The sequence below is a fragment of the Fictibacillus sp. EA-CB0309 genome (assembly GCF_055814265.1).
The window spans coordinates 52,501-106,945 of sequence record NZ_CP169271.1; the positions used below are offsets into that span (position 1 = coordinate 52,501).

64 protein-coding genes, 12 tRNA genes, 2 rRNA genes and 7 pseudogenes (1 of these 85 cut by a window edge) are annotated in these 54,445 nt (G+C 39.9%); 10 read left to right on the top strand and 75 right to left on the bottom strand.

Going from position 1 to position 54,445, the window contains the following annotated elements; genetic code table 11:
- The 15 genes from ACEWFH_RS00285 to ACEWFH_RS00355 all read right to left on the bottom strand — a co-directional run.
- Window positions 1-851, bottom strand: a 23S ribosomal RNA gene (locus tag ACEWFH_RS00285) (it extends 2,083 nt beyond the left edge of the window).
- A 227-nt stretch (window positions 852-1,078) separates the two neighbouring features.
- A 16S ribosomal RNA gene (locus tag ACEWFH_RS00290) occupies window positions 1,079-2,626 on the bottom strand.
- Together the 16S and 23S rRNA genes with 12 tRNA genes alongside form the textbook arrangement of a ribosomal RNA operon.
- A gap of 186 nt (window positions 2,627-2,812) precedes the next feature.
- A tRNA-Ile gene (locus tag ACEWFH_RS00295) sits at window positions 2,813-2,889 on the bottom strand.
- Window positions 2,890-2,898: 9 nt separating this feature from the next.
- A tRNA-Gly gene (locus ACEWFH_RS00300) sits at window positions 2,899-2,972 on the bottom strand.
- Between the two features lie 8 nt (window positions 2,973-2,980).
- Window positions 2,981-3,057 (bottom strand) — tRNA-Pro (locus tag ACEWFH_RS00305).
- 5 nt (window positions 3,058-3,062) lie between these two features.
- Window positions 3,063-3,139 (bottom strand) — tRNA-Arg (locus tag ACEWFH_RS00310).
- A gap of 33 nt (window positions 3,140-3,172) precedes the next feature.
- Window positions 3,173-3,258: transfer RNA gene (locus tag ACEWFH_RS00315), tRNA-Leu, on the bottom strand.
- A 50-nt stretch (window positions 3,259-3,308) separates the two neighbouring features.
- Window positions 3,309-3,392 (bottom strand) — tRNA-Leu (locus ACEWFH_RS00320).
- Window positions 3,393-3,407: 15 nt separating this feature from the next.
- A tRNA-Lys gene (locus ACEWFH_RS00325) sits at window positions 3,408-3,483 on the bottom strand.
- Window positions 3,484-3,540: 57 nt separating this feature from the next.
- Window positions 3,541-3,615 (bottom strand) — tRNA-Gln (locus ACEWFH_RS00330).
- 15 nt (window positions 3,616-3,630) lie between these two features.
- Window positions 3,631-3,706, bottom strand: a tRNA-Asp gene (locus ACEWFH_RS00335).
- 34 nt (window positions 3,707-3,740) lie between these two features.
- Window positions 3,741-3,815 (bottom strand) — tRNA-Glu (locus ACEWFH_RS00340).
- Between the two features lie 3 nt (window positions 3,816-3,818).
- Window positions 3,819-3,909, bottom strand: a tRNA-Ser gene (locus ACEWFH_RS00345).
- A gap of 3 nt (window positions 3,910-3,912) precedes the next feature.
- Window positions 3,913-3,987: transfer RNA gene (locus tag ACEWFH_RS00350), tRNA-Asn, on the bottom strand.
- Window positions 3,988-4,163: 176 nt separating this feature from the next.
- Window positions 4,164-4,622, bottom strand: coding sequence for a SprT family protein (locus tag ACEWFH_RS00355; protein ID WP_473725731.1), 459 nt, complete (start codon window positions 4,620-4,622; stop codon window positions 4,164-4,166).
- Window positions 4,623-4,718: 96 nt separating this feature from the next.
- On the opposite strand from ACEWFH_RS00355, the gene cmpA reads away from it, so the two are divergent.
- Window positions 4,719-4,841, top strand: coding sequence for a cortex morphogenetic protein CmpA (gene cmpA, locus ACEWFH_RS00360; protein ID WP_137792088.1), 123 nt, complete (start codon window positions 4,719-4,721; stop codon window positions 4,839-4,841).
- Between the two features lie 48 nt (window positions 4,842-4,889).
- Here cmpA and ACEWFH_RS00365 read toward each other — a convergent pair.
- From ACEWFH_RS00365 to acpS, 16 genes and pseudogenes are all read right to left on the bottom strand, one after another.
- Window positions 4,890-7,016 (bottom strand): annotated as a pseudogene (locus tag ACEWFH_RS00365) (Tex family protein).
- A 52-nt stretch (window positions 7,017-7,068) separates the two neighbouring features.
- A complete protein-coding gene (locus ACEWFH_RS00370) occupies window positions 7,069-7,269 on the bottom strand; it encodes a hypothetical protein (RefSeq protein ID WP_473725732.1) in 201 nt (66 codons plus the stop codon).
- Window positions 7,270-7,359: 90 nt separating this feature from the next.
- Complete coding sequence (locus ACEWFH_RS00375) at window positions 7,360-7,968, bottom strand: PP2C family serine/threonine-protein phosphatase (RefSeq protein ID WP_473725733.1); 609 nt, start codon at window positions 7,966-7,968, stop codon at window positions 7,360-7,362.
- Window positions 7,965-8,756, bottom strand: a complete 792-nt coding sequence (gene sigB / locus ACEWFH_RS00380) for an RNA polymerase sigma factor SigB (protein WP_473725734.1) — start codon at window positions 8,754-8,756, stop codon at window positions 7,965-7,967. Before sigB ends, ACEWFH_RS00375 begins: the two co-directional genes overlap by 4 nt.
- The gene (rsbW, locus tag ACEWFH_RS00385) at window positions 8,722-9,204 is read right to left on the bottom strand and encodes an anti-sigma B factor RsbW (RefSeq protein ID WP_473725735.1); all 483 of its coding nucleotides are present in this window, start codon (window positions 9,202-9,204) and stop codon (window positions 8,722-8,724) included. Before rsbW ends, sigB begins: the two co-directional genes overlap by 35 nt.
- On the bottom strand, window positions 9,201-9,533 hold the full coding sequence (locus ACEWFH_RS00390; RefSeq protein ID WP_473725736.1) for an STAS domain-containing protein: 333 nt from the start codon (window positions 9,531-9,533) through the stop codon (window positions 9,201-9,203). The genes rsbW and ACEWFH_RS00390 overlap by 4 nt, the downstream gene beginning before the upstream one ends.
- Before the next feature lie 62 nt (window positions 9,534-9,595).
- Window positions 9,596-10,603: a PP2C family protein-serine/threonine phosphatase gene (locus tag ACEWFH_RS00395; protein ID WP_473725737.1), complete on the bottom strand. Its 1,008-nt coding sequence runs from the start codon at window positions 10,601-10,603 to the stop codon at window positions 9,596-9,598.
- A gap of 11 nt (window positions 10,604-10,614) precedes the next feature.
- A pseudogene (locus ACEWFH_RS00400) lies at window positions 10,615-11,015 on the bottom strand (anti-sigma regulatory factor).
- 2 nt (window positions 11,016-11,017) lie between these two features.
- Entirely contained in the window at window positions 11,018-11,374 is a 357-nt protein-coding gene (locus ACEWFH_RS00405) for an STAS domain-containing protein (protein ID WP_066239455.1), read from the bottom strand.
- A 16-nt stretch (window positions 11,375-11,390) separates the two neighbouring features.
- Window positions 11,391-12,209, bottom strand: a complete 819-nt coding sequence (locus tag ACEWFH_RS00410) for an STAS domain-containing protein (RefSeq protein ID WP_473725738.1) — start codon at window positions 12,207-12,209, stop codon at window positions 11,391-11,393.
- A gap of 115 nt (window positions 12,210-12,324) precedes the next feature.
- A complete protein-coding gene (locus ACEWFH_RS00415; RefSeq protein WP_473725739.1) occupies window positions 12,325-12,501 on the bottom strand; it encodes a hypothetical protein in 177 nt (58 codons plus the stop codon).
- 174 nt (window positions 12,502-12,675) lie between these two features.
- Window positions 12,676-13,026 carry a type II toxin-antitoxin system PemK/MazF family toxin gene (locus ACEWFH_RS00420; RefSeq protein ID WP_066239453.1) on the bottom strand — a complete coding sequence of 117 codons (351 nt, stop codon included), beginning with the start codon at window positions 13,024-13,026 and terminating at the stop codon, window positions 12,676-12,678.
- 3 nt (window positions 13,027-13,029) lie between these two features.
- Window positions 13,030-13,311 carry a CopG family ribbon-helix-helix protein gene (locus tag ACEWFH_RS00425; RefSeq protein WP_066239448.1) on the bottom strand — a complete coding sequence of 94 codons (282 nt, stop codon included), beginning with the start codon at window positions 13,309-13,311 and terminating at the stop codon, window positions 13,030-13,032.
- 141 nt (window positions 13,312-13,452) lie between these two features.
- Window positions 13,453-14,625, bottom strand: a complete 1,173-nt coding sequence (gene alr / locus ACEWFH_RS00430; RefSeq protein ID WP_473725740.1) for an alanine racemase — start codon at window positions 14,623-14,625, stop codon at window positions 13,453-13,455.
- Window positions 14,626-14,752: 127 nt separating this feature from the next.
- Window positions 14,753-15,765: pseudogene (locus ACEWFH_RS00435) on the bottom strand (LolA family protein).
- 124 nt (window positions 15,766-15,889) lie between these two features.
- A pseudogene (gene acpS / locus ACEWFH_RS00440) lies at window positions 15,890-16,248 on the bottom strand (holo-ACP synthase).
- A 115-nt stretch (window positions 16,249-16,363) separates the two neighbouring features.
- Between acpS and ACEWFH_RS00445 the strand changes: the two are divergent.
- A complete protein-coding gene (locus ACEWFH_RS00445) occupies window positions 16,364-16,969 on the top strand; it encodes a rhomboid family intramembrane serine protease (RefSeq protein WP_473725741.1) in 606 nt (201 codons plus the stop codon).
- A gap of 37 nt (window positions 16,970-17,006) precedes the next feature.
- Here the strand turns inward: ACEWFH_RS00445 and ACEWFH_RS00450 are convergent, their stop codons facing one another.
- The 15 genes and pseudogenes from ACEWFH_RS00450 to ACEWFH_RS00520 all read right to left on the bottom strand — a co-directional run bounded on the left by ACEWFH_RS00450 (window position 17,007) and on the right by ACEWFH_RS00520 (window position 25,511).
- Window positions 17,007-17,381, bottom strand: coding sequence for an STAS domain-containing protein (locus tag ACEWFH_RS00450; RefSeq protein ID WP_473725742.1), 375 nt, complete (start codon window positions 17,379-17,381; stop codon window positions 17,007-17,009).
- 8 nt (window positions 17,382-17,389) lie between these two features.
- Window positions 17,390-17,764 (bottom strand): PAS domain-containing protein, encoded by a 375-nt coding sequence (locus ACEWFH_RS00455; RefSeq protein ID WP_473725743.1) that lies wholly within the window; start codon window positions 17,762-17,764, stop codon window positions 17,390-17,392.
- Window positions 17,761-18,096, bottom strand: coding sequence for a cobalamin-dependent protein (locus ACEWFH_RS00460; protein ID WP_473725744.1), 336 nt, complete (start codon window positions 18,094-18,096; stop codon window positions 17,761-17,763). The genes ACEWFH_RS00455 and ACEWFH_RS00460 overlap by 4 nt, the downstream gene beginning before the upstream one ends.
- A gap of 2 nt (window positions 18,097-18,098) precedes the next feature.
- Window positions 18,099-18,410 (bottom strand): B12-binding domain-containing protein, encoded by a 312-nt coding sequence (locus ACEWFH_RS00465; protein ID WP_473725745.1) that lies wholly within the window; start codon window positions 18,408-18,410, stop codon window positions 18,099-18,101.
- 20 nt (window positions 18,411-18,430) lie between these two features.
- Window positions 18,431-18,811: a hypothetical protein gene (locus tag ACEWFH_RS00470; protein WP_473725746.1), complete on the bottom strand. Its 381-nt coding sequence runs from the start codon at window positions 18,809-18,811 to the stop codon at window positions 18,431-18,433.
- Entirely contained in the window at window positions 18,808-19,113 is a 306-nt protein-coding gene (locus ACEWFH_RS00475) for an antibiotic biosynthesis monooxygenase family protein (protein ID WP_473725747.1), read from the bottom strand. Before ACEWFH_RS00475 ends, ACEWFH_RS00470 begins: the two co-directional genes overlap by 4 nt.
- 93 nt (window positions 19,114-19,206) lie before the next feature.
- Window positions 19,207-19,383 carry a hypothetical protein gene (locus ACEWFH_RS00480; RefSeq protein ID WP_473725748.1) on the bottom strand — a complete coding sequence of 59 codons (177 nt, stop codon included), beginning with the start codon at window positions 19,381-19,383 and terminating at the stop codon, window positions 19,207-19,209.
- A 226-nt stretch (window positions 19,384-19,609) separates the two neighbouring features.
- Window positions 19,610-19,864, bottom strand: a pseudogene (locus ACEWFH_RS00485) (DinB family protein); the annotation flags it as partial.
- A complete protein-coding gene (locus ACEWFH_RS00490; RefSeq protein ID WP_473725749.1) occupies window positions 19,843-20,091 on the bottom strand; it encodes a hypothetical protein in 249 nt (82 codons plus the stop codon). The pseudogene ACEWFH_RS00485 and the gene ACEWFH_RS00490, both read right to left, overlap by 22 nt.
- Window positions 20,092-20,143: 52 nt before the next feature.
- Entirely contained in the window at window positions 20,144-21,091 is a 948-nt protein-coding gene (locus ACEWFH_RS00495; protein WP_473725750.1) for an HD-GYP domain-containing protein, read from the bottom strand.
- Window positions 21,092-21,450: 359 nt separating this feature from the next.
- Window positions 21,451-22,653: a D-alanyl-D-alanine carboxypeptidase family protein gene (locus ACEWFH_RS00500; protein ID WP_473725751.1), complete on the bottom strand. Its 1,203-nt coding sequence runs from the start codon at window positions 22,651-22,653 to the stop codon at window positions 21,451-21,453.
- 187 nt (window positions 22,654-22,840) lie between these two features.
- Window positions 22,841-23,776: a magnesium transporter CorA family protein gene (locus ACEWFH_RS00505; RefSeq protein WP_473725752.1), complete on the bottom strand. Its 936-nt coding sequence runs from the start codon at window positions 23,774-23,776 to the stop codon at window positions 22,841-22,843.
- A gap of 24 nt (window positions 23,777-23,800) precedes the next feature.
- Window positions 23,801-23,932, bottom strand: a complete 132-nt coding sequence (locus tag ACEWFH_RS00510) for a hypothetical protein (RefSeq protein ID WP_473725753.1) — start codon at window positions 23,930-23,932, stop codon at window positions 23,801-23,803.
- 189 nt (window positions 23,933-24,121) lie between these two features.
- Entirely contained in the window at window positions 24,122-24,532 is a 411-nt protein-coding gene (locus tag ACEWFH_RS00515) for an NUDIX hydrolase (protein ID WP_473725754.1), read from the bottom strand.
- A gap of 76 nt (window positions 24,533-24,608) precedes the next feature.
- A complete protein-coding gene (locus tag ACEWFH_RS00520) occupies window positions 24,609-25,511 on the bottom strand; it encodes a hypothetical protein (protein WP_473725755.1) in 903 nt (300 codons plus the stop codon).
- 223 nt (window positions 25,512-25,734) lie between these two features.
- Here ACEWFH_RS00520 and ACEWFH_RS00525 point away from each other — a divergent pair, with 223 nt between their 5' ends.
- The 3 genes from ACEWFH_RS00525 (at window position 25,735) to ACEWFH_RS00535 (ending at window position 27,249) form a co-directional block, all read left to right on the top strand.
- Window positions 25,735-26,259: a helix-turn-helix domain-containing protein gene (locus tag ACEWFH_RS00525; RefSeq protein ID WP_473725756.1), complete on the top strand. Its 525-nt coding sequence runs from the start codon at window positions 25,735-25,737 to the stop codon at window positions 26,257-26,259.
- Window positions 26,260-26,525: 266 nt separating this feature from the next.
- Window positions 26,526-26,987 carry a tetratricopeptide repeat protein gene (locus ACEWFH_RS00530; protein ID WP_473725757.1) on the top strand — a complete coding sequence of 154 codons (462 nt, stop codon included), beginning with the start codon at window positions 26,526-26,528 and terminating at the stop codon, window positions 26,985-26,987.
- Window positions 26,988-27,003: 16 nt separating this feature from the next.
- Window positions 27,004-27,249, top strand: a complete 246-nt coding sequence (locus ACEWFH_RS00535; RefSeq protein ID WP_473725758.1) for a hypothetical protein — start codon at window positions 27,004-27,006, stop codon at window positions 27,247-27,249.
- A gap of 43 nt (window positions 27,250-27,292) precedes the next feature.
- On the opposite strand, the gene ACEWFH_RS00540 is transcribed toward ACEWFH_RS00535, so the two are convergent.
- The 4 genes from ACEWFH_RS00540 to ACEWFH_RS00555 are packed head-to-tail and all read right to left on the bottom strand — an operon-like array spanning window position 27,293 to window position 29,192.
- Window positions 27,293-27,628: a L,D-transpeptidase gene (locus ACEWFH_RS00540; RefSeq protein ID WP_473725759.1), complete on the bottom strand. Its 336-nt coding sequence runs from the start codon at window positions 27,626-27,628 to the stop codon at window positions 27,293-27,295.
- A 48-nt stretch (window positions 27,629-27,676) separates the two neighbouring features.
- The gene (locus ACEWFH_RS00545) at window positions 27,677-28,174 is read right to left on the bottom strand and encodes a DNA-3-methyladenine glycosylase I (protein WP_473725760.1); all 498 of its coding nucleotides are present in this window, start codon (window positions 28,172-28,174) and stop codon (window positions 27,677-27,679) included.
- A gap of 50 nt (window positions 28,175-28,224) precedes the next feature.
- Entirely contained in the window at window positions 28,225-28,782 is a 558-nt protein-coding gene (gene lepB, locus ACEWFH_RS00550; protein ID WP_473725761.1) for a signal peptidase I, read from the bottom strand.
- An 8-nt stretch (window positions 28,783-28,790) separates the two neighbouring features.
- Window positions 28,791-29,192 (bottom strand): VOC family protein, encoded by a 402-nt coding sequence (locus tag ACEWFH_RS00555; RefSeq protein ID WP_473725762.1) that lies wholly within the window; start codon window positions 29,190-29,192, stop codon window positions 28,791-28,793.
- 210 nt (window positions 29,193-29,402) lie between these two features.
- On the opposite strand from ACEWFH_RS00555, the gene ACEWFH_RS00560 reads away from it, so the two are divergent.
- Both ACEWFH_RS00560 and ACEWFH_RS00565 read left to right on the top strand, forming a co-directional pair.
- Entirely contained in the window at window positions 29,403-29,903 is a 501-nt protein-coding gene (locus ACEWFH_RS00560; protein ID WP_473725763.1) for a metallophosphoesterase family protein, read from the top strand.
- A complete protein-coding gene (locus tag ACEWFH_RS00565) occupies window positions 29,861-30,142 on the top strand; it encodes a metallophosphoesterase family protein (RefSeq protein WP_473725764.1) in 282 nt (93 codons plus the stop codon). Before ACEWFH_RS00560 ends, ACEWFH_RS00565 begins: the two co-directional genes overlap by 43 nt.
- A 305-nt stretch (window positions 30,143-30,447) precedes the next feature.
- On the opposite strand, the gene ACEWFH_RS00570 is transcribed toward ACEWFH_RS00565, so the two are convergent.
- The 13 genes and pseudogenes from ACEWFH_RS00570 to ACEWFH_RS00630 form a co-directional block, all read right to left on the bottom strand.
- Window positions 30,448-30,903: a VOC family protein gene (locus ACEWFH_RS00570; protein ID WP_473725765.1), complete on the bottom strand. Its 456-nt coding sequence runs from the start codon at window positions 30,901-30,903 to the stop codon at window positions 30,448-30,450.
- Between the two features lie 62 nt (window positions 30,904-30,965).
- Complete coding sequence (locus tag ACEWFH_RS00575; protein WP_473725766.1) at window positions 30,966-31,331, bottom strand: VOC family protein; 366 nt, start codon at window positions 31,329-31,331, stop codon at window positions 30,966-30,968.
- Window positions 31,332-31,342: 11 nt separating this feature from the next.
- A pseudogene (locus tag ACEWFH_RS00580) lies at window positions 31,343-32,367 on the bottom strand (S-adenosylmethionine:tRNA ribosyltransferase-isomerase).
- The gene (locus ACEWFH_RS00585) at window positions 32,345-33,091 is read right to left on the bottom strand and encodes an SDR family NAD(P)-dependent oxidoreductase (protein ID WP_473725767.1); all 747 of its coding nucleotides are present in this window, start codon (window positions 33,089-33,091) and stop codon (window positions 32,345-32,347) included. Before ACEWFH_RS00585 ends, ACEWFH_RS00580 begins: the two are co-directional and overlap by 23 nt.
- 172 nt (window positions 33,092-33,263) lie before the next feature.
- A complete protein-coding gene (gene uvsE / locus ACEWFH_RS00590; RefSeq protein WP_473725768.1) occupies window positions 33,264-34,229 on the bottom strand; it encodes a UV DNA damage repair endonuclease UvsE in 966 nt (321 codons plus the stop codon).
- A 124-nt stretch (window positions 34,230-34,353) separates the two neighbouring features.
- A complete protein-coding gene (locus ACEWFH_RS00595; protein WP_473725769.1) occupies window positions 34,354-37,383 on the bottom strand; it encodes an efflux RND transporter permease subunit in 3,030 nt (1,009 codons plus the stop codon).
- 398 nt (window positions 37,384-37,781) lie between these two features.
- The gene (locus ACEWFH_RS00600; protein WP_473725770.1) at window positions 37,782-38,240 is read right to left on the bottom strand and encodes a C40 family peptidase; all 459 of its coding nucleotides are present in this window, start codon (window positions 38,238-38,240) and stop codon (window positions 37,782-37,784) included.
- 114 nt (window positions 38,241-38,354) lie between these two features.
- Window positions 38,355-39,278 (bottom strand): hypothetical protein, encoded by a 924-nt coding sequence (locus ACEWFH_RS00605; RefSeq protein WP_473725771.1) that lies wholly within the window; start codon window positions 39,276-39,278, stop codon window positions 38,355-38,357.
- 35 nt (window positions 39,279-39,313) lie between these two features.
- Window positions 39,314-39,529 (bottom strand): hypothetical protein, encoded by a 216-nt coding sequence (locus ACEWFH_RS00610; RefSeq protein WP_473725772.1) that lies wholly within the window; start codon window positions 39,527-39,529, stop codon window positions 39,314-39,316.
- Window positions 39,516-40,061 carry an RNA polymerase sigma factor SigX gene (locus ACEWFH_RS00615; RefSeq protein ID WP_473725773.1) on the bottom strand — a complete coding sequence of 182 codons (546 nt, stop codon included), beginning with the start codon at window positions 40,059-40,061 and terminating at the stop codon, window positions 39,516-39,518. Before ACEWFH_RS00615 ends, ACEWFH_RS00610 begins: the two co-directional genes overlap by 14 nt.
- 427 nt (window positions 40,062-40,488) lie before the next feature.
- Window positions 40,489-41,100: a TetR/AcrR family transcriptional regulator gene (locus ACEWFH_RS00620; RefSeq protein WP_473725774.1), complete on the bottom strand. Its 612-nt coding sequence runs from the start codon at window positions 41,098-41,100 to the stop codon at window positions 40,489-40,491.
- Window positions 41,101-41,151: 51 nt separating this feature from the next.
- Window positions 41,152-42,069, bottom strand: a complete 918-nt coding sequence (locus ACEWFH_RS00625; RefSeq protein WP_473725775.1) for a GNAT family N-acetyltransferase — start codon at window positions 42,067-42,069, stop codon at window positions 41,152-41,154.
- Between the two features lie 263 nt (window positions 42,070-42,332).
- Complete coding sequence (locus ACEWFH_RS00630; protein WP_473725776.1) at window positions 42,333-42,638, bottom strand: hypothetical protein; 306 nt, start codon at window positions 42,636-42,638, stop codon at window positions 42,333-42,335.
- 220 nt (window positions 42,639-42,858) lie between these two features.
- Between ACEWFH_RS00630 and ACEWFH_RS00635 the strand changes: the two genes are divergently transcribed.
- Window positions 42,859-45,216: a transglycosylase domain-containing protein gene (locus ACEWFH_RS00635; RefSeq protein ID WP_473725777.1), complete on the top strand. Its 2,358-nt coding sequence runs from the start codon at window positions 42,859-42,861 to the stop codon at window positions 45,214-45,216.
- Here the strand turns inward: ACEWFH_RS00635 and ACEWFH_RS00640 are convergent.
- The 3 genes from ACEWFH_RS00640 to ACEWFH_RS00650 form a co-directional block, all read right to left on the bottom strand.
- Complete coding sequence (locus ACEWFH_RS00640; protein ID WP_473725778.1) at window positions 45,171-45,539, bottom strand: hypothetical protein; 369 nt, start codon at window positions 45,537-45,539, stop codon at window positions 45,171-45,173. The two genes, ACEWFH_RS00635 and ACEWFH_RS00640, sit on opposite strands and share 46 nt — an antisense overlap.
- Window positions 45,539-46,039 (bottom strand): metal-dependent hydrolase, encoded by a 501-nt coding sequence (locus ACEWFH_RS00645; RefSeq protein WP_473725779.1) that lies wholly within the window; start codon window positions 46,037-46,039, stop codon window positions 45,539-45,541. Before ACEWFH_RS00645 ends, ACEWFH_RS00640 begins: the two co-directional genes overlap by 1 nt.
- Window positions 46,040-46,170: 131 nt before the next feature.
- Window positions 46,171-46,659, bottom strand: a complete 489-nt coding sequence (locus tag ACEWFH_RS00650; protein ID WP_473725780.1) for a DinB family protein — start codon at window positions 46,657-46,659, stop codon at window positions 46,171-46,173.
- 126 nt (window positions 46,660-46,785) lie between these two features.
- On the opposite strand from ACEWFH_RS00650, the gene ACEWFH_RS00655 reads away from it, so the two are divergent.
- Complete coding sequence (locus ACEWFH_RS00655; protein ID WP_066239341.1) at window positions 46,786-46,959, top strand: YjcZ family sporulation protein; 174 nt, start codon at window positions 46,786-46,788, stop codon at window positions 46,957-46,959.
- A 40-nt stretch (window positions 46,960-46,999) separates the two neighbouring features.
- Here the strand turns inward: ACEWFH_RS00655 and ACEWFH_RS00660 are convergent, their stop codons facing one another.
- The 5 genes and pseudogenes from ACEWFH_RS00660 to ACEWFH_RS00680 form a co-directional block, all read right to left on the bottom strand.
- A complete protein-coding gene (locus tag ACEWFH_RS00660; protein ID WP_473725781.1) occupies window positions 47,000-48,004 on the bottom strand; it encodes an ABC transporter permease in 1,005 nt (334 codons plus the stop codon).
- Window positions 47,994-48,848, bottom strand: a complete 855-nt coding sequence (locus ACEWFH_RS00665) for an ABC transporter permease subunit (RefSeq protein ID WP_473725782.1) — start codon at window positions 48,846-48,848, stop codon at window positions 47,994-47,996. Before ACEWFH_RS00665 ends, ACEWFH_RS00660 begins: the two co-directional genes overlap by 11 nt.
- Before the next feature lie 147 nt (window positions 48,849-48,995).
- A pseudogene (locus ACEWFH_RS00670) lies at window positions 48,996-49,417 on the bottom strand (pyridoxamine 5'-phosphate oxidase family protein).
- An 85-nt stretch (window positions 49,418-49,502) separates the two neighbouring features.
- Complete coding sequence (locus ACEWFH_RS00675; RefSeq protein WP_473725783.1) at window positions 49,503-49,964, bottom strand: SRPBCC family protein; 462 nt, start codon at window positions 49,962-49,964, stop codon at window positions 49,503-49,505.
- Window positions 49,921-50,379, bottom strand: coding sequence for a MerR family transcriptional regulator (locus tag ACEWFH_RS00680; protein WP_473725784.1), 459 nt, complete (start codon window positions 50,377-50,379; stop codon window positions 49,921-49,923). The genes ACEWFH_RS00675 and ACEWFH_RS00680 overlap by 44 nt, the downstream gene beginning before the upstream one ends.
- Window positions 50,380-50,469: 90 nt before the next feature.
- Here ACEWFH_RS00680 and ACEWFH_RS00685 point away from each other — a divergent pair, with 90 nt between their 5' ends.
- On the top strand, window positions 50,470-50,799 hold the full coding sequence (locus tag ACEWFH_RS00685; RefSeq protein WP_473725785.1) for an Mpo1-like protein: 330 nt from the start codon (window positions 50,470-50,472) through the stop codon (window positions 50,797-50,799).
- Between the two features lie 199 nt (window positions 50,800-50,998).
- Here ACEWFH_RS00685 and ACEWFH_RS00690 read toward each other — a convergent pair whose 3' ends face one another.
- From ACEWFH_RS00690 to ACEWFH_RS00705, 4 genes are read right to left on the bottom strand one after another with little or no spacing between them, the layout of a single operon-like run.
- The gene (locus tag ACEWFH_RS00690; protein ID WP_473725786.1) at window positions 50,999-51,694 is read right to left on the bottom strand and encodes an ABC transporter permease; all 696 of its coding nucleotides are present in this window, start codon (window positions 51,692-51,694) and stop codon (window positions 50,999-51,001) included.
- On the bottom strand, window positions 51,649-52,947 hold the full coding sequence (locus tag ACEWFH_RS00695; RefSeq protein WP_473725787.1) for an ABC transporter ATP-binding protein/permease: 1,299 nt from the start codon (window positions 52,945-52,947) through the stop codon (window positions 51,649-51,651). Before ACEWFH_RS00695 ends, ACEWFH_RS00690 begins: the two co-directional genes overlap by 46 nt.
- A 51-nt stretch (window positions 52,948-52,998) precedes the next feature.
- Window positions 52,999-53,313: a hypothetical protein gene (locus tag ACEWFH_RS00700; RefSeq protein WP_473725788.1), complete on the bottom strand. Its 315-nt coding sequence runs from the start codon at window positions 53,311-53,313 to the stop codon at window positions 52,999-53,001.
- Between the two features lie 23 nt (window positions 53,314-53,336).
- Entirely contained in the window at window positions 53,337-54,428 is a 1,092-nt protein-coding gene (locus ACEWFH_RS00705) for a DHA2 family efflux MFS transporter permease subunit (RefSeq protein ID WP_473725789.1), read from the bottom strand.
- Window positions 54,429-54,445 lie beyond the last annotated feature (17 nt).

Here is a 54,445-nt window from a genome sequence, read left to right on the forward strand (position 1 = left end):
TATCTCCGTGTTCGATTGGCATTTCACCCCTACCCACACCTCATCCCCGCACTTTTCAACGTGCGTGGGTTCGAGCCTCCATTCAGTGTTACCTGAACTTCACCCTGGACATGGGTAGATCACACGGTTTCGGGTCTACGACCACGTACTATGTCGCCCTATTCAGACTCGCTTTCGCTGCGGCTCCGTCTTATCAACTTAACCTTGCACGGGATCGTAACTCGCCGGTTCATTCTACAAAAGGCACGCCGTCACCCGTTAATGGGCTCCGACTACTTGTAGGCACACGGTTTCAGGATCTATTTCACTCCCCTTCCGGGGTGCTTTTCACCTTTCCCTCACGGTACTGGTTCACTATCGGTCACTAGGGAGTATTTAGCCTTGGGAGATGGTCCTCCCGGATTCCGACGGGGTTTCACGTGTCCCGCCGTACTCAGGATCCACTCAGGAGAGAACGAAGTTTCAGCTACAGGGCTGTTACCTTCTTTGGCTGGCCTTTCCAGACCGCTTCACCTACTTCGTTCCTTTGTAACTCCATGTAGAGTGTCCTACAACCCCAGAGGGCAAGCCCTCTGGTTTGGGCTGATTCCGTTTCGCTCGCCGCTACTCAGGAAATCGCATTTGCTTTCTCTTCCTCCGGGTACTTAGATGTTTCAGTTCCCCGGGTCTGCCTTCTCATACCCTATGTATTCAGATATGGATACCATCCCATTACGGATGGTGGGTTCCCCCATTCGGAAATCCCCGGATCAATGCTTACTTACAGCTCCCCGAGGCATATCGGTGTTCGTCCCGTCCTTCTTCGGCTCCTAGTGCCAAGGCATCCACCGTGCGCCCTTTCTAGCTTAACCTTATATGATGTTTACACATCAAAGATTCTTGCTTGGCGCAGATTGTTAAATCTGCCTTGCATATTGTTTGGATGTCGATATCTAGTTTTCAAAGAACATAGAAAATAACCTTTTCAGAATGAATCATAAAAAGTGTTATTTAGTTGAGAGTTAGTTCTCTCAAAACTGAACAAAAGAAGAATAGGTGTACTTACGAAACAGTCGAAGCTGTTTCATAATCTCCATAGAAAGGAGGTGATCCAGCCGCACCTTCCGATACGGCTACCTTGTTACGACTTCACCCCAATCATCTGTCCCACCTTCGGCGGCTGGCTCCCAAAGGGTTACCCCACCGACTTCGGGTGTTACAAACTCTCGTGGTGTGACGGGCGGTGTGTACAAGGCCCGGGAACGTATTCACCGCGGCATGCTGATCCGCGATTACTAGCAATTCCGGCTTCATGTAGGCGAGTTGCAGCCTACAATCCGAACTGAGAATGACTTTTTGGGATTGGCTTGGCCTCGCGGCTTCGCAACCCTTTGTATCATCCATTGTAGCACGTGTGTAGCCCAGGTCATAAGGGGCATGATGATTTGACGTCATCCCCACCTTCCTCCGGTTTGTCACCGGCAGTCACCTTAGAGTGCCCAACTGAATGCTGGCAACTAAGGTCAAGGGTTGCGCTCGTTGCGGGACTTAACCCAACATCTCACGACACGAGCTGACGACAACCATGCACCACCTGTCACTTTGTCCCCCGAAGGGGAAAGCTCTATCTCTAGAGTGGTCAAAGGATGTCAAGACCTGGTAAGGTTCTTCGCGTTGCTTCGAATTAAACCACATGCTCCACTGCTTGTGCGGGCCCCCGTCAATTCCTTTGAGTTTCAACCTTGCGGTCGTACTCCCCAGGCGGAGTGCTTAATGTGTTAACTTCAGCACTGAGGGTGGAACCCCCAACACCTAGCACTCATCGTTTACGGCGTGGACTACCAGGGTATCTAATCCTGTTTGCTCCCCACGCTTTCGCGCCTCAGCGTCAGTTACAGGCCAAAAAGCCGCCTTCGCCACTGGTGTTCCTCCACATCTCTACGCATTTCACCGCTACACGTGGAATTCCACTTTTCTCTCCTGCACTCAAGTCTCCCAGTTTCCAATGACCCTCCACGGTTGAGCCGTGGGCTTTCACATCAGACTTAAGAGACCGCCTGCGCGCGCTTTACGCCCAATAATTCCGGATAACGCTTGCCACCTACGTATTACCGCGGCTGCTGGCACGTAGTTAGCCGTGGCTTTCTGGTTAGGTACCGTCAAGGTACGAGCAGTTACTCTCGTACTTGTTCTTCTCTAACAACAGAGCTTTACGACCCGAAGGCCTTCATCGCTCACGCGGCGTTGCTCGGTCAGGCTTTCGCCCATTGCCGAAGATTCCCTACTGCTGCCTCCCGTAGGAGTCTGGGCCGTGTCTCAGTCCCAGTGTGGCCGATCACCCTCTCAGGTCGGCTACGCATCGTCGCCTTGGTGAGCCGTTACCTCACCAACTAGCTAATGCGCCGCGGGCTCATCTGTAAGTGTCAGCCGAAACCGACTTTCAAAAAAGAAACATGCGTTTCTTCTTATTATCCGGTATTAGCCCCGGTTTCCCGGAGTTATCCCCGTCTTACAGGCAGATTACCCACGTGTTACTCACCCGTCCGCCGCTAAATCAGAGGAGCAAGCTCCTCTTCATTCGCTCGACTTGCATGTATTAGGCACGCCGCCAGCGTTCATCCTGAGCCAGGATCAAACTCTCCATAAAAGTGTTTGTCTTGCTCGTTTTTAAAACTGACGGAATTAATTTAATTCCTTACCTATTTCTTTTGTTCAGTTTTCAAAGAACTTTTTGGCTTGTCTTTTTTCGAGACAGCTTTATCATCTTACCGAATCAATGTTATAAAGTCAAGCTCTTTTTTAAAATCTTTTTTTGATCATTTTTACGATCATATGGTGGGCCTAAATGGACTCGAACCATCGACCTCACGCTTATCAGGCGTGCGCTCTAACCAGCTGAGCTATAGGCCCGTAAAAAATTGGAGCGGGTGATGAGAATCGAACTCACGACCAGAGCTTGGAAGGCTCTTGTTTTACCACTAAACTACACCCGCATAAAGAATGGTCGGGAAGACAGGATTTGAACCTGCGACCCCCTGGTCCCAAACCAGGTGCTCTACCAAGCTGAGCCACTTCCCGAAATATGGCGCGCCCTGAGAGATTCGAACTCCCGACCTTTTGATTCGTAGTCAAACACTCTATCCAGCTGAGCTAAGGGCGCCTATTCAATGCATTATATGTTATTTGTAAAAGTTGGTGCGGTCGAGAGGACTCGAACCTCCACGGGGATACCCCCACTAGCCCCTCAAGCTAGCGCGTCTGCCATTCCGCCACGACCGCGCGGCTAGATGCCAGCGCATGAGCACTGCAACTTATTGAGAAAATTAATATGGTGCGGGTGAAGGGACTCGAACCCCCACGTCAAAGACACTAGATCCTAAGTCTAGCGCGTCTGCCAATTCCGCCACACCCGCATATTAATTTGAAAATGGTGAGCCATGAAGGACTCGAACCTTCGACCCTCTGATTAAAAGTCAGATGCTCTACCGACTGAGCTAATGGCTCTTACTGTTAATAAGGTTTAGTGTTTGTATCTTAAACACTCATCTTAAAAATAAAAAATGGCTGGGCTAGCTGGATTCGAACCAACGCATGTCGCAGTCAAAGTGCGATGCCTTACCGCTTGGCTATAGCCCAACACCTTAGAAATAATGGCGGACCCGACCGGGGTCGAACCGGCGATCTCCTGCGTGACAGGCAGGCATGTTAACCACTACACCACGAGTCCATCAATCTATAGGTATTGCTTTTATGAAAGTATATGGTGACCCGTACGGGATTCGAACCCGTGTTACCGCCGTGAAAGGGCGGTGTCTTAACCGCTTGACCAACGGGCCAGATGGCAGAGAAGAAGGGATTCGAACCCTCGCACCGCGTTAGCGATCTACTCCCTTAGCAGGGGAGCCCCTTGAGCCACTTGGGTACTTCTCTGTATGGCTCCACAGGTAGGACTCGAACCTACGACCGATCGGTTAACAGCCGATAGCTCTACCACTGAGCTACTGTGGAATGTCTTTTAAGGACAATTAATATCATAATTGTTTCAGCGTCAGATGTCAACCCGTTTTCGAAGTTTTTTTCTGAGCCGTTATCGCTTTAGCTACCTTGTTAAGAAAGCTATGTAAAAGGTATGTCTAACAGCGACTTTATTAAATTACCACATACCTATAATCGAAGTCAACACCCTATTTTAAAGAAACCTGTTTTAATTTTCCTCGGCACTTTCCGCATACATACTTTTTCGTGTCAATTCTTCTCTTTCTTTTATAGGACTGCATACAGTCTGCGCAGATATAGTGATATTTATAACTCTCTGTTCTTCTTTTTTCAGGTATGGACTGACAGAAGCGAGAGCCGCCTACTTTATTTAGCCAATACTTAAAATCGTAATCACCATGCTTATACCCTTTACCTTCAATATGCATATGGTAGTGCACAAGCTCATGTTTAATGACCCCAATCAATTCGTCCATGCCGAATGCCTCGTAAAGATGCGGGTTCATTTCTATGTCATGAGATCTTAAAAGATATCGTCCTCCTGTTGTTCGCAGCCTTTTATTAAATCTGGCTCTGTGCCGAAACGGTTTATCGAAGAACTGAAGAGAAATTTCCTCGGTAAGTTTTTGTAATTCCACGTCAGTCATGGTCAAGCTCCTTACATTTCAAGTTCACATCAACAAGCTTCTATACATAGACTAATACACAAATAACGGATTGGGAAGTTCAAGGAGGTTCTCTATATGCCAACATGGTTTAAAAGACAGCTCCGTCGTGCTTATTATCAAAAAGATCGTTACCAAATCCGCTTACTTAATCAGTGCTGGTTCTTTTATAACAAAAAACACTCCTCCAGTGAAGAGTAATTTACTGGAGAAGTGCTTTATCTTGTTGATGTTTTTTCGGTAGTTGTTTTATTTAGGAGCAATCATCGTTAAGGCGATTCGTTGTTTAGCTACATCTACAGAATCTACCCATACGGTTACGACTTGTCCTACACTTACAACATCCATTGGGTTCTTTATGAAACGATTTGTTAATTTCGAGATATGCACAAGCCCATCTTGTTTTACACCAATATCTACAAATGCTCCGAAATCAACGACGTTGCGAACGGTTCCTTGCAGTTCCATCCCTTGAGATAGGTCTTCCATTTTAAGAACATCTGTTTTAAGCACTGGCCCTGAAAAAGCATCACGCGGATCTCTTCCTGGTTTAGTAAGACCCTCAATAATATCTTTTAAAGTCGGTACACCAATATCCAATTTTTCAGATGTGGCATCAAGCGATATGTTATTTAATTTTTCCGCCAGAGCTTCTGAACCTATATCAGCAGGAGTAAATCCGAGTTCTTTTAACAATGCTTTCGTCGCTGGATAGCTTTCTGGGTGAATGCCGGTTTGATCAAGAGGCTGATTTCCATCAACCACTCGCAGAAACCCGATACATTGCTCATACGTTTTCGCACCGAGTCGCGGAATCTTCTTAAGTTCTGTTCTGTTTTTGAATTTCCCGACTTCATTTCGTTTTACGATAATGTTCTGTGCGACTGTTTTGGACAACCCCGAAACATATTGAAGCAATGAAGAAGAAGCTGTGTTTACGTTAACCCCTACTTGGTTAACGGCAGTCTCCACCACAAATGAAATTTCTTCCCCAAGTCTTCTTTGGGAAACATCGTGCTGATACTGGCCAACTCCGATAGACTTCGGGTCGATTTTCACAAGTTCTGCTAACGGATCTTGAAGTCTTCGTGCGATAGATACAGCACTTCTTTCTTCCACTTGAAGGTCAGGGAATTCTTCACGCGCTACACTTGAGGCCGAATAAACACTCGCACCCGCTTCGTTTACAATGACATAGGCCACTGATTTTTCGAGGTCTTTTAACGTTTCAGCAATAAACTGTTCTGTTTCGCGTGATGCGGTTCCATTTCCAATCGCAGCAATTTCAATGTCGTATTGATCGATCAACTTTTTCACAACAACAGCAGATTTTTCTACCTCTGATCGCGGCGGTGTTGGATAAATGGTTTGAATATGCAAGACTTTTCCCGTTTCATCCACTACACCTAGCTTGCATCCTGTTCGGTATGCAGGGTCGACACCAAGAACAACTTTCCCTTTCAACGGAGCCTGCAATAAAAGGCTTCTTACGTTTTCAGAAAAATATGAATCGCGCGTTCTTCCGCTTGCTCAGTTAGAGCGGTTCGGATTTCACGTTCAATAGAAGGAGAAATTAATCGTTTATATGCGTCTTCCATCGCTTCGCGTATATAAGCTGCCGCTGGCGAGCTGGAACGCTTGATCGTTTTTCTCTCCATCTTAGAAAGAATTAATTCTGATGGAGTTACGATACTTACTCTCAAAATATTTTCTTTCTCGCCGCGGTTAACCGCCAAAACACGATGTGGAACGATTTTTCGGATCGGTTCTTGGTATTCGTAATACATTTCGAATACTTTTTTCTCATCATTTTCGGTATTCTTGCCATCTGTTTTGATCTCGCCTTTAGTAAATGTATCTTCGCGGATCCATTTTCGCATATCCGCGTCATCAGACAGCATTTCAGCAATGATATCTTTTGCCCCTGTTAGACTATCTTCAGCTGAAAGCACTTCTTTTTTCGTTTATGTATGCCGCAGCTTTTGTTAGTGGATCATCATTGTTTTGTTCCAACAGCCAATGTGCTAGTGGCTCAAGTCCTTTTTCTTTGGCTACCGTTGCCTTAGTTCTTCTTTTTTGTTTATAAGGACGGTAGATATCTTCTAAATCTTGCAGCTTTTGAGCTTTCGAAATAGAAGCTGTTAATTCTTCAGTAAGTTTTCCTTGTTCATCGATAAGACGAATGATTTCTTCTTTTCGAGTCGCTAAGTTTTGCAAGTACGTCCAACGATCCATGATGTCTTTGATCTGCACTTCATCCAGACCGCCCGTTAATTCTTTTCGGTAACGTGCGATGAACGGGACCGTATTTCCTTCTTCTAAAAGAGCAATAACCTGATTAATTTGTTTGCCTTTTACATTTAGTTCTTGTTCCATTGTACGTAATGCTTGTTCACTAATAGGTTGTCCCAATAAGAACACTCCTTTTTCAATCAATTACTACTATTATAAACCAATGAAGTTGCTCCGTAAAAAAGTGAAGGCTTCTTTTTCGTATCCAACGATGCTTTTGGAAGTGGTTGATTTCCGCTCCAGATGCTCGCTTTCCACGGGGCGTGCGGTGAGCCTCCTGCCGCTTTGCGCCATTAGGAGTCTCCACCTGACCGCTCGTCCCGTAGGAGTCTCGCAACTTGCACTTCAATCAACTTGCAAATGAAGAGTGAAAAAGATTCAAAAACAAAAAACACCATCCTAAAATCTTGATAAGGATGATGTTTAGCTAACTAATATTTACTTGGCCTACGATGCATGTAGCATCGTCGTTAATATCTTGTGGCAATCCACTTATAAAAATGACAGACTCTTTTGGAGAAATCATTTTCGTTAAGAGTGATCGACTTTGTGTATGAATATCCATGCCATCAGAATAAAGCATTAATGTTAACTCTTTTTCAAACTTGAAATCCTGTACTTTAAATCGCTCAGGCTTCCCTACTAGAAAACCTGCCTTCGTTAAAGGGTGTATGGCTCTTTGTCTTTCAGCAGAGATCATAAAACGGATGTTACCTACACCTGAATAAGTGGCTGTTTGATTTTTGTAATCGACTTTAACAATTGCGATTACAGCACCTCGAGTATGTCTTAACCCCTCGTTACAAAGATGCATCAGCTGTTCCACTGATTCATGATGATGCTGATCAATTATGTCAGTAGCAGCTCCTGAAGCTTCTTTCGCCATTTTGCCGCTTCCTAAACCATCTGCAACCGCGCAAATCAAATAATCTTCCGTTTCTTTCACATAAAAACTATCTCCGCAAAGATCATTTCCCTTTTTAGGTTTCTGGTAAGAGGAAACAGATGCTCTGCTAAATTGATAGTGTTCGATCATCTAAGCGCCTCCGAGGGTGATACTCGCAACGCTTCTTTTAGTTTTTCTAACGCTCTTCTTTGCAATCGGGAAACATGCATTTGGGATATGTCCAGACGTTCCCCTGTTTCCTTTTGGCTTAAGTTTTCAAAATACGTACACTGCAGGATTTCACGTTCACGTTCAGAAAGAACAGCAAATGCTTTCTCCAAAAGTAGCCTTTTATCGATTTGATCGAAACCATCATCATTGGATCCAACTAAATCGAGAAGTGTAACCGTACTACCCTCTTGGTCCGCTTCAATAGAACTATCCACGGATAGAGCTTGATAACTTTTACCCATTTCCATCGTCTCTAGAACTTCTTCTTCTGAAACTTCCAGAAACTCAGCAATTTCAAAGATTTTAGGTGACCTTTGCAAGCGAGTCGTTAATTCTTCAACGGCTTTCTTGATTCTCGGACCTAGTTCTTTAATACGGCGCGGTACATGCACACTCCATGTTTTATCACGAATAAAACGTTTGATTTCTCCAACAATTGTTGGAACGGCAAATGATTCAAAAGATCTGCCAAACGTTTTGTCGTATCTTCTAAAAGCAGCAAGCAGTCCGATCATACCTACTTGAACTAAATCATCATGGATGCTTTTCCCTTTAGAAAACTTTCGTGCAAGAGAATGTACTAAGTCTTGATACTGCAATACAAGATTTGTTTGAATTTCTTCGTTTTTTGGATCTTGCTGTAATTCATCAATCCATGCATAGACCTGTTCTTTACTGTGAAGGCGCTGGTGAGATTCTGTCGACATGTTCCTCCACCTCATCTCTGTGAAGATACTTTGTCATCATTACAACGACACCGGCTTCACTGCTTATTTCTACCTTGTCCATTAGTGTATCTATCAGAAAGAGGCCTAAACCTCCCTCATGCAGTTGATCAACTGATTTACCATCTACAGGGCCAAGATCTTTAGAGATAGATTCAACGTCGAAACTCTTTCCTTGATCGACAACCGTAATTTCCATGCGGTCATCATGTATATTGCAGCCAATGCGAACTTGGCCTTGATCTCCTTCTGTGTAAGCATGATTTACAACATTCGTTACAGCTTCTGAAACAGCAATCTTAATATCTTCAATTTCATCAAACGCAAAACCCATGCGGTTTGCCAGACCAGATATCGTTAATCTGACTACTCCCACATAATCCGGCTTTGCCGGAACGTTCATTTCAATATAGTCGGACGCTGTTCTCATAGCGCCTCCCCCTTTACTCCGCTTTCGATGTCCATTACCTCAGTTAAACCGGTAATTTCAAAGATACGTTTAACGCGTTCTGTCATGCCTCTTAGCTTTAATGAGCTATTGTGGGCTTTAGAAGACTTTAAAGCTCCTACAAAAATACCCAATCCCGTGCTGTCCATATATTCTATACCAGAAAGGTCGACGATTACGATGTTCCCTTCTTTTTCAGTTAACGGAAGCATGACTTCTTTAAGTTTCGGAGCCGTATATGCGTCTACTTCCCCAGTAAGATTTAATTCATATGTTTCATTTATTTGGCCTTGATTAATTTGCAAATTCATTTGTTTTTCCCCCCAAGCTTTGTATGGAACCATAAGGTACCTTTACCCTAATTGAACACTGTTTAAACCAGTCTTTTTAAAATAATTAAAGTAAAATCATCTCTGAGCTCGAACCCTTGAAGCCGATCCAACTCCTGAAATACATTCTCAACAATTTTTTGAGAGGGTAGATCCATATATTTACGAATGAGAGAAACAATTTCTTCTCTTTCAATAAATCCTTTGCTTGTCCTGCACTCGGTCACTCCATCTGAGAGCAAGATGACCATATCTCCAACTTCTATCTCCTTTTCATACGGATGATAGGTTGTTGTGCGAGAAACCCCCAGAACAAGGCCTTTAGCAATAAGATCGTGGAACTTATCTTCTTTTGCATGATAAATAAATCCTGGTTCATGACCGGCACCTGCATAGAAGAACTTATGGCTTTCCGGTTCATATACACCATGGAACATTGTAATGAACATGTTGCTATGAACATTTTGTTCAACAACACGGTTTAAGTTTTCCAGCAGGAGATGAGGTTTCATCTGTTCTTCTGGCAGGCTGTCCATCGCGTATTTAATCATAGACATACAGAGTGCAGCGGGTATGCCTTTACCGATAATGTCAGCTACAGCGACACTAAGACTATTGCCGCTTTTAACAAAATTATAATAATCGCCATTCATTTTTTTAGCAGGAACGCTTACAACGCCTATGTCCAACTCGTTAAAGTCAGGTACATCGCTAAGCAGCAATGTTTGCTGCATGCTTGCGGCAACTTCAATTTCTGATTCCAGCTGTTGCTGTTTATCCCGCAGACTTTGGTGTTCGCGGTAAGCAAAGCCATAACCAATCATAGATTCAAGCAGAAAGTCAAAAGAATCTCTCATCTCTTCTGACATATCCGGGAAAAGCTCGTCCATTACTTGAATGTGCAAGCTCACTAAATCTTCAGGTGAAATCTGCTGCTCCAATAGTTTCCGGCTAAATTGCTGGGCTTTATAGAGTGTCGTCTCGGTTTTGGCTTTTAGATAGACTGATAATAAATCTTGGTAACGTTCCGTTAGTGCGTCCTTTGCAGTCAAGAGCTCTCCTCCTAACGAAGCCATTTAGTAGCAGATATCTCCGTTCCCACGTCAACCGTGGATTCAATAGAGAATTCATCCATTAAACGCTTCACACCTGGCAATCCAGCTCCTAATCCGCCGGAAGTTGTATAGCCGTCTTCCATAACTTTTCGGATTTCTCGGATTCCAGGACCATTATCTAAGGCTACGATTCGCAGTCCTTTTTTCCTAATTGATCGATTGGTTCAATGCAAATCTTTCCTCGGCCGGCATACAAATAAATATTACGGGCGAGTTCGGAAATCGCTGTTGTTATTCTGGCTTGATCAACATTTCCGAAACCAAGCTCTTTAGCCATGTTTCTTCCAAGTTGACGGGCACTTACGATGTCCCATTCATTGCGTACTTCCACACAGGATTGGATGTCCATAATCATCCCTCCAGTTCCAGACGCAATTTATCAAGCCCCTGTTCTAAGTCAAGTGCTGTCGAAACTTCCCTCATTGAAATTCCAAGGTCAATTAAAGTAATAGCAACCGCAGGCTGTATTCCTGTTAATACAACTTGAGCTCCCATCAACTTTGACATCCTCACGACATCTCCAAGAACTTTTGCTATGAAGGAGTCAATCATGTCTACTGACGTTAAGTCAATAACAACACCCTTTGCCCCTGTATCGTGAATTTTGTTAAGCAAATCCTCTTGAAATTGAAGGGCTGTTTGATCGTCCATTTCTACTTGAATAGTGATCAATAAATATTCGTGCAATTTTAAAATAGGAATCCTCATTTTTTCCCCTCACTCCCTATTTATTGCTAATCAACTGCTGATTTGTGATCTCCAATGCATTTTCCATGCCTTTTTGAAGAGTGCTCTTCGTAGGGAATAGACTTAAATCGATACCCAGGCTTACAATGGTCTGTGCAATTTCAGGACGTATTCCTACTAGGATACATGTTGATCCTAATAAACGCACAGCATCAGCTGCTTGAATAATATGATGGGCTACCATCGTATCTACGACTGGTACTCCTGTAATATCAATCAGCACAACTTCTGAGCGATATTTAATCACTCCATTTAAAAGGTTTTCCATGATCAGCTTCGCGCGTTCCGTATCGATTGAACCAATCAGAGGCATGACGCTGATGTTTTTGAAAACCGGGATAAGCGGAGCGGAAAGTTCTAATAATGCTGTCTTTTGAACAGAAACGGTTCTTTCCCAAATCTGAGATGAGTTTTCTATCACTCGGTTAAGAATAGGATCTAACCATCTGTCGATTTCTCGGTATACCGACGCAAGCTTTTCGGTATCCATTTCCGTCTCTACTAAAAAATTAACGATAACACGGCGTGCAGCTTGAAGCCCTTGCGTTAAATAGCTTAAAGGTAAGCCCGTATGAAGCACTTGATCAAAAAACTCATCAAGTGTTCCATCTTTAGATATATCGTGGTAATTAATATGTTTAATTAACAGTTCAAAAAACTGCTGGTCAGTCCCATCACTAAATTTAAGTGCAGTCCCAGCTAGTTCCTTTTCTTTAAAGAGATTGACTTCTTTTAGCCAATTATTTTTTAGGGTCTCTTGATTCTCATTGACCATCTGTACAATCAAGTTGTCCAATTTATCTTGCACCCCCACTACATTTAGTCTCAATTTCTATTATTTCACTTATGAATATATTGTGCAATGTTTACTCTTTTTCTAACTTTGGATATATAACCCAAGATGCCAGTCGTTAAACATGTATTTTTTTCCAGTTACGAATTGATCGTTTTAGATCAGCTTCGATTGTTTGAAAGTGGTTGATTTCCGTTACAGATACTCGCTTTCCGCGGGGCAGGCGGTGAGCCACATTCGTACGTTTCACTCTTAAGTGTCTCACCTGCCCGCCTGTCCCGCAGGAGTCTCGCATCTTTCACTCCAATCAACTTGTCAGGAAAGTGAAATAACTAAATGATTATATAAGAACCTTTATAAATGAAAGCACTATCTCAAGCTGCAATTTTCAAATTACAGTAGATAAAATAAAAAACCGCCAGACATTCTGTCAGACAGTTTCCTAAATTGTGTTATAAAATTTAAAGATTTAAAAATCAACCAGACCTGTGCTGATCTGCAATGCGTCGTCTACCCTGCGCATCATGTCTTCATCCAGTTGTGTGATTTTATCTGTTAGTCTTTGCTTGTCAATCGTCCTGATCTGTTCAAGCAAAATAACTGAATCCCGTTCAAAGCCGTATTTTTTAGAATCTATTTCAACGTGTGTTGGTAGTTTTGCTTTCTGAATTTGGGCTGTGATTGCAGCAACTATTACAGTAGGGCTAAAACGGTTTCCGATATCGTTCTGGATTATCAGTACAGGGCGAATTCCGCCTTGTTCTGAACCAACTACCGGTGAAAGATCTGCAAAGTAAACGTCTCCGCGTTTGACTATCAAGGACTACACCCCGCTAACTAAGCGGTCCAAGGTATGATCGGCTTCCTCCTCTAACATAAATGCTTCTGAGGCAATCGTTAGATTGATCTTAGCCATTTCCATGTAACCTTGTCTCATCTCATCACGAAACTGACGCTTATTCTTCCGCTCACGAAGAAACATCTCAGTAGCTTGATGGATAAATTCGCTGCGGTCCAAATTTTCTTTTTTAATGACACGATCTACCTCACTCAATAATTTCTGAGGAAGACTAATCACAATTCGTTTTGTGTTCAATTCGGACACAACATACACCTCCAGCGCAAAGCTATACTACGATCAAATTCCTTTTAACCACATATAATCTTATCACTTCAATATTCCATTTGCAAAGCGATTTCAAAGTATTTATTCTACAAATTTTTTAATAGTCCTTCTAATATTCTGCTAAAAATTTAGAATTACATTCATATTTTCTGAAATTCGACCATTTTTCACATAAACTCTCGGCACTCGAGCAGAAATGAGACACGGTATTTCATAATTTATCGTTTTTGCTACACCCGCTACCTCATCCATCTCGATTCTCTCATCTTTTTGACTACCTATTAATGTAGCAAGTTCACCAACATCCATTCTTTCTGGCAGCCTTACGACGCACTGATCCATACAGATTCGTCCAATTATCGGCATTCGCTCGCCCTTAATCAGCACAAATGCACCTGGTGAAAGTCTTCTTTGCCACCCATCAGCATAACCGATCGGAAGGGTGCCTACCCACTCTTCTTCTTTTGCTGTATAAGTAGCTCCATAACTTACAGTATCTCCAGGCATCAATTTTTTAACATGAATGAGCTGTGAATGAAGGCTGAATGCCTCTTGTAATGGAAATGGCAAGTTTTCCTTTAACTCTCCAGAAGGCGCCAACCCATACATGCTGATTCCAAGACGCACGAGATTAAAAGGGCCCTCTACTTTCCGCAAAGCTGCAGCGCTATTGGCACTATGAATGAGTGCTGGCTTCATTCCCCACTTCTGCAGCAAGTCTATATATTTAATGAACTTCTTTCTTTGTTCCTCAAAAAGATCTGATTCCCACTCATCTGCTGTCGCGAAATGCGTAAAAACACCGTCTAGATGAAACATCGCAGATTGCTTCGTATAATGAGAAATATCATGAAGCTCACTTTCTTCTTTTATACCTACACGGCCCATACCCGTATCAATCTTAAAATGGATATTCAATGGTTGGTTTGTACGCTTTATATGCGTTTCTGCGTCAACCAGCCATTCCTTCTGAAAGACCGTCACACTGATTTCATTTTCTGCCGCAAGATTAACATATTCAGGACGTATCCGGTTCATAACTAAAATCGGTGCAGTTATTCCTTGTTTTCGTAAAGCTATCGCTTCATCAAGAATAGCTACAGCGAGCCATTCTGCTCCTGACTCCAATGCTTCTCGTGCGATCTGATAAGCTCCATGTCCATATCCGTTCGCTTTTACAACAGCCATTATTTTTTGGTCAGGGAGATGTTTCTTAAATGATTTTATATTCTGGCTGATCTTATCCAAATCTATTTCAGCCCACGTATCTCGATAAAAATGTTGTTTATCCATATGAATGCCTCCCTGTTAATTCTTGATTGCTGCCTTCTATTTTACCCTCAAAGGTCGTTTTATGTAAGTAAAAACAGACTAGCATAATCGCCAGTCTGTTTCATATCGTACTATATTAATGTAGGAATTATTTAATTGCCTCTCCATAAACAGATCGGGCAATTGCCATTAACTCTTCTTGACCTAAATTATTGGAAGCAAGGAAGTAATCAACACCGTTATAATTCCAGGTGATCGACTGGTCTGTCATCGCTCCTACCGTAAATCCTAAATCAACTGGTTCGCCGTTAGACATCGTTAATCGCGACGCTGTTTCTACCGCTGTATTCTTTTGCTGCATCAATGTAAAAGATTTATTTTCTTCTGCATCTGCATAGTTTAATACCACTTTAGAGTCATCTTCATCTTGAACGACTTCTCGTTCGTTAACGATGTTTAAGTTAGCTGTGTATGTCGGATACAGCACTTCAAATTCCTCTCCAGCACCAGAAAAAGTAGGGATCTCGAACTGCGCACTAGACATATTGGATTCCATATCAAAAGAATTTTTATCAAACTTTGCGTTAAACTTAACTTTAGAGAAATCCAGTCTCACAAGCTCTTTTGGTCTTGATCCATGATGCGGACCTGTGTCGGATCTAAATCTTTGTTAAGTGTGATTTCTTGCTGATACAAGTTTTTGTTTTGATAATTTGTTTTTGTATGAAAAACATAGCTTTTCTCTTTTGACTTAAATCCTCTGTCCGTATCGTTTAAGATATCCGAAATAAGTGATTGGAACAAATACACCTGGCTATTGTTTTCTGGCCAATCGCTTTGGAAACGGAAGCTTTTATTAAGAGCTGGCGTTAGCACGAAAACTCCATCTTTATTGCGCAGAATCATCTGACTTTGATCTTTTTCAGCATTTTTTAAGCTGACACGGTAAAAATCTGGCTTCTTGTGCCAAATCTCTAAATCGTACGTCAGTGGCTTTTCACCTGTGCTTAACGTCATCTTGGCTTCAGCTTTGTAGCCTGTCATGGATTCCATTCTCTCTTCCAAAGAATCCAGAACATCACTCTGGCTTTGTTCACCGCATGCTGACAGAACCAGTAAGATCATGAACGCCGTCAAAATCATTGACAGTGTTTTCTTCATTTTTTGCCATCCCCTTTGTCCCAAAGTAATTTCGACATTGAAGGGGGACTAACTCTGCATCTTGCAAAGGACTACCCCTTCTACCGCATTACAATATATGAGACAACCCTGGACAATATGCAGACTAGCTTGACGAGCTTTCTAAAACCACTTGTGCTACCGCATATTCTTTCGTATGAGAAATAGATAAGTGGCATAAATAAGGATAAGGTGATGTCAAAAACGGTTTCCTTTTTCATCCGACTTAATCTCCATGTCATGCCATGAAAGTTCTGCACCAATACCCACTCCAAGCGCTTTTGCCATCGCTTCTTTCGCTGCAAATCTGCCAGCCAAGTATTCAAACCTTCTGTTTCCATTTAAAGCATGAAATCGTTTTTGTTCAAACGGCGTTAACACTCGCTCTGGAAAACGAGGCTGATGAGAAACAACCCGCTTTATTCTTGTTAATTCAATCATATCGATGCCTGTTCCAACAATCATTATAAAATGCTCCTCTGCAGCTATATCTTTCGCCCTAATTCCTTTCACATGGTAAACTGAGACTTAAGACGAATCGGTATGTAAACACTTCATTTAAGAAGGGTGATATTCTTACATGTTTATAAGAGATGAAAGCTTTCAAACCTTTATTAGGCGCTATCCAGTCGTAACTTTTTTAATCGCCGCACATATTATTGTGTTTCTACTTATTAATTTTACCCCTTTTAGCACGTCTTTGTATCATTTTATGGTCGGATCAAATTATTACATCTCTGCTGGAGAGTACTGGCGATTGTTCACACCTATCATTACGCATGAAGCTGCTGGTCATCTAATCTTTAACTCGTTCTCCCTCGTCTTGTTCGGACCTGCACTTGAAGGAATTTTAGGTAAAGTACGATTTATTATTGGATATGTAGGTGCTGGATTAATCGCAAACATCGCTACGCTTTTGTTGCTGCCACTTTCATACGCGCATATCGGTGCATCAGGCGCCATTTTTGGCTTATTCGGTATTTATGTATATATGCTTTATAATCACCGGCAGTATATTGATAGAGCGAATACACAAATTCTATTAGTTGTCCTTGGGATCAGCTTAGTCACTACTTTTTTAAATGCTCGGATTAATGTAATGGGTCATCTATTCGGTTTAATAGGAGGCGCTGCTCTTGCTCCTATAATATTTGCTTCCCTGCATCGAAAGAAAAACAGATGGTAAACGCACAAAAGCACCTCGTAGCGCCGAGGTGCTTTTCCTATTTTCCTATTTGGAGATGTTCAATCAGTACATCCTTTAATGAAGTTTCAAAATATACAGGCCAATTCACATCCAGCGAATTCAGCTGCCTAGCGTGTTTAGGCTTTACACCGATAATTTTAACTGGCTTTCCATTCATATAGTGAAGCATTCGAAATAGCTCGCTTAATTTCAGCACGCCACTCTCATCCATTTCGCCTGTTGCAGATAAATCAAAAAAGATTTCTTCAAACTGACCTTCATAGGCTGCTTTTAGGGCATTCCCTGTAACAGTGATCATCTTACTCTCTGTGATGTCTCCGAATAACGGAACAAATGCCATCTTTTCAGAAATCGGAATAAGTGGACCTGATAGTTCATCAAGACGTTTCATCGCTTCTTCTAAAGCTTCTTTTTCTCAAAAAGTTCAAAGTCCGTTGAAGATAGTCGCATTCTTAGTTCTAGCAGCTTTTCCTCAAGCCCCTGAACATGTTTGCCTGTCGGTATAAATACAACATGTGCAAACTCCTCTTCCCACGATATGAAGACGTCACATAGAAGAAAAGGCTGATCCTTAGTCTTTACATTGGCTTCAAATGTTTTTTCACCGCTAAAAGGCATCAAATATTTCATTAATTTGTTATGACTTTCTTCGTCAAAACAGTCTCGAATGGTTTCCACTTGCATACCGAACAGGACATTGGCTCTTGACGATTTGAGAAGAATAACGCCATCTTTATTTATTTTTACGTAAGGTACTGGCAATACACAGCTCATCTGTAGGCGTTAATCCTCTCTTCTATATACTCATCCAGCCATTTTTCTGCCTGTTGTAGATTTTTTATGATGATTCCTTGATTGTTTACATATGGATCTAGATCATACTTTTCCGTAAGTCTTCCACCTACTAAAATGACTGGTTTATTCGGAAGAGCTGACAGTGTACGAACATAGTTTTTAAGCACAGGCAAATTATATACAATGGATACTGAGAGTCCGATCACTTCTGGTTTCCACTGCAGAGCCGACTTAAGTGCATATTCTAGAGGCAGGCTTGCTCCGTAATATTTTGTTTCCCAGCCTTTTTCTTCAAAGATACTGTTAATCATTTTTAATCCAAGATAATGCTGTTCACCTTGCAAGCACAAAAACATCGCTTTTTTTCACGTTTTGTTTCGTCCACCGAAACTTGAAAGAGCCTGGAAAGAACAAAGTCACAAACTCCTGTTGCTAAATGTTCATCTGCAACAGAAATCTCATTATTTTCCCAGAGGTCTCCAATCATGTACATTGCAGGAGTAAACAGGTCTGTAAACAAAACCATTCGATTTTGAACTGGCTGCTGTTTGATGAAACGCAATGCTTCAGCATGATTACCTTCTAAAAACAGCCGAGCCAGTTTTTCCGCTTCAGAAATAGCCATGGTTGGGACCTCTCCTTTATTTAATGCGCTGCTAATTTTCCACTCAGAACATTGTTCGCTTGATTTAAATAGTCAATATAAATACCAATACGGGTATTTTCTTTCGTTTGATTTCGCTGTTCATCTTGCAGGACATCTATAATAAAGTTGAAATTATCCATTAAAAGTTCTGTACTCATCCCGAACTTCTGTAAAATACCATTCAACCAAACGGCGTAATCGATAAAGAAAGCACTGTTGTCCAATTCGTAAGCTGTTTCTAAATGCTTGAAGTGATGGTGATTATCCTCAATACATTTCGCTCTGCCTTTATCACCATATCGTTCAACAAGAGTAGGATCTTTTTCGTAAATTTTCTCAGTTACTCTTTCTACCATAACATTTATGTTAAATTCCGTCATTTGGCAACCACCTTATATTGTTTTACAGTTGGAATGACAGCTGCCAATTCTTTGTCTGGATACTTTTTCTCCAGATCATGAATTTTCTTGAACTCTTCACTTCTTACCCATTTTAAATAATCTTCCTTTGTAGAAAAAATGAGCTGCACGGTAAGTTCACCCGCTCTTTTATCATTTTGCAACAATAAAAATTCTACAAAACCATCTGCTTCATCAACGGATCTGGAGCGGTTTTTATATATGTTGATTACTTCGTCTGCTTTATCATTCGGAACATCAAATGTAGAAAAAACGGTGTACACGAAACATCACCTCTTAGATGTATTTTAACAATACCAATTTTTTATCTCATAAATGATTCAATAACGATTTCTTTTTTCCTGCTAATAAATATGCTAAGCAGCATCTTTTAATTGAACCACCCATACTACAGGAAGAATCATAAGAAGTCGAATTTGAAACTTATTAAAAGCTGTTGTCGCATTCGGTGTTGCTGTTTGAAAGTGGTTGGTTTCCGTTCCAGGTGCTCGCTTTCCACGGGGCAGGCGGTGAGCCACATTCGTACGTTTCACTTTTAAATGTCTCACCAGCCCGTTTCAAGGAAGTATTCTTGCTCCTGCGTCTACTAGCAAATGCTACAGAAGTGAGCTTCCTCGTCGCATGCCTTCCAAGAAGCTTCACAAGTGGTAGGCACACACCTTCCACTACAACCAACTGTTCAAAGAAAACATAAAAATTTAAGAGCAAAAATCCTTTAGAAAAGAGCGTAAAGAAAAACACCGGCAGTAGCACCAGTGTTTAATACAAATCAAACATATTCACTTCATGTTTTGTTTGTTTTAAATAAGTGAACAGCTGTGCTCTGTGATGAAAAGCATGAGTTACAATTTCCACAAGCCACTTTGCCTGTGTTGCGCCTTTTTCTGCATAAAAGGCTTTTGTTTCTTTCTGCAGAAAATCTTCTTCGGAGAGTGATAAAAAGTACGATTTAACTAAATGGTACCCTTCCTCTAGAACATGTGTCAGCTCGGCTACATTTTCAGCGGATAACTTTTTTCCAGCTGGCGTACTTCTTCTTCTGTTTTCTCTTGAAGAATAGCTAGATCTATATGCGGGATCTGAACTAAGTGGTTGGCAAGTTCTAAGAAAGAGCGCATATTTTCAGCTGGACGAAAATCGTACATAGAAGGATCTGCTTTCTTTAATAGTCCATTCGTTGTTCGTACAACAACGTATAGTTCTTCCAATAAAGTCTCAGTTAAGGAAATAGTCGCATTCATTTCTTCTTCCTCCTGCGTATGTATTATCATTTCACCTATTATGTTCTTCAGCTTAACTGTTTTTTCCTTCGAATAATCCTGCAGATATCTCTTTTTTTGCCGTAATATCAGTTAGGGCTTCTGTATTCTCTTCACAGATCAAGAGCATATCATAATAAGAGTGCATAAAAACTTTTACTATAAAAGGGTCATACATTTTCGCAGATTGATTCTCGATCTCCTTTTTGGCTTCCCATGGCGTCATCCCCCTGCGGTAAGCACGGTTGCTTGTCATCGCATCAAAAGAATCGGCAACTGCTAAGATTCGAGAATAGATTGGGATATTATGTCCTGCTAATTGATGAGGATATCCAAGTCCATCGTATCTTTCATGATGATGGAGAATCCCCGTTAGAACTCGTTCAGAATAACCGAATGACTTAGCTAGCAGCATACCGTCAACAGGATGATTCTTCATGATTTCGTATTCTTCTTCTGTAAGCTTTCCGTTTTTCATAAGTACGGCATCAGGTGTTGAGATTTTTCCGATATCATGAATCAGCGCTGTTAATTCCAATTCGTCCAGATCAACATCTTTAAAAGCGCCGTGTTTAGCGAGTATCATAGAATAAAGAGCTACCCTCTTAGAATGCCCCTGGGTATATACGTCCTTCGCTTCAACTGCTAGTGAAAATGCTTTAACGCCTTGCTGAATCGCCTCTTTTTCAGCTACAGATTGATAAACCACTTTCTGAGCCATAAATAGTAGAAGACAAAAGATGATGTAAATCGATATAAAAGCAAGATAGTCACTTAGCGATTCTTTTGCTAGCAGCAAGTACGTCAACAACCCGCCAATACTTGAAACATAGTATAGTTTTTTATCATTCAATAAAAGGGCCGAGACGGGCAAGAAGAAATACGCTGCTTGTACTATGGGGTACGACACAAAGAAATAAGAAAGTGAAACAATATAAACACTGCACAAAATAAAGACTAATTTTGTCCATTGTTCCTGCAATCGATTAATGCCCCATGCTGGGAGATATCCAATGAGAAATAAGAAGAAAAAAGGAAAAAGTGCTCCATTCGTTCTATAAAAAAATGATGGAGAGCCTGAATGAAGGCACTCCCAATAATAAATAGTTGAGCTAGTTTTATATTGCGTATCATGTATGAATCTCCGACTGTCGAATTTTGTAATTAAATGCAATTATATACTAAAGTTACTTTTTATCCTATAGTTTGTTGATATTTACTGCGGTATTGTTGATATATATTTGAACTTGGTTGATAGTCCACAAATCTTTGTTGATTTCGCTCTCATTCATGTTGATAAAATTCAACTCATACAAGCAAAAAAACCGCCTAATGACGGTTTTATTTTACGTAACTTCTAGCTACATGTCTCATTTTTCTATGCTTGTGTCTTTGGCTGCGCATACGTAAGATCACAAGAAAGGCTAGTAATATAAGCAATCCAGAATATAAAAATATGCTCGTCTTCACAATCTTTTGCATGAATGACGAATCTACTTCCTCAACAGCTTCTGTCTCTGCTGCTGCCGGTGCTTCTTTTTTCTTTTCCTTAAAAAGAGTGTGAGTGAGCAGCAAGTTGCCGCTTGAATCCTTCAGTTGCAGTTCACCATCTGAAGTAACGTGCTGAATTGGTTTTTCTCCTATAGGTAATGATACGCTTAAATCGTCTTTGAGCGCATATGATTTTCCGTTTTGCGCTTCAATCTTTGTTCCAGCCGAGAGCGTTTGTCTTTCAAAGTTTGCAAATCCGTAGTCGCCGATCGCCATTGTATCCCAATAAGCAGCGCGGCTTGTTGGGGCTTTTAGCGTGACGATGATCACATCCAAGTTATCACGGGAAACAGCTGTAACGAGAGTATGTTTAGATTCATCCACATATCCATTCTTTACACCGATCGTTCCTGGATAGTCCCACAACAACTGGTGGTGGTTTCGTAAAGTCGTATCCCAGCCTTCACCTACCCAAGGCAGTTCTTTTGTAGAGACGATTTCACGAAAGACATCATTTTTCATCGCATATTGTGTAATCTTCGCCATATCTTCAGCTGTCGTATAATGTTCTACATCAAAAAGACCATTTGGATTAACAAAATGAGTGTTATCTGCTCCTACTTTTTTAGCAAACTCGTTCATTTCGTCTGCAAACGAAGCCACATCACCCGCAACATATTCGGCAATGGCAATCGCTGCGTCGTTGCCTGAGTTGATCAGCAAGCCTTGTACAAGTTTCTTTAGTGACACATGTTCTCCTTCAAGGAGGTATACACGTGTTCCGTCAGCTTTAGCTGCCTCACTGCTAACGATCACGGACTCGTCTAATTTGCCTGATTCTATAGCCAGAATACCTGTAACAATTTTTGTAATACTCGCTGGATACATTTGTTCCGAGCTATTTTTTTGATATAAAATATCCCCTGTTTTCGCATCAATCATTACGGCGCTTTCGCTTTTAATTTCTGGTGTATTTTCACCCGCTGCTTGTACAAACTGAGCCTGCATCAGCATAACAAGTGAAAGAACAAGAAAAAGGCTTATTTTTTTCATTTCTTTCCGCTCCCGTTAGTCATTTAATCTTCATAACTCTTCGTATGATTTTTCTTTTCTTTTATGGTTGAAATCAAAATGAAATACTGAAATTATCGCCATAAAAAAACAGGCGTTTTTATCAATTGATACCGTTCGACAAAATCCGCCTGTTTCCTTATTTATATCGTTCATTTTCACAGTTTTTTTAGTCAAAATGTTTCTTATTTTTCTTACCTCTTAATAAATCTCCAGTCCATCCCTTCATTCTTAACCATAGATAAACACCTAACGTAGATGCAACGATTAGAATCATGGCATACAGATAGCCAAGTTTCCAATCAAGCTCTGGCATGTTCTTAAAGTTCATTCCCCAAATGGCTCCAAACCCCATCGCAGGCGTGAAGATGACTGTAAACACCGTCAGCGTCTTCATGATTTCATTACCACGATGCGAGGAGAGAACCTCTTCTAAGTTTAAAAGGGTGTCGATATCCTGTCTGTAATGAGATAGAAGCGAAGTGGTTCGGTCGATTCTTGTTTCGATCCTCTTATAAGCCTTCGTTTCCGTGATTTCATCGAGAAAAGCTTCTTTTATTGCCATCTGTGTCTCATGAACTGGAAGCGTTAAGTCACTCCAGTTGATCAGTTCGATTCGGCGATCATAAATACTGTTCAACAAAGTGGTATGGTTATTTTGCTGCACATCTCTCTGTAGTTCCTTAAGTTTAAACTCCAATTCGTCTATTCCGTCTAGGAAATGGTTGATCAATTCACCTAACAAAATTAAAAAACCTTCTACCGGCGTCTTTTCTTCTATAATTAAATGATCACATGACTCCCTGTAATCGCCTTCTATAAGAGAAAGATCCAATCCTACCGTGATTAGAGATTGTCTTCTTATATAAAAATGAAAGATTTCGAAGTCAGATTGATTTTCAGGGTCTTGTTTGTACGTTAAAGAACCTCTAACAATCGGCTCGCCATCACTGTCTCTTTCAATGCGCAGATAATTAACTTTTTCCTCTTGAATATTCGTAAGCCAATTCTTACATCCTTTATTGTCCGCTATTAGTTGATGAATGGTATCATTATGGCAATCATGACGGTACCATTTCCAATTATAAACACTTGTCTGCTCCATTTCTTGATCCATCCTTTATTTTATTTATACGACCGTATAGTCTGTTGCGCCTTTTTGTCTTAACCACTTCAGTGAAAACTGCATCATTTCTGGATGGTTTTGTACCTTAGGATTTTTCGTATAAATCCAAATAGATCCTGTTTTTTCCATTGTCATTACCTTTAATAACCCCACAGCAGCGAGCGGTGTCGTCACGCTCTTCTATATAGGAAGAAAGATATTTTTGATACTCAGGAGCGTCTTTACACCATTCCAGTAAACTTTCAAGATCCTCATTTGTGGCGAAAACCGGTTTCACTGCAATCCTCCTCCAATTAGATTTCCCTTTTAAAAACAAGGTAAACCTTAAGTTAGATTCTCTGACTGAGACAAGTAACTCGACAAAATTTCTCGGTCTTTAGGAAAAGATAGAGTAAGGGTGTCTAACTCCTCAAAGGATACCCATCTTATATCGTAAATTAAACCATCGGGGTCTTGAATCACAGGGGATCCACTGATCATTTCAGCTGAAAAGTATTGTACTTTGTAATGGATGCCCTGAGAAATCCCCTCTTTACTATGTAGTTTCTGAATAATCTTCACAACATAACCGGTTTCTTCCCATACTTCACGAATACAGCACGCCTCAAGACTTTCATTTCCTTCCTTTCCGCCAGATGGTACGCTCCACCTTTTCTCCTCTTGAGGTGTTCCTTGCAGCACCATTAACAGCTTCCCCTCATGCACACAAATACAGCTTGCACCTTCCCACTTCATCTAATCTCCCCCTTTTCTCCTTACTTTCTTGAAGCGCAAAAAAAGTCCTGTGCAGCAACACAGGACTTTTCAACAATTATATGACTTTAGACTGATCTGCTACTTTTTGGGTATTTACGATTTTGCGATTACAATGATCCCAAATATATAGCGTCTTGCTGTTTTGTTCTAAAAGTGACAGGGAATCATTCGTGCATTCAACGATTTTCGAATGAGGAATTTCATGTTCCTTCTGTTCTCCTGTCTTCATATCAATATATACGATACGCTCGCTCTTACCAGTGGCCAAGTCTAACTCATAAACAAGCAGGTGGTCGTCGACTTGGTATAGTGCACGAGGAGAGATAGATAATTTATATTCAGTAACGACTTTGTCCTTTTCATTTAACACCATGATCTTCTTAGGATCTCCGTTTAGTACAGGCGCACCGGAAACGTAAACGAGATTCTCATGACATAAAATATCAGTTGGTGCCATGTTGCTTCCAAGGTTGATTCGTTTCTTCTTGCCGTTGCGGATGATATACAGAACCGCTTGATCTTCTTCTACAATATATGAAGAAATGTATAGAACATCTTGGTTCATTTCAACTTCCCACAGGTATCCGTTGACTTTCCACTCTTTAATTAGCTCTGGTCCATTTTTAGAAAAAATTAAAACTGAGCCTTTTGAACCATCACCCTCACAAGCTACAACAACACACGATTCAAATTCATAAAAGTTAGGTTGTCCCTTAACGATTTGTGATTTTAAGCAGCCGTTCTTATAGTCAAAAATGAAGAGCTTATGATCCTTAGACTGATCTTCTACCTTTTTGGAGAACCAGTAATTTTTCTGTTTGTCCATGAATACTTCGGAGTAGGTAAAAGCACCTTCCTCATTTCTTACTACACTTCCGGCCTGTTCAGGATCATGTGAGACGTACAGCGATTGACTCTTCTCTGCAGCTCTTGATGATAATTTATACATTTTGGCCATAGTACTCTCTCCCTTCCTATTTGACGCCGGCCCCATGCTGACATAGGATTTATGTAAAACGTTTTTTCAAAATTATCAATTTCTAGCAAAAACTTTGTATTTTCTGTTATATTTATCTTATCAAACATTCCGTTTATTCTGTATTGGGAAAAATGGTAGGATAGATACTTGTTTATTGGGGGTCTTGCATGACAATTTTCCCAAGTTCTGAAAGGGGGATTTTATGGTCGGTCAACGAATAAGATATTATAGGAAAACCAAAGGCCTAACCCAAGAAGAGCTGGCACAGGGAATTTGCTCTGTCTCATACTTGAGTAAAATTGAGAAAGGGGACGCCAAATCAAGCGAAGAAGTCATTAACATGCTTTGTGAACGTCTAGGTATTTCGCTGGAAGAAGTGGATGAGAGTAAGATTCTCGAGATGCTTAACGAGTGGAATATGATGATGGTAAATAGGCAGTTTGATGAGGCAATAAATTTTTTCCCAAAAGTTGAAAGTAAAATTGACCATGTTACTCATCCTGAAATAATGATTACTTTTAACCTATATTTAGCAAAGTATTATATGGTCAAAGATTCACCCGATTTAGAAAAAGCAAACTTAGCTTTAGAAAAAGTAAAAAAAGTTTTTGACCAACTAACTCCAGATCAAAAATTTAATTATTTTTTACTACAAGGCATGCACTATAATTATAGTGAAAAATACAATGACGCGCTTCAATTTTTAAAATTGGCTGAAGGGAGTTAAGTAAAAGTTTAAATATTATAGAAACTGAGATAGCTATATTATATTACTTATTAGCACTTACCTATAATTTTTTAATGAGAATAAACTCCGTTACTACCTATGCATTTAAAGCTATTTCAATTTTTGATAAAGAATATAACTACAGTCGAAGTGCAGACTGCCAGGTATTATTAGCTATTAGTTATAGACGAGCTAAAAATTATGATTTAGCAGAATACCATCTAAATAATGCTCTTAAGTACTCCAAATCATTTAAAGATGAATTTATGAGTGGTGTCATTTATCATAATTTAGGATATGTTACATCATGTAAAAACGAACACCTTAAAGCAATAGATTACTTTAAAAAAAGTCTCGATTATCGAAATAGTCAAACCAAGAAACGAAAAGCATTAACATTATTCTTACTTGCTACTGAATACTTAAAACTAAAAGATTATAAACGAGCAGAGGAATATGTGGAAGAAGGATATCAATACTCTAATAATGATTTAGAAGTATTTTATCATCTAAGAGTCCTTCAATATCAAATAAATGGTAATTATGATGCGGAGTTCGAATCGTTAATTAGTAAAGACGTAATTAGTTTTTTTGAAAATAGAAGTAATTGGGAATACGTAGCAAAATATTCAGAACTGTTAGCTGATGTTTATTTTGACCAATCATTATATAAAAAAGCTAGCACATATTATCGAATAGCAAATAACGCAAGGAAAAATATTGTTTAATTCTAGGAGGAAAAAAATGAAGAAACTGGTGGTTCTTACACTTGCACTAGGTTTAGTTCTCACATCAAACGTGAGTTCATCATTAACTTTTGACGATTCACCCAAAATTAACAAGGTTCAATCAGCATTTGATGATTCACCTACTATTAGAAAGTCTTCTAGATTAGCCTTTGATGATTCTCCAACTATTAGAAGTAATTCTAGTTTAGCATTTGATGATAGTCCTACAATTAGAAGTTCTAGGTATATAAATTCTCTTTAAAAATAACTAATAAGAAAACCCCAGTTTATTGACTGGGGTTTTCTTACGCACTTATAACTACCTTCGTCCCAATAGGCACTAATTTAGATAATTCTAATACATGGTTATTTTGCATGCGTACACACCCTTTGGATACATTTTTACCTATGGATGATGGGTTATCTGTGCCGTGTATGCCATAGTGAGGCCTTGAAAGCCCCATCCACATCACTCCAAACGGTCCGCCTGGATTAGGCGCTTTATTGATAATGGTATATGTTCCAGTCGGTGTAGGTGTCAGCATTTTCCCCACTCCAATGGGATAGCGTTTGATTACTTTCCCATCTTTTACGAGGGCGAGTCTTTTTCTTGCTGTTGAAATATAAATCTCATAAGGCATCGTCATACCTCCCGCTTTAGCTTATGCAGGACAAGTAAGAAATGCCTCTTATTTCGTTATCATGAAACACTGTTCACTATGTGATGCAGGTATTCTTCCGGTGGCCTCTAGAAAGCTTTCTGCAGTTGTTAACCCTACATGCTTGAACGTCTTCTGCAGTGTTTTTTGTTTTTCTATTTTCCCTTCAGGCAATTCGTTCAAAAATCCCTCAAAGCTTCCAAACTTCTTAACTAGTTCGTTTACCCTTTTCGCATTTTCAATCGTCGCTTCTATCTTTTTTCTATGCCTTACGATTCCAGCGTCTGCTAGCAATCGCTCTATATCTTTTTCACCAAACTGCATGACCTTTTCAACGTCAAACCCTGCGAATGCTTTTCGAAAATTCTCCCGCTTGTGAAGAATCGTTTTCCAGCTTAACCCGGATTGAAACAATTCAAGCGTTAAGCACTCGAACAGCTTATTGTCTCCAACAACAATTTTACCCCACTCGTTATCATGGTATTGCTGCAGCATCTCACTCTCTTCACTCCACTTGCATCGATTCATTGAACATACTCCCTTATAAAAAATAAAAAGCACAGCAGGGCTGCACTTTTTTATTGAGTCGCCCGCATTTCAGAAAACGGGTAAATGACTACTTCTGAACGTCCTTCAATTGAATTTATTTCAATTAGTCCTAATCCGTTTCGCGAATCCATACTGTTTAGGCGATTATCACCCATTACGAACGCTTTGCCTTTTGGTACTTTTAGCGGACCAAAATCTTCGGTCAAGTACACGCCTAGATTTTTCGCTTCCGACTTGTTTTCCTGAAGGTACGATTCTTTTACTTTTTTATCGTTTACGTAAAGGTCGTCACTCTTCATTTGAATGATATCTCCTTCAACTCCGATTATTCGCTTCACGTAACGTTTATCGTCACCTTTAATAATAACGATATCTCCCTTTTGCGGTTCAGAAAAGGCGTAAACAATTTTATTAACGTATAGCTTTTCCTGATCATGTAAAGTAGGTGACATGGAAGCTCCTTCTACCATATACGGAGCAAAGAAATAGGCTTTTGTAATAAAAACAAAGACTAATGCAAACCCAATGGCTTTAAACCAACTGATCCATTCACTTTTTTGCTTCGTTTCTTTTTCCTGTTCTATCATATCTTTATTCACCTCGGCGACACGATTTCAATTTTTATTCGATCTGGATCTTCAAAGAATAAAGCGTAATGACTTTCTCCCCCTGCAAAAGGGAACTTGTCTTCATATAAAAAGGAAATATTTTTCTTCTTCAATTGTACACGAAGGTGCTCTATTTGCGCACGTGATTTAGCCCAAAAGGCCAGGTGATTAAGTCCTGAACGCTTCCGATGAAAAGGGATTTCTTTATAATGATCCTCTGTTTGTGTGAAGACAAGATAGGCCGATCCGTTTTTGTAACTAAATCCTTTTTCCCATTGCTGAAAGAGAGCAAAATTCAATTCTGGCATCAGCCAATCATAAAACGCTCTCGTCTCTCCCAAATTCTGAACATTTATTTCTATATGATGAAATCCTTCTGGGGTTGTCATATCTTCTTTCTCCTAATAATTATTTTGCTTTGGTTCAAATCATAGATTGTGTATAAGGTTTCTTTTACGCTGCCTATCCTTTATTTCCTGCAAAAAGTTTATTATTTTTTACTGTTTTGTTTGATAGTGTTTACATACCCCTAATAATTTGTTGTTGGGGTGGTAATCCTCTTTTATAATAATTCATAACAACACAAGGGTGGTAATATCTTGAAAACTCTTTTTGCTTATTTTACCGATATTCATGGAAATATAGATGCATTACAAGCAGTGGTTGATGATGCTGTTCGAAATGGTGTAAATCGCTTTATTTGTGGGGGCGATATGATAGGGATTGGTCCTTTTACGAACGAAGTGTTAGAGCTTTTGTTTAACCTTCCCTCTATCGATATGGTTACAGGTAATCATGACGAGGCGATTCTTGCATTAAAGTTTGGTCTTTCTCATCCAGAAAACCACACTCATGCAAAGAACCATCATCAATGGGTTGCAAATCATCTTCAAGATACATACGCTCACAAACTGCGTAAACTTCCTCGTGAATTGGAATTTGAGCTGGAGGATATTCGGTTTCTTATTACCCATTACCCCTTTAAAAAAGGAAAAAGGAATCTCCCATTTCTGAAGATCCCTTTATGCCAATTATTAGCGAACCCGACACTAAATCCATGCAAGCACTCTTTGGTCACCCGCTTCCCTATGACTTTATAGGATTTGGGCACCATCATATCGTTCATGATTTTAAAATAGATCAAACACATGTTGTGAATCCTGGGGCTTTAGGATGTAATGCGCAAGCTGAAGCTCGTTACGCACTTGTTTGTGTAGAAAATCAAATGATTTCTGTAGCGTTTAACTCTGTTCCTTACGACCGTACAAATTTATTTAAAGCTTATCGAGAGCTTCATGTTCCGGATGGTCCGTTCTTAATAAAAGCTTTTCACAGTTAAATGTCTACCCATTTAGTTATTTTTACACTTTTGGAAGTGGTTGATCTCCGTTTCAGCTGCTCGCTTTCCGGGGGCGTACGGTGAGCCACGTCGACGTTTTGCACCCTTATGTGTCTCACCTGTCTAGTTACAGTGGCTAGCCCCTCGAGGTCAAAAGTTAGTGCGCCTTCATAGCCCATCCTTCTTTTGCTTGTCGGAGCTGAACGAGGCACTTCACTTTTCCGACTGTCCCGCTCATCCCACAGGAGTCTCCCAACTTTCACTCCAATCAAATTTAACAATTATGTCTTTGGTAGAGGACTAATCTATTTTGTTTGATTCCATTCTTCTAATGTCATCATTTTAAATTCTTCTTTAAAATCCAATCTTAACGGAGCAATCAACTCAATGCTATTACCATCTGGATCTTTAAAATAAATTGCTGCGTGAGCTTGTGGGTTATTAGGTAATACTAGTGGTTGTTTTTCGGGTGGATATCCAAAATTAGTGGAGACGTCTATATCCCTTTCTTCTAACCATCTCTTAATGCTTAGCATATTATCTCTATCAATTTGAAAAGCAATATGTCTTAACGATGGATGGTAAGGAGTTTTAACCTTCTCTGTTTCCCATAAGCCCAACCAACTTCTTCCTTTCTCAATCCAGAAAAACACTAAATTTTCTTGTTGATAGGCTATTTCTAAATCTAATTTCTTATAAAACTCAATAGACTTCATAAGATTACTGACAGGTAAATGTGCTTCATATAGTCCTTTAATCATTGGGTTGCTCCTTCTTAACTGTATCAAAATATGTTCTTCTATTCATTTCTTTAGGATAATAACTAGACTGTTGAGGGTTTTGCCGTCTGTATAAATTCAATTTCTTCACCATCTGGCCCTTCATAAAAGACAGTTCTCCAACCGTTCGGAAGGTTATAAGGTCCATCTGTTGGAAAGATTCCCGCCGCTTGAGTTAGTTCTTTTATTTTCTCCGTAACAGAGGTCACGCTAAAAGCGATATGGCTGCATGAAGCATGATTATCCGCATTAGGTATTAATTCAAGCTGAAACCCCTCTCCTATTAAAAAGACTAGCTCTGTATCGTTCCAGATGATACTTTCTTTCTCTTGAACGGGTAGAATCTTATCGTAAAATTCACTAGACCTTTTCATATCACTTACAAAGAGGCCGATATGATGCAGCATCATGATTTCCTTCTTTACAAGATTAGATTCATGTCGCCAAACTCGTGCCAGAGATAGCGTTGATGAATCGCATCGTTATAAGCGTTATATAGTTTTTCACAATCCACAAAAGCCGATAGCAGCTGAAGATGACTCGCTTCCGGTTCATGCATGCCAGTAATCAAACCATCACACACTTGGAGTTTCGTATTTTTAGTTATATATAGATTGGTCCAGCCGCTTGCTGCCTGCAACATCTCTTTTTCGAGGGCGACAGTTTCCAAAGTCCTTACAACCGTTGTACCGACTGCGATGATTCTGCCGCCTGCACGCTTCGTTTCTAAAATAAGCTCAGCCGTTTCTTTTGGCACTTCATAGTTTTCAAAGTTCGTATCAGGTCCTTTATGCCACTTGTCATCAAGCAGGTAACTAAGTCCTGTGTGAAGGGTAATATAAGCAATCTTCACTCCCTTTTTTGCAGACGGAACATTAGCTCCCAGCTGAACGCCCGACCCGCAGAAGGCATTTCAACGGAACCTGGTATTGTGGCAAAAACCGTTTGATAGTAGTCTAGATTCCAAGGTTCCTGAATGTACTCGTATCTTACCGGCTCTCCTAAATCATAAATCTGGTTAAAAAGAGAGGAGCAGCATAGATTAAAAGCTAGTGATACAAAAGGTGTATCGTCGGTTTGCTCAATAATAGTTGCTGTTAATGTCGGCGAAAAACGAATCACGTCATCTTTCTTCACGTTACCGCTAACCGGCAGCGCTACCCATATGGAATCATTTTTTCTGTGAGCAAGCCTGATCTCAACCTCTGTTCCGTCCAGTTCTTTCTTGCTTTTTAAAACCGCTGGAACGGTGCGGCTTGCGTTAAGTACAAGCAGGTCCCCTTTTTTCAAAAAACGATCCAGCTGATAAAACTGCGTGTGATTGGTTTGGCCTGTTGTTTTGTCGAGCACCATCATTTTTACATAATCTCTGCGCAATCCACGTCTTTCTGGTGGCTGCTTTGCATTTAGTTCATCCGGAAGTTCAAACTTCATGGCTGATTCCATTAAAATTCACTCCCTCTAATTGAAAGGACTGTGCTTCGAAACGCTTTCCTGTAATATGAGAGGATGCGTCAGATGCTAAGTAGCCGAATACTGCTGTTATGTCCTCTGGTTTCGCAAGCTCGTAATCACAATCTGGTACGGCAAGCTCATGCATATCTGTATCCATTTCACCAGGGTCAACCATGTTGACACGAACACCTGACTCGCTAACTTCCTCTGCCCATGTTTCTGTAAGTCCTTCAAGTGCAAATTTCGAGATGCCATAAGCACCCCACCCTGCATATCCTGTTGACCCAGCTTCTGATGTGATGTTAATGATGCTTCCTTGCTGTTTTTGAAGCATGAGTGGAATCACTCTTCTTGTTACTAAAAATGGACCGATCGTGTTTACGCGGAGAACTTCTTCAAAATCTTGTTCCGGGTAATCGAGTAAGTATGGCATAGGGCTAGGTCCTAGGATTGAAGCGTTGTTGATCAAGACTTCTAATTTGCCGAAGTACTCTTCAGTTAGTGCAACAAACCGCTCCACATCTTTTGCTTTTGACATATCTGCACGTATCGCTAAAACATCCGCCCCCAGCTTTTCGGCTTCTTTTTTTGTATTTTCAATTGCCTCTTCGTTTCTTGAACAGATCGCTAAGTCATAACCTTCACGTGCAAAATATAGTGTAAGGGCTTTCCCTAATCCTTTTGATGCTCCTGTAATCATGGCTACTTTTTTCATGTATGTTCCTCCTCGAGATTGTTTTTATTTTTTATCATATACTTTTTATACATTTATGTTTACTAAGTATGTTTATTATAGTTTTAAGCCTTTTGATTCGTCAATGTCTTTGTTTTACAAATCTTTCGACAAATTTCCCGGAAAATAAAAAAACCTCTGCCTCAGCAAAGGTTTATTTCAGTCGAAATGATGCACCATCTATTATTTCTACGTCTGATCTTTCCTTTATTTCTCTCATAAGTTGAAAAAGTGCTAAATCCTTTTTCTTTGATTCAATCATGCAGTGAATCTCGTTAACGCTGCCTTTAACTTCTTTTAAGAAGTCAAAAAACATTTCTGCATCGACAAAGTCTGCATGATTTCTAAATTGCTTCTCACTCTTTGGACTGGAGATATGCATTTTTAACGGAAGCGGTGATCGTTTCCACGTATCAACTACACGCGGCCAGTGCTGTATCCAGTTTTCATCATGGTGAAATGCCAAATGATGATGGTAATCAAATACGAGTGGAATTTGAAGCTTTTCACAAAGATACAGTGCGTCTGCCATCGTAAAAGACGTGTCATCATTCTCAAGCATAATCATTTTCTGGATTGGTAAAGGGACACTTCCCCAGTTCTGCACAAACCGTTCAAGGGCGACATCTGTTTCTTTATAATTTCCACCTACATGCATAACGCACCGATGTTCTGTGTCGATATCCATATTTTTTAAAAGTTTATAGTGAAGCTGTAATGTTTTGAGAGAGTTTTTTAAAATCTCTATTTTCGGAGAATTGATCAGCACAAAATGGTCGGGATGAAAATCTAGTCTCATGTTATGTTGTTTTGCGTATTGTCCCATTTCATGAAGTGCATCTGTTAATGGACTGATATAATCCCAATCTAGCAGTTCTTGATGATTCGCCAGCGGAATGATGCGGGATGTCATCCGGTAAAACGTAATATCATTTGCCACCGCATGCTTTAGAACTCTGAGCGTATTGGTTATATTGGCAAGCGATATGCGCTCTAGTTTCCTTAATCCCGCTTCTCTATTTTGCAGCTGGCTGAATTGTTTATATGTCATCGTTTTTGATGGAGATGCATTTTGCAGTTCCATGCTCATCGCTACGAATCCAAGTTTAATAATGGTCATCTGTCACACCTCGTTTTCATCGTTAACAGTATGACCCTATTGATACGGAGTCTAACCAAACCCACCTAACAAAAAACCACCCAAATGCCTCTTTTCGGCACTTGGATGGTCTTATCCACAACGTTTAAGCTGCTTTCTCAGCCTGCTTTTTCTTTTTACGTTTAAAGAGATTTCCGATGTTAGCGAGCATCTCATAGATTACCGGCACCACAACGAGTGTAAGTAGGGTTGATACTGATAGACCGCCGATTACAACGATCGCCAAGCTCTTTGATACAAGACTGCCGCTTTCTTCGCCAAACATCAATGGAAGCATTGCGCATATTGTTGCAACAGCTGTCATTAAGATTGGGCGCAATCGGGTAGATCCCGCTTCTAAAATAGATTCCCTTACACTTAATCCTTTTTCACGCTGCTGCTGAACGCGGTCGATGAACACGATCGCATTGGTTACAACGATACCGATCAGCATAAGTGCACCTATTAGTGAGGAAATGTCTACTGGGATGCGTGTAATAACAAGCGCTAAAACTGCACCGACTGCTGCGAACGGAAGTGAGAATAGGATCGCAAATGGTGCGCGCGCCTGGCCAAATGTGATAACCATGATTAAGTAAACGATCAAAATGGCAGCACCCATCGTTAAGAATAGATCCATAAACTGTTCGTTCATCTCTTCACCTACTCCGCCTAAAGCAACGGAAACACCAGCTGGTTTATCGATGTCTTTTAGAATCGATGCAACATCCGCATTTACTTTCTTCACGTTTTTATCTGTGATGATTCCCGTAACTTGCAAATATTCTTTGCCGTCTTTACGGAAAATTTGTGATTTTGCAGGTTGAAGCTTTAAGTCTGCTACATCTTTTAATAGCAATGGTCCTTTTACAGGCGAAAGAATCGTCGTTTTCAATAGATCATCACGATTTTTTACGTTACTTAAATCGTAACTCATCATTACCGGAAGTTTGATATCATCTATTGTAATCTGTCCAACCGGACTCTTTCCTGTTAATCCTCTGACTTGCTGTGCAACTTCAGCTGGTGTTAAGCCTGATGCCTGCGCTTTACTTTGATCTACATTTAAGATCCACTCATTCTTCAAGTCTTCATTGTTAGATTGAACATTTTCAAGACCTTTTACGTCCTTAAGTTTCGCCGTAAGTTTTTCAGCCATTGGGGCAAGATCAGCTTGTTTTTCAGCTGTAATGTTCAAGGTAATAGCATCTGAGCTTCCACCCATCATACTTGCCATACCCGCTGAAATGGTAGCTGGCGCATACTCTTTCTCTAATGCTTTAATTTCTTCTACAAACTTTTCTGTGTCTGCTCCTTTTTTCATCTTGGCAACAAGTCTTGCAATATTGTTCCCTTGAGCTGCTCCCCATTGTGCCATTTCACTTGAAACCCCAACCTGTGAGTAGCTTGCCGTCACATCATTAGAGTTATTAATATATTCTTCTAGTTTATATGTGCCTGATTTAACAGTATCCAGTGAAGTGTCTTCTGGATATTCAATGCTAACGTTCACCATACTCTCATCAGAAGATGCCATTGAACCTGCAGGCATCACAGCATAAAGTGCGATAGATCCTGCGAAAAGCAAAACACAAATTCCGCTTACGATCCATTTATGGTTCAGTGACCAATTCAAGATTTTTAAGTAGCGTCTTGGCGGTTTTGAGGTATGTTCTTTAACGTTTTTGAGCATTTTGTAACTCATTAAAGGTACAACTGTCAGAGCTACGAGTAAAGATGCTAAAAGAGAATACACCATCGTCAATGCGAACGGCAGGAAGAACACACCAAGTGCGCCTTCAACTAAACCGACTGGCAGGAACACAGCAATCGTTGTAATTGTTGAGGAGGTGATTGCTTTCGCTACTTCTCTTACAGAATCTACAATTAATTCTTTAGATCGTTCACCCGTTTGTAACCGACGGAAAATATTCTCGATTACTACGATACTATCATCTACTAATCGTCCGACTGCAACCGCTAGACCACCAAGCGTTAATACGTTCAGTGTGATGCCTGATTGGTGCAGCAAAAAGAGCGTTAAACAAATAGAAAGCGGAATACTGATAACAGCAATGACGGTTGACTTAAAGTGACGAAGGAAAAGCAAGATGACAACGGATGCAAAAAGTGCTCCTAATGCTACTTCTTTTGCCATGCTCATCACAGAATCGTATACAGAATCTGAAGTTGCGTAAAAAACATTCAGTTTAAACGAATCTCCGTATTGCTTATTGATTTCTTTCATTTTTTCACGGACATCATCGCCGATTTGAACGGCGTTTGCGCTTGCTTCTTTCGTAACGGACATATACATAGCGTCTTTTCCGTCAACATGTGTAAAGGACTCTAAGCGTTGTTCATCTTTTAATTCTGCCACATCTCTTAATAAAACACCTGGAGCAACGGCGATGTTTTTCCATGCTTCCAAGTCTTTCATCTCACCCACTACTCGGAGCGTGTTCGTTTTATCTTCAAGCGTTACATCTCCCGCGGGAAGTGAAACATCTTTTCCTTGAAGTGCAGCCATGATTTGTGGCGCGGCTACTTTTTTCTCAAGAAGCTTAGTGCTATCGAGTTGCAGAGTTATTTCACGAGTAGCTTTTCCGTATAACGCTACATCGGAAACCCCTTCAACACTTTCAAGCTGTGGAATGACTTCCTCTTCAATCAGCTTATAATCTTGGGTTGTAAATGCACCGTCTTTATTAAGCGTTAGATCCATGATCGGAATCATGGACGTATTCAATTGAATTACGTAAGGTTTGTTAACCCCTTCTGGCAGTGGGAAGTTGTTTGTCTTTCGCTCTACCTCTGCAGCAGCTTCTTTCATATCCGAATCCATATCAAACGTTAGATCGATCTTTGAAATTCCTTGCCCAGATACAGATGTAATCGTATCAACACCTTTTATATGGCGAAGGTCTTGTTCCATCGGTTCTGTAATGGTATCAGTCATCGTTTCTGAACCCATTCCATCTGCTAAAGTTGTGACGGTAACCATCGGATTATCAATGCTCGGCAAAAACTCCATCGGTAAGCGCTGTCCTGCATACACCCCTAATGCAGAAATCAACAAACACATAATCACGATGGCTGAGCGGTTTTTCAAAGAAAACCAGGTCAGTTTCAACATTTCCTTCCTCCATCCCCTGCTGCCTTTATTAGTAAATAAGGCCTGCGTTTAATTATAATACTTGGATATTGTAGTACGTCCTATAAGGAAAAACAAGTAACATTTATAAAAATTTACCAAATATACAAAACTAGAAGATTTCCTACAAAAAACTGCCCTCAACGTCGAGGACAGTTCATCAATACTATTTAAGCTGGTTGATTTCCGTTACAGGTGCTTCGCTTTCCGCGGGGCAAGCGGTGAGCCACATTCGTACGTTTCACTCTTAAGTGTCTCACCTGCCCGCCTGTCCTAGCCTAGAGTCTCACACCTTCCACTCCAATCACCCTATCAATGATGAGAAGGAACACAATTAGCTTTGAGCTACAATCTTTAGTTAAGGGCTCCAGACACTAAATTTACGGCAGATATCTTTTAGCTCCTACATAAGCATCTTTCCAATATTTCGTATTAAGAGACTGAATCCGTACCCCTTTAGAAGTGGCAGCAATAAACTCTTTGTTCCCCAAATAGATCCCTACAAAAGAAACGCTTTTTCCGTCCGTTTTAAAGAAAACAAGATCTCCTAGTTTTTCACTTCCTTTTGCAACAGCTTTCCCGCCTTTGTATTGTTCAGCTGATGTGCGCGGCAAGTTCTTGTTTACCACGGTTGTTTTATAGATATATTTTGTAAAACCAGATGCATCAAACCCTTTTGGTGTCGTTCCTCCCCATTTAAAAGGAATTCCTTTATAGAGTTTAGCAGTCTCTGTTACTTCTTGGTCATAGGATGGAGATGCTTTAGCTGCTGATACACCGCCTAAGATCAACATGGTTGCGAGCCCTAATGAAACAAATGCTACTAAAATACGTTTCATGTTTAACATCCTCTCTAAAATTCACTCTTACACTCTATTAGTCGATGGGCTGAGAGGCAAAGTTACTAACTTTCCAAAAGAAAAAGACTGCAAATTGCAGCCTTTTTCGACAATCTATTGGTAATGATAAAAGTTGGTTCCGGTTACTCCTTCAATCGGTTTATTCAAATGATAGGGACCTATTGTATCTAGTTTTGTATTATTAAATTTCACAGAATCGTATCCGTAACTTTCAGCCGTTAGTAGAATTGCATCAATCATCATGACATCCTCAGTATTGTCAGCAGAGAGCTTAATCGTATCTGGAAAAGTAATCTCAACATAATCCTCGTTGATCTCTTTTACTCCAAAAGTAATGTCCTTAGGCAAAAGCGGTTTAAGTCCGCGCTCTTGATCATCATCCATCATTTCAAGAGCGTCTTCAAACTCCTTTGGCATTGTATCCGCATTTTGACCTGTTGAGAACAGACTAACGATAAAAGCATCACTTGATGGTGCATCGTAACCGTAGTGAGGAGCTCCAGGAACGGTTAGATCCCACTTTGTAACAGGACCAAAGCGCGGGAATTCATAACCCGGCTGCCCATTTGTTCTAAATTCCACCTTTGCTTTTTGCCCTTCGTTTGCGAATGTCATTGAAATTAATGCCTGTAACAATGGCTCTTCTGCTTCATTTACCGATCCTGGCGGAAAATCAACAATGATTGTTTCTTCTTCTTCTGTTATTTTAGCTTTTATTAAAGGACTATCCACTAAGCCAGCATCACTTGGGTTGAACGTTTGAAGCTGATCGTTCACCTTATTCAAATAATAATCCTTGTCTGCCATAAAGCTCACGGGTATAACAAGCTGTGCCTGCTCATCGAGATAACCTATCGTTACCCAATCTTTATTGGATAATTCAATGTCTTTTTTCAATAGGGGAGCGTGATAGGCAACAGCTGTTTCTGATTTCATGATACCTACAGTATTTTTATCATTACCTTCAGCAGAGTCATAAGCTGATTTTGCTTCCATATCACCATCATGTTGTGCCATTTTGGAATTCTCCATCTTTTGTCCGCCATTCTTCATTAGATCCGGTACAAAGATGCCAAATAGTACGAGTGCACATGCTGTTGCAAGTGCAGGAAGACTCCACGTGGGTAGTTTTTTCCTTTTTGCTGTTTATATTCAATCTTTGCCTGAACCTTAAGAAAGAGCTCTTGCTTGGATTGGCGATCTTTTATAGGGGGCATATACTTAAGATGCTGTTCAATGTTTTCATCGTTCCACTTAATTGGTTCCATCTTTCAATTCCTCCTCCAGGCCCGGTTGCTGATCCAGCCATTTGCGCAATTCTTTTATAGCCCGGTGCTGGGTGGTCTTCACTTTACTTTCGGTCCAACTTAAAATTTGCGCAGTTTCTGAGATCGATAATGACTGAATGTACCGAAGTACAAGCACTTGTTGCTGATCCAGTGAACAGCATTTCATCATTTTGTATAAATCTCGATAAGACTCTTTCTTTGCAACTAACTCTTCTGGAAGGGGATCCTGATCTCGCAGTACACTCTCGCTCTCTTTAATATCAAAGAATAGAAATCGTTTATTGCGTCTTGATTGTTTTCTCAGCCAGTCAATGGCCACGTGCCTGGCAATAGAATACAACCATGTTTTTTCTGAACTCTTGCCTTCAAAACTTTCATATGCGTTTAATACCCGGATATAAACTTCTTGTACAAGATCTTCTGCCGATTCACGGTTTCGTACCATATAAAAAAGAAATTGAAATAGCGCTGTATGATACTCGTCGTACAACCGGTCAAACGTTTCTTTCACTTCAGATGGCCCCCTGTCTCTATGTAATTATGTAGTCGTATTTACTCATAAAAAGTTACATTACAAACGTGTTACTACTAAGTCTACTCCTATTTTGCGTATCTCGATAGGACCAATTTGTCGATAATTACCAACAAAAGAGGTTCTGCTTAGACAAAACCAGCCAGTCATTAACTTATTTCGTTTTATTAACTTAGTAGGTTCAGATAGATCGGGGTCCAATTATAAAGAACTGATGCTAAGACCAATAATTTGAAAGATTTCTTCAATAATTTGACCGAATATGAAATTATTTTCCTGAATTATGACTATAATTTAGCCAGTTTAACTCATTTATTGACATTTTGGTTTATATCGCCACATTATAATCAGTACTACTCCTTTTTAAGAACAATAAAAGGCACCAAGAAAATCTGGTGCCTTGATATTATTTATTTTTTACATAGCTTAAAAACATTTCTTCAATGGTATCCCAGGCGTTGCGATACTGTTCTTCTTCACCTAAAAACGAATAGTGAAGAACATTACCATCTCGTACCGCCCAAAAGATGCGTGAAATATTTTGAGGGTCTAATTTTTCATTGATCTCTCCAGCTTCCTGGCCCTCAACGATAATTTTCACGATGTAATCAATGAATCTATTGTATCTTTCCGCAAGAATGGACTTTAGATCGTCTTGCCTTGATCCATAGAGCCAGAATTCAATGTAAACTCGCATCGTCTGCTGATCATCTTCTTTTAACTCTTGCTTTTTAAAACGTTTAAACAAATTAGCAAGTTTCGCGTTAGCACTTGTAAGAGAAGCGTTCTCTTGTTCCATATCTTCAAAGAAACGATCTGTACGCTGCTTTAATAGCTGCAGATAGATCTCCTCTTTGCTGGCAAAATAGTTATAGATTGCACCTTTGCTAATGTTTGAGTCTTTTACAATATCATCAATAATCGTAGCTTGATACCCTTTTTCACCGAAGCATTTTAAGGCGCTCTCAAGGATCTGATTGCGTTTCTCTTCTTTATACTGAGCTGAAACTTTAGGCATGATGCTTCCTCCATTTATGACACGTCTTCCTAGATAAGTATAACAGAGTTTTCAGTCTATTTCGGAAAAAATTTTCACACCCTGTGTATCACTCTTTACTATTATAGGGCGTTCCATATGCACTTGTTCAACTAAAGTAGTGAATCCAAATTCTGTTAACAAAGCGTTTAATGCGTTATCTTTTTTCGGTATGTTCATGGTGATTCTTTTAACTGCTGCATCTAATGGAGCGAATGCATTTTGAACAAGGGAAGCAACGATTTCTTGTTCGTTTAGATGATGTGAGTCCGTTTCGCACTGATAAAGTACGATTCCTGCAAGCTCTCCAGTCTCTTTATATCCCTTTTTATAAACCACGTAACCTAACGGAGTATCATTCTTGATCGCCAGCAAACATGTAAAATCTTTTAAACTTGGAAACTGCGTCTGCCAGGCTGTAACAGGCTTATAAAAAGATAGCGCTTGGATCTCCTGCATGCTTACCTCTCTTACGGGTATATCTGTACTTCTTTCTTTTAGGCTTGAAAATGAACCTTCATGTTGCAGAAAGGTTAGTTCTTCAAAAATTTGATAGCCCATCTTCTTATATAGCTTAATCGCTGCTTCATTTTGTTTAATGGCTTCAAGCCTCGCTATATCCACATTTTCTTCTTCATATATATTTAGGCATACAGTGATTAACTTTTTGCCAATACCCATTCCTCTAAAATCAGGAGCGATCGCTGTGCCGCCGTTCCACACATAACGTTTACCATTAATCGTTCGGAAGCTGTTGAGCACGAACCCTGCAAGTTTACCATCGTAAACCGCTACAACCGATTTTTCTAAGGAAATGCCTTCTCCCGCTATCTTCTGCAAAAAACGATTAAGATCCATCGTCATATCGGAAAAATAATGTTTCCATGATTCATTCCATAACGAGATGGCTTCATTGAAAGATAACTCACTAAACCGTTTGATGACTAACACTGTGATCACTCCTTGAATATAAATTTCAAAAACGACTGGTCGTTTTATTAAATTTTATTAAAAAACTTCAAAAATGACCAACAGATTCGTTCGACAAAACTTTGATCCCCTAGTTAACTTTTATGTGTTCTTATATTTATTACACGTTCGCTCAAACTCACCCTGTTTCACGCACAGCACGAAAGAAAAGGAAAATACATCATGCCCAAATAAAAAAACTGATCAAAAGGACGTTGTGTACCTCTTGAATCAGCTTTTTCTGTTCAGTATGATGGATTTTCTTCAAACAGCATCTTGAAATGTTCATAATACTCTTCTATTTTTTGTTCTTCTTGTTTGATATAGTCATTCAATTGTTGTTCTGATGATAATTGCAATGCTTTTTCACCAAATTCAGTCAGATCATCTAATACTCCTGATGTCTTCTTTCCTATTTCTACATCTTCTTTTAATAGTTGCGCTACCTCGGTTAACTTATTAATCTGATCTTCACTTACATTCTCGTTTCGATGAATTTCTTCTAACATGGAGTAAATAATCTGTGCTCTCTCTTTCGTCTGTGTTTTCATAAAATCACTCCTCTCTTAATCGAATACCCCTCCTATCATTTTATAAACTGTTTTATTTATACAAGTATTGGGTAAATCAAGGATAGTACCCTAAAGAAAGGAAGAGTGCTGTGGCGAAAAGAACAGAGCTTCGTCAGCAAAAGAAACGCTCGCTTTGGATTCGGCGAACCGCAATTATTACTTTAATTTTTTCTTATCCAGCGTGACATTCGGCGGCGCCATGATTTACGCATATGTAAACGGTACTCCGAAACTGACAGAAGAAGACTTACAAGATCCAAAGTCATCCATGATCTATGACATGAATGACGAATTTATTACGTATGTAACTGGCTCTGAACGAAGAGAATATGCAAAAATCAATGATATTCCAGAACTGGTTCAACAAGCTTTCATTTCAACAGAAGATGTCCGATTTAAAGAACACATGGGAATCGACGTAAAGCGAATCGTCGGAGCTGCCGTAGCCAATGTCCAAGATGGTTTTGGTGCAGAAGGTGCCAGCACGATCACTCAACAAGTCGTTAAAAACAGTGTATTATCTTCAGACAAAACGATTGAACGAAAAGTACAAGAAGCCTACCTTGCTATTCAACTCGAACGGAAGTACACAAAAGACGAAATTCTGGAGATGTATTTAAACAAGATTTACTTTGGCAGCGGAGCTTATGGTGTTGCGACCGCTTCTAAAACGTATTTCAATAAGCCATTAAAAGATTTAACACCTGCCGAAGCAGCTCTTCTCGCAGGATTGCCTCAACGGCCAAGCAGCTATGATCCTTTTCTCCATCCTAAAGTTGCAGAAGAAAGACGCAATACCGTACTGCAGCTTATGTACAAAAACGGTGCAATAACAAAGCAGCAAAAGGAAGAGGCTGTAAACACCCCAGTAACCGATTCACTTGCGAAAGAAAAAGCGCAGCGATTAAAGTATGACGCTTTTATTCAGCAAGTCATAAAGGAGTTAAAAGAAAAAGGGGTTTCTGAACGAGCCATCTATGAAGGTGGGTTAAAAATCTATACAACCCTTGATCCAAAAGCACAAGCTCATACCGAGAAAGTATTGTCTACAGAAGAATTTGTAAAATACCCGAGCGATAAGTTTAAAGCCGGCGTAGCTCTTCTAGATACAAAGACCGGCGTAATTCGTGCGTTAGGCGGAAATCGAACAAACGGTGACCAGAATGTTGAAAAAGGATTCAATTATGCAACAGATACAAAGCGCCAGCCGGGATCGACCATAAAACCAATATTGGATTATGGCCCCGCGATAGAAAAGTTTAAGTGGTCTACGTATAAACAGATAAAAGACGAAGAATTAGAAATCGATGGTTGGGAAGCCGGAAACTGGGACGACGAGTTTCATGGTGATGTTTCTATGCGTGAAGCACTCGTAAAGTCTTACAACATTCCTGCAATAAAAACCTTTATGGAGGTTGGTTCTGAAGATGCCGTTAATTTTGCACAGCAGTTAGGCATTCCGATTAAAAACGCTTATCCAGCATATGCAATCGGCGGGTTTGGAAATGGCCCATCCCCTCTAGAACTTGCAGGAGCTTATACCGCATTTGGCAACCAAGGTGTTTACCATAAACCTACGACGCTTCGAAAAGTTAAATATCCTGACGGTTTAGAAGCAAAATACGAATCCAAGCCTGTAGCAGCTATGCATGATTACACAGCATACATGATTACCGATATGTTAAAAGATGCGGTTACTCGTGGGACGGGAACGCTGGCGGCCATCCCTGGTTTAGAGGTAGCAGGAAAAACCGGAACGACAAACTTGCCTGAAGGAATTGATAGTGAAAAAGGTTCCAGTGACTCATGGTTTGCGGGCTATACAACAAATTACACAGCAGCCGTTTGGACTGGCTATGACAAAACAACCGCAGAAAACTATTTAACACCAGAAGACCAAAAAATCGCAAAGTATATCTTTAAATCCATTGTTTCTGAAGTGTCAAAAGATAAAAAGACAGCTGGATTTACGAAACCGAAGTCTGTTGAGGAAGTTTATATCAATAAGGACACGGGTTATATCTCTAAAAGCGAAAATGGTTCTAACATTGTAAAAGAGCTTATCGTTAAAGGTACATCACTAAAAGAAATGACAGCTCCACCTAAATCTAAAAAAACACCTAAAAAACAGGAATCTAAAGAAAAAGATAAAAAGCAAAAAGAGGAAAAGAAAAAAGATAAAAAACAAGAAGAAAAAAGGATGAAGAAAAAGAGACGGAGCAGCCTCCACCAAAAGATGATAAGGCAGATCCTCCTCCACCACAAGATGATAATCCAGGTGAGCCAGGAACAGGAACAGATCCTAAACCAGAGGATCCTCCAACGGAGCCGCCGCCTCCACCTGAGCCACCTCCTACTGAACCGCCGCCTACTGAACCTCCCCCTACTGAACCACCTCCAACGGATCCTCCTCCTGAGGAAGATACAAGTGGGACAGGGGCCGGAACAACAGGTACAACAAGTACACAAACAACAGAGTAAACGAAAAAGTAACCCGTCTAATATAGCGGGTTACTTTTCTATGAACTCATACAAAAATGATTCTCCATTACGATAAAATCGAGGGTCGTAAATCCCTAGTTTCCCTTCTTCTTCAACTACCACTACAAACGGCGACCATTCGTAAAGAGTCTTTGCCCGGGGATTTTCTTCAAAAAGCGGTTCTAAGTCTGCATCATCACTTGAAACTAAGCGGTGTTCCAATTTCGGCTCAATAAAAATACTATCTTTCACGATTTCTACTTCATTGCCCTTTTTCCCGATCACTTGAAACTGTGTTGGAACAAAACCCGCTGCTAAAGCTACATCTTCGTACTTATCTTTTGCCTCAGTATAAATGACATAACCTTGAATCGATTGAACAGCAACGTGAGCAATCATTAAAAGCCACACCACTCTGAAAACTTTATAGCGCTTGGCTGCTTCTTTTTCCGAGATACGATAAATCCAGCAAGCATAAGAAACCAAAATACAAAATCAACGATGGAGATCGTACCAAACGTAACACGGTAACTGGATAAAGGTTCTATATATCCTGTTCCCCACGTGTTGAACAGATCACTCGTGTCATGAATAAACACAGCTAATAGTGCCCAGTAAAAAATCCTTCGATCTTTCACTTTGAATAATAGCCTGCTTAGCAAATAGATAATGAGGCCCCAAACAGGAATAAGGAAAAAAGAGTGCGTTAACCCTCTATGCCACATCTGCTGCATGATACGGCCGGTTTCAGTAAGGTTAACAACAACATCAATATCGGGAATTTGACTCCCAACAACCGTCGTAAATAACAAAGCCCGCTTATGAGACTTGTCCATATTCATTTTATTAGCAGCACCATACAACGTTAAACCAAATAATGTGTGTGTAACTGTATCCATATGTCCTCTTTAATTCGTTTTTCTTTTATGTTAACGAAAAAAGAGCATCTGTCTTGGCAGAAGCTCTTAGAATGCTTACCATTATTTCCTAAGATAATTTCCGGGGAAATTCGACGTTATTTCCTACCGGTCTACACTATTTGTTCATTGAGCTCAATCCCTTTACTCATAAGGAATTCTTCAATTTGTATTTTGTGATGCTGATCATGATCAACCATACCCTTGATATATTCACATAGTGTAATTATGCTATTTCCCATTTGGATTTGCTCTTCCCAAATCGCACTTGGCAACTCTTCAAGCTTTTTGGATAGTACAAGGCGGCATTCAATCGCTTCATCAATAAGCTCATTTTTAGAGATGCCTGACCTTGCTTCGTTTGCAGCATTTCTGTTTATCTCTTCTACATCACCTTTTTTCGGTGGCAGGTTCGATCCACCTACAAAATACAAGAATCTTTCATCCCATACAAAAATATCCCATGCTTTGATATGAGCTATAATTTCACCTGTCGACCACTTGTCCTCCTTTATCGGTTGAAGCCAATATTCTTCCGGCAAGCCTTTTAGCTGTCCCAGCCAATATATAAAATTTCTATACTCCATAAGCACTTCACTCATTAGTTTGTCCTCCTTGATATAAAAAACTTTTTCGTTTTTATTAGGATTTTGTCCATGTCACTCCTTCTCCTGGGACATACACTATGTTGAAAGCATAAGGCACAAGAAAGAAGGAGGAATGACAGCATGTTTGGAAAGAGACAGCAACAACGTAACTGGGGTTACCCAGGATATGGTTATGGATGCTCTCCATGTGGTTATGGTGGTTATGGCTATGGCGGTTACGGCGGTGGCGGAGTTTTCGCTTTAATTGTCGTGCTATTTATCCTTCTCATCATCATCGGTGCGACGTTGAGATAGTATCAGTTAAGAGGCAAGAGTTGCTGCTCTTGCCTCTTAATTAGCTTATTTTTCGTTCATGCAGAAAAACGAATGAGAGATTCTCTGATGCATGTTGGTCATTTCTTTTTTCGCTTTTCATCACTTCTTTACTCTCAGGCAATTGATTACTTGCTCGCTTAATGCCCTCAGCCATAAAATTGAACGCCATGATTACAGCGGCAAAACTGAGTACTGGGAAAAATACAAGCCATGGCGCAAGTCTCAGCTGATAATAATAGCCTCCTAAAAGTCCCGACCATTCGTTAGAAACCGATACGGGAATTGTAAATTCCATGCCGTATTCCCTATAAATCGTACCTCCAAAAAACAAACCTAATATTCCAAGATGGGCAAGCAACAGCAAAACGGCAATGACTTGCTGCACATACATAAGAATGAGTTTTGGCCATAAATGAGGCATAACATGCTTAAATAAAATTCGCAGTTTGCTGCCGCCCATTAATTTTGCACTCGTTATAAATTCTTCGCGCTGAATTAGACTAATTTCTTCTTTTATTAATATCGCCGTGTTGGGTAGGGCTATCAATACAATTAACAACATTTCAAAATATACTTTCTCCCAAAATGTGAACTGATCTAAGGCAATAATTGGCCAGACGATTACAAAGATGAGGAGTGCTGAAGGTATATAATAAAACGATTGTCCTAATCCCTTAATGAACGGAAGTGCTCTTCCCACACTCAATAATAGTATCCCGCCAAAATAAGAAAGAATGATTCGTAGTAAACTAGCAACGAAAGCAATACCTAATGTGTATTTTGCACCTGATATGATCTGATAAAACAAGTCCGCTCCCATTCGGTCGCTGCCGAACCAATACTCACGTGATGGCTCAAAGGGCGCTTTATCAACAGGTTTAATACCCTCATAAACAATCTGATTTTCATAGATTTCATTCCCCATCACAAAATGGTGATACAAGCTAAAGGCGAGCAATGAAAAGACAAATAGAAAACCTGCTAGAAAAAAGGCTGTTTCCATATCGTTTTGATCATTTTTCACCCACCCACTTATATGTAATCATTCTGAGAACCATAAAAAATAAAAACATGGGTACAAACAATAAAAGCATGGAGATCGTAAAAATCGCGGGATTTCCCATTTCTCTTACAAGCGTTGTAATTCCATATATATTAAACAAATATTCAACCATTAATAGATTAGACAGCATAAACCAAAGGATATTACGAGATTGGTGAAACACACTGAGTAGCGTGTTTGGAAGGACATGCCGCCATAGAATACGGAATCCCCCAATCCCTTTACTTTTCGCGGTATCAATATATTGCTTTCCGAATTCTTCTTCCATATTAAGAAGCAGTATTCTTAAGATCAGTAGTGTCGGCAATACAGTTAAACAAAAAATGGGAACCGCATAAGTCTTTTGATCGTATAGTGAGACGATTTGAAACAAGAGAATATTTGTCTTTTTGAAAAACCAGATAATAAAAAACTGCATGCTAATTGCGATTAACACATCTGGTATCGACTCAAAAACAAAGGAAAATACACGTATCTTATCCTTCACACGTGATGGCAGCATAAAAATGAAGAGAGCAAATACAAGTGCCAAAATGAGGGCAATGAAAAATGCAGAAAACAAGATTGTCATCGAATAGCCGTAAATTCCCCACATATTCGGAAAAAGCGGATATTGACCACTCTGCGTAAAATACATAATCTCTCCTGGATTCATCATGGTCTTGAACAATTCTACTATGCCATCCAGATAACCACTCGTATTAAAAGTCATCCCCGTGAACATGAACGGAACCGCACCAAGCAGAATGATTCCCATGACAGATAGAATCAAAGAAAACATGCTATCTCTTAAAATGTATGGCATAACATCCCCCTTTTATTAAATATTCCAATTATTTCAAGTATACTTTTATTCCTTTTTAATACAACCCTTCTTCTTTAATTCACACTCTTCTCATTTTAAAATTAGACGAACAAAAGCCTCTCTTTTATTCAAAGAGAGGCTAATTTTTTATAACTCTAATATTTGTGGTTCATGTTCTCCTGCATTCATTAATCGAATGAGACTTGGTTTAATTTCTAGTAAGATATAGTTTGGATCATTAGGACCGTCAAAATAGTGTTTCATCTGGTCGTTCCAAAATTTTTCTTTTAACCCTTGATCGTTTCTAATGGTCGCCGTGCCTTCAATCTCTAGATATGGATCATTATACCCTTCGCCATCATAACCGACTAGTACGTGAACATTCGGGTTATCTTGAATTTCATCGGCTTTATGGGTATCAATACTCGTTGGCGTATAGAATGTGAGATCATCATGAAAAAACGTCATATATCGAGAATGTGGTTTATTCTTCTTTACTGTTGCCAGCACACCCGTTTGTTTTTTTCTAGCACCTCAAACACTTTATTTTTAATCTGCTCTTTATCCATATTATCCACTCCTTAAAGTTAGGCTCTATTATATCTACCTTTTAGGATGGAATATAAAACATCATGTTATGCATTACGCATCAATTTAAACAGTGGCATTCACTAGGCTTTCTCTTTCTACTGTATCCATAAAATCTTGCACGACTTTGTTGTTGTTTTTGTCTCCTGCAATTTTTAACATCACTTTGCCTAAAAAGTTAATTCCCTTGTTAGATCCTTCATATATAAAACGGGTTTTAGATTCGTCTATTTTGATGAGAGTAAACGCAGTTTTAATGTCAAACGCTTTTGCTAAGTTAAAACCAATTGCTAAATGCTTTTGATTCTCCATATCTTCGTATCCCAGCGTTTCTACAATATACGTTTCTATCCTGCGTCCCTCTTTATAAGACTGTCTGTACGTAGACCCCACCACACCTTCTTTCTTTTCGATAGGTGTATGCTCCACAACGTTCGGCATGATTCTCTGCAGATTCTCATCTGAAAATAGTTCCCAAACTTTTTCAATGTTTGCCGGTATCGTCTTTTCTTTTTTCCATGTCAGCATTGTCATCGCCCTCTTTTCCCCATTTTAAAAATTGATCAATCTCATTTATCGTGCTGTTTAGGTTCTCGATTTTTTTGGATATCTTTCTTTTTTGATTTAGAATGTGTTCTAAGTTTTCAAAGGATTCATCTTCAATGACGGTTAGCATCTCTTGAATGGTGAAGTTGAATTTTCTCAAACCGACTAGAATCATAGCAATTAAGTAGGAACCATTATCGTAATAGCGATACTTATTATTAGGATCGATATATACCGGTTCAAGCAGCTTCACTTCTGCATAATACCTAAGCGTTTCTTTACTCAACCCCGTCATTTCTGAAAACTCACTTACTCGATACATGAATCTTTCACCACCTGCTTTTCCATCATAAACTGTGTTGTGCACCACATGGTCAATCTTTTTTTGTCTTACCATTATTCTTCCTCAAAATCATGATTATTCCTTTGATACTAAAGGGATTTCTTTTCGTTCAGAGAAATATAAACAAAAAAGGAGGTATTAAAAATGGAGTTTAAAAGTTATGAGGAATTTTGGCCTTTTTATCTATCTCAGCACAGCAAATCTTCAACGAGAGCTTGGCACTTTATTGGTACTTCATTTGTATTTGTTTTTATTGTACTTGCCGTTTGGAAGAGCCCATGGTTCTTGCTATTAGCACCAGTTGTTGCATACGGAATCGCTTGGTTTAGTCATTTTTTTATCGAAGGAAACAAACCCGCTACCTTTGGTCATCCTTTTTGGTCTTTACGTGCTGATTTTCGTATGTATCGACTCATTTTGTTTGGTCAGCTTGGCAATGAGTTATCCAAATATGAAAAAACGACTTCTCTATAGAAGAAAACCCCATTTTTCGTGCTAAAATGGGGTTTTCTTGATTCTATGACAGTCAAATATTACTCTTTATTCACGTTAATAATTTCACATTACTCGGACCGCATACTTACCTTTTGTCACAGAATTGTTTGTAAACTAGAACTATCGTCAATCAAGATATTCTATCCCAATTCGTTTACCTGCTTAGCTAAGCGGGGAATCACTCATATCTCAACGATTCCATCGGATCTAGTTTTGCTGCTTTTGCAGAAGGAAGCAAGGCAGCTAAGATGCTTATGATAACACTGACAACAATTCCTGTTAGCATATTGCTTAAACTGATCTGAATCAGTTGAGTATCAAATAATTGTGTCATTACATTGTTACCCAAACCACCGATAACATTTGCCGCAATTACTCCTATAATTCCACCTGTTAATCCGAGCAAGACGGCTTCTGCAAAGAAGATCCGCTTAATGTCTTTTCTTCTCGCCCCTACGGCTCGAAGAATACCAATTTCCTTTGTCCGCTCTACAACGCTGATGTACAACACTACAATAATCATGATTGCCGATACGAGCAGAGAGATTCCTGCTACTCCCGCTAACACATTTGTAGCGATCTTCAGGTAATTCGTCACCTGACTTAGAATGTTTCCTACACCTGTTCCTGTAAAGCCAGCTTCTTCAAGTTCTGCCTTAACCGCATCTACATTGGCTTTCTCATCTACTGTGACATCCAGTTGAGTCCCCAACAAGTTCATTTCTTGACTCAAATACATTTCTTCCAAAGTTTGATAAGATGTATAGGCTAAATCTTGGTTCATATTTCCCTTAATGATTCCTGACACCTTCAGTTCTTTCGTCAGTATCACTGGTCGGTTTTTCTCATCTGTCGTGTTGATGTATAACTCCACTTTTTTCCGACTAAGTTATTCTTTGATTCTGCCACTTTTTCCGCCGCTGTTTCTGATAACAACAACTCATTATCGTTAGGAAGTTCGCCTGCAACTAAATCCCCTTTATTTACACTATCATTGAGCGTCTGGAACTGTACGATATTTACTGATGTATTATCATACACGAAGGAACTTCCCATCGTTAATGTGTAAACATTGTCCACCTTTTGAACATGAGGGATGCTTTGCACTTTTTCAATGTCTTCCTTCTTCAGTGGGACGGTTTCCTGTACAGGATTTGGCAGCTTTCCTTTACCATCACTCTCTTGACCTTCTGGTGCTTTCGTCACTTGAATGAGATCCGGATTTAAGTTTGCATTGATTTCTTTATTTATATAATCGGTCACACCAGTCCCTAAACCGAGCATTAGGATGACACTCAAGATACCGATTGCTCCACCAAACGATACGAGTAAATTTCGTTTGAGATTTAACTTAATATTGTTAAAGGCCATTTTAATAGCTGCAGCGGGACGCAGATTTTTGGTTTTCACCTTTTGTTTCGTATCCGTTTCTCCATATGATGATCTTAACGATTCATCCTTGACGATGTTCCCGTCATCCATCGTGATGATTCTCGTTCCATAGTCCGCTACCTTTTGTGAATGGGTGACCGTAATCACAAGCTTTCCTTGAGTAGCTATGCGATCCAGTAAATGCATGATTTGGTCACTGTTTTTCTTATCTAAAGCCCCGGTGGGTTCATCTGCTAAAATGATATCTGGATCATTGGACAAGGCACGAGCAATTGCGACTCTCTGCTTTTGTCCTCCTGAAAGCTGATTAGGTTTTTTAGTGAGGTGATCTCCTAACCCAAGTTCTGTTAAAACCTTCTTGGCTTTCTCTTCTCTTTCTGAAGTGTTCATATCTGTCATTTGCATGGTAAGAACGACGTTATCAAGGACCGACAGATGACTGATTAAGTTAAAACTTTGGAATATGAAACCAATCTTCAACTTACGGTATGCATCTAGATCATTTTCTTTCATTCCTTGCAGACTTTTTCCGTCTACTACAACATCTCCTTCAAAATCTCGGTCCATTCCCCCAATTATATTCATTAAGGTGGATTTACCGCTTCCTGATTCTCCAAGGATGGAAACGAATTCCCCCTTATTGAAATTCACATCCACACCGTGCAGGACTTGTATCCTATCCTTTTTTCCAAGACGGTAGTACTTCTTAACGTTTGATATCTTTACATAACTCATATTCTTTCCCCCAATTTTTTTTAGCGACTCTGTTCTAATTGTTCAAAGCTCTTAATTCGTTTTGCTCATCGTTTTCTTTTTTAGAAATAACGATAGGATCATCGCACCGATAGCCAAAAATGAGGCAAACCAAAAAGCATTGTTATAACCGTGTAACATGGCCATTTCTTTAAAAGTTTGAGTAGACATCCCTCCCATTTGAATTGAATGGGGTGAGTATCCTTTTGCAGTCATAGTCATGACTGTAATCAATACCGCTGTACCGATTGACCCTGATACTTGTTGCAAGGTATTCGCCATAGCTGATCCATGAGCACTCCATTTAACAGGAATTTGATTCAATCCATTAGTCATCACCGGCATCATGGCAAGAGATAGCCCAAACATCCTCAAGCTATAAATAGCAGACAAATAAAGGATAGAAGTATCCATAGACAGGTTTGTAAATAAAAAGGATGTGAGGGTAACAATAGCCAGTCCTGGTATTGCGAGCTTCCTTGCCCCCATTTATCGAATAGCATCCCGGTTATAGGAGACATGATCCCCATCACAATGGCTCCAGGTAGGAGCATCATTCCTGATTGAAGAGGGCTGAATCCTCTTAGATTTTGCATATAAAGAGGCAACAGTGTCTCAGCACCAATCATCGAAACTATGACAACCATTGTAATAATTAGTGATAATGTAAAAGCCTTGTATTGAAACACCCTGAATTGGAGTAAGGGCTGTTTTAGTCTGAGCTGCCTCCAAATGAAGATCCCTAAAGTGATTAAACCTCCAGTGATAAAGATGAGGACACTCTGGCTCGACCACCCGTTTTCTCCTGCGATACTGAACCCATACAGTAATCCTCCGAACCCCAATGATGAAAGAAGGATGGACAAAATATCGATTCTAGGGTAAGTGAGTTTTGTGACGTTCTTCACATAGATATAAGCGAGTACCATCACCAATGCCACGATAGGAAGGACTGTAAAGAACAACGCTCTCCATGAAAAGAATTCAAGCAGGATGCCTGATAATGTCGGACCGATTGCAGGTCCAAAAGAAATAACAATACCTGCCCACCCCATCATGCGTCCTCTCTTCTCCTTTGGAATGACTGTTAAGATAACAGTCATCATAAGAGGGAGCATAATACCTGATCCCGAAGCCTGAATGATCCTAGCTGTCAAAAGCAGCAGAAAACTGTTAGAAATGGCTGCTAGCAAGGTACCTAAACCAAATAGCCCGATTGCCGTTAGAAAGAGCTTTCTTGTTGAAAACCGCTCGATAAGATATGCGGAAATGGGAATCATAACCCCATTGGTAAGCAAGAAAGCGGTTGTTAACCACTGGACCTTATTTTCATTCAAGCCAAAGTCCTTCATTATAGAAGGTAAGGCTGTTGATAATAATGTTTCATTTAAAATCCCCATGAAAGCTCCTAGTAACATTACAGTGAACATGGGACCAAAACGGAAATCTTGTTGATTTATCATGCTTTCCTCCTTTAGCT

Bases quoted from the DNA above. Each gene is read 5' to 3' on its own strand.
- alr (WP_473725740.1), bottom strand. From the start codon at position 14,625: ATGGATAAACAACATTTTTATCGAGATACGTGGGCTGAAATAGATTTG.
- ACEWFH_RS00390 (WP_473725736.1), bottom strand. From the start codon at position 9,533: ATGAATTTGCAAATTAATCAAGGCCAAATAAATGAAACATATGAATTA.
- ACEWFH_RS00525 (WP_473725756.1), top strand. From the start codon at position 25,735: ATGGTCGGTCAACGAATAAGATATTATAGGAAAACCAAAGGCCTAACC.
- uvsE (WP_473725768.1), bottom strand. From the start codon at position 34,229: ATGACCATTATTAAACTTGGATTCGTAGCGATGAGCATGGAACTGCAA.
- ACEWFH_RS00665 (WP_473725782.1), bottom strand. From the start codon at position 48,848: ATGCCATACATTTTAAGAGATAGCATGTTTTCTTTGATTCTATCTGTC.
- ACEWFH_RS00620 (WP_473725774.1), bottom strand. From the start codon at position 41,100: ATGCCTAAAGTTTCAGCTCAGTATAAAGAAGAGAAACGCAATCAGATC.
- ACEWFH_RS00705 (WP_473725789.1), bottom strand. From the start codon at position 54,428: ATGATAAATCAACAAGATTTCCGTTTTGGTCCCATGTTCACTGTAATG.
- ACEWFH_RS00505 (WP_473725752.1), bottom strand. From the start codon at position 23,776: ATGGAGCAGACAAGTGTTTATAATTGGAAATGGTACCGTCATGATTGC.
- ACEWFH_RS00655 (WP_066239341.1), top strand. From the start codon at position 46,786: ATGTTTGGAAAGAGACAGCAACAACGTAACTGGGGTTACCCAGGATAT.
- ACEWFH_RS00500 (WP_473725751.1), bottom strand. From the start codon at position 22,653: ATGAAAAAAATAAGCCTTTTTCTTGTTCTTTCACTTGTTATGCTGATG.
- ACEWFH_RS00470 (WP_473725746.1), bottom strand. From the start codon at position 18,811: ATGACGGAATTTAACATAAATGTTATGGTAGAAAGAGTAACTGAGAAA.
- ACEWFH_RS00535 (WP_473725758.1), top strand. From the start codon at position 27,004: ATGAAGAAACTGGTGGTTCTTACACTTGCACTAGGTTTAGTTCTCACA.
- ACEWFH_RS00355 (WP_473725731.1), bottom strand. From the start codon at position 4,622: ATGACTGACGTGGAATTACAAAAACTTACCGAGGAAATTTCTCTTCAG.
- ACEWFH_RS00645 (WP_473725779.1), bottom strand. From the start codon at position 46,039: ATGGATACAGTTACACACACATTATTTGGTTTAACGTTGTATGGTGCT.
- ACEWFH_RS00460 (WP_473725744.1), bottom strand. From the start codon at position 18,096: ATGATTAACAGTATCTTTGAAGAAAAAGGCTGGGAAACAAAATATTAC.
- ACEWFH_RS00685 (WP_473725785.1), top strand. From the start codon at position 50,470: ATGGAGTTTAAAAGTTATGAGGAATTTTGGCCTTTTTATCTATCTCAG.
- ACEWFH_RS00450 (WP_473725742.1), bottom strand. From the start codon at position 17,381: ATGAAACGTCTTGATGAACTATCAGGTCCACTTATTCCGATTTCTGAA.
- sigB (WP_473725734.1), bottom strand. From the start codon at position 8,756: ATGTCGACAGAATCTCACCAGCGCCTTCACAGTAAAGAACAGGTCTAT.
- ACEWFH_RS00605 (WP_473725771.1), bottom strand. From the start codon at position 39,278: ATGGCACAACATGATGGTGATATGGAAGCAAAATCAGCTTATGACTCT.
- ACEWFH_RS00635 (WP_473725777.1), top strand. From the start codon at position 42,859: ATGATTTACGCATATGTAAACGGTACTCCGAAACTGACAGAAGAAGAC.
- ACEWFH_RS00520 (WP_473725755.1), bottom strand. From the start codon at position 25,511: ATGGCCAAAATGTATAAATTATCATCAAGAGCTGCAGAGAAGAGTCAA.
- ACEWFH_RS00565 (WP_473725764.1), top strand. From the start codon at position 29,861: ATGCAAGCACTCTTTGGTCACCCGCTTCCCTATGACTTTATAGGATTT.
- ACEWFH_RS00700 (WP_473725788.1), bottom strand. From the start codon at position 53,313: ATGATGCCGGTGATGACTAATGGATTGAATCAAATTCCTGTTAAATGG.
- ACEWFH_RS00600 (WP_473725770.1), bottom strand. From the start codon at position 38,240: ATGAAACGTATTTTAGTAGCATTTGTTTCATTAGGGCTCGCAACCATG.
- ACEWFH_RS00555 (WP_473725762.1), bottom strand. From the start codon at position 29,192: ATGACAACCCCAGAAGGATTTCATCATATAGAAATAAATGTTCAGAAT.
- ACEWFH_RS00530 (WP_473725757.1), top strand. From the start codon at position 26,526: ATGAGTGGTGTCATTTATCATAATTTAGGATATGTTACATCATGTAAA.
- ACEWFH_RS00595 (WP_473725769.1), bottom strand. From the start codon at position 37,383: ATGTTGAAACTGACCTGGTTTTCTTTGAAAAACCGCTCAGCCATCGTG.
- ACEWFH_RS00650 (WP_473725780.1), bottom strand. From the start codon at position 46,659: ATGAGTGAAGTGCTTATGGAGTATAGAAATTTTATATATTGGCTGGGA.
- ACEWFH_RS00490 (WP_473725749.1), bottom strand. From the start codon at position 20,091: ATGAATGCGACTATTTCCTTAACTGAGACTTTATTGGAAGAACTATAC.
- ACEWFH_RS00630 (WP_473725776.1), bottom strand. From the start codon at position 42,638: ATGAAAACACAGACGAAAGAGAGAGCACAGATTATTTACTCCATGTTA.
- ACEWFH_RS00610 (WP_473725772.1), bottom strand. From the start codon at position 39,529: ATGGAACCAATTAAGTGGAACGATGAAAACATTGAACAGCATCTTAAG.
- ACEWFH_RS00445 (WP_473725741.1), top strand. From the start codon at position 16,364: ATGTTTATAAGAGATGAAAGCTTTCAAACCTTTATTAGGCGCTATCCA.
- lepB (WP_473725761.1), bottom strand. From the start codon at position 28,782: ATGATAGAACAGGAAAAAGAAACGAAGCAAAAAAGTGAATGGATCAGT.
- ACEWFH_RS00640 (WP_473725778.1), bottom strand. From the start codon at position 45,539: ATGATTGCTCACGTTGCTGTTCAATCGATTCAAGGTTATGTCATTTAT.
- ACEWFH_RS00415 (WP_473725739.1), bottom strand. From the start codon at position 12,501: ATGCGAGACTCCTGCGGGACAGGCGGGCAGGTGAGACACTTAAGAGTG.
- ACEWFH_RS00405 (WP_066239455.1), bottom strand. From the start codon at position 11,374: ATGAGGATTCCTATTTTAAAATTGCACGAATATTTATTGATCACTATT.
- ACEWFH_RS00680 (WP_473725784.1), bottom strand. From the start codon at position 50,379: ATGGTAAGACAAAAAAAGATTGACCATGTGGTGCACAACACAGTTTAT.
- ACEWFH_RS00465 (WP_473725745.1), bottom strand. From the start codon at position 18,410: ATGGCTATTTCTGAAGCGGAAAAACTGGCTCGGCTGTTTTTAGAAGGT.
- ACEWFH_RS00570 (WP_473725765.1), bottom strand. From the start codon at position 30,903: ATGATTAAAGGACTATATGAAGCACATTTACCTGTCAGTAATCTTATG.
- ACEWFH_RS00455 (WP_473725743.1), bottom strand. From the start codon at position 17,764: ATGAGCTGTGTATTGCCAGTACCTTACGTAAAAATAAATAAAGATGGC.
- rsbW (WP_473725735.1), bottom strand. From the start codon at position 9,204: ATGAGAACAGCGTCCGACTATATTGAAATGAACGTTCCGGCAAAGCCG.
- ACEWFH_RS00585 (WP_473725767.1), bottom strand. From the start codon at position 33,091: ATGAAAAAAGTAGCCATGATTACAGGAGCATCAAAAGGATTAGGGAAA.
- ACEWFH_RS00695 (WP_473725787.1), bottom strand. From the start codon at position 52,947: ATGAGTTATGTAAAGATATCAAACGTTAAGAAGTACTACCGTCTTGGA.
- cmpA (WP_137792088.1), top strand. From the start codon at position 4,719: ATGCCAACATGGTTTAAAAGACAGCTCCGTCGTGCTTATTATCAAAAA.
- ACEWFH_RS00375 (WP_473725733.1), bottom strand. From the start codon at position 7,968: ATGATCGAACACTATCAATTTAGCAGAGCATCTGTTTCCTCTTACCAG.
- ACEWFH_RS00540 (WP_473725759.1), bottom strand. From the start codon at position 27,628: ATGCCTTATGAGATTTATATTTCAACAGCAAGAAAAAGACTCGCCCTC.
- ACEWFH_RS00515 (WP_473725754.1), bottom strand. From the start codon at position 24,532: ATGAAGTGGGAAGGTGCAAGCTGTATTTGTGTGCATGAGGGGAAGCTG.
- ACEWFH_RS00510 (WP_473725753.1), bottom strand. From the start codon at position 23,932: ATGACAATGGAAAAAACAGGATCTATTTGGATTTATACGAAAAATCCT.
- ACEWFH_RS00675 (WP_473725783.1), bottom strand. From the start codon at position 49,964: ATGCTGACATGGAAAAAAGAAAAGACGATACCGGCAAACATTGAAAAA.
- ACEWFH_RS00575 (WP_473725766.1), bottom strand. From the start codon at position 31,331: ATGATGCTGCATCATATCGGCCTCTTTGTAAGTGATATGAAAAGGTCT.
- ACEWFH_RS00545 (WP_473725760.1), bottom strand. From the start codon at position 28,174: ATGAATCGATGCAAGTGGAGTGAAGAGAGTGAGATGCTGCAGCAATAC.